Raw genomic sequence first — 53,068 nt, 5'->3', positions numbered from 1 at the left:
GCATGGCGAGACGCTGCAGGGGCAGCGATACCAGCCGGGCCAGGAATATAAGGCGCATTGCGACTATTTTCCGGTGACGGCCAGTTACTGGCCGGCCATGCTGAAGACCGGGGGACAGCGGAGCTGGACGGCGATGATCTACCTCTCCCCGGTGGAAGCGGGCGGGGAGACGCATTTCCCGCATTGCGGGTTCATGGTCCCGCCCGTCGAGGGCATGCTGCTGATGTGGAACAATATGGAGCGGGACGGATCACCCAACCGATCCAGCCTGCACGCCGCGCGCCCGGTGGAGCGGGGCACCAAATATGTCGTCACCAAATGGTTTCGCGAGCGGCCCTGGGCGCCCTGATCCCCCGACCGCCGGCCCCGGCGGCCCCTGATACAAAGTGCGACATAAATGACTGATTCCTGACCGTTTCATTCCCGGCATGTTCAGGTGGCGGGGCGCATATCCGTCTTCGTGGTCGGCGGAACCGGTCGGGCCGGGGAAAGTTCTCCCCTCCCCCACCGCACTTCAGCCGCCAGGCAATGGGAGAAGACCTATGCGTAAATTGATCATCTTGGGCCTGATGGCCGCTACCGTCATGCCGGGGGCCGCCATGGCCCAGTCCCGCGCGGAGGTGCGCGACAGCGCCCGTGAGCTGCGCCACGAACAGCGCGACCTGCGCGATGCGCAGCGCTACGGCAACCGGCGCGACATCCGCGAGGAGCGTCGGGACGTGCGCGAAGCCCGGCAGGAATTGCGCGAGGACTGGCGCGATTACCGCAGGTCGCACCGCGACGTCTATCGCGGCGGCAACTGGCGGGCCCCCTTCCGCTACAATCGCTGGGAAGTCGGCGCGCGGCTTCAGCCCAACTATTATAATTCGCGCTACTATATTTCCGACCCCTATCGCTATCGCCTGCCCCGCGCCGGCGCGAACCTGCGGTGGGTGAGGCATTATAACGACGTGCTGCTGGTCAATGTGCGGACCGGCCGGGTGATGGAAGTGCATCGCGGCTTCTTCTGGTAAGAGCCGCCAGGCGTGAAAAACGAAACGGCCCCCGGAAGATCCGAGGGGCCGTTTCCTTTTGCGCTATGGCGCTTCCGGTCCGTTTACCCCCCTTGGCCGCGCCGCTCGTTTCCGGGCGGGCGCGGCCGATGGCGCGCGCTGGGCGCACCATCAGTCCGAAAGGGGGTGGACCATATGCCGAAACGCCCTGCGCCCCGTTATGTTCCGCCGTGCGCCGCTCAGGCGGCCAGGGCCTCCGCAATCAGGCGGCGGCTGTTTTCGATGCCGTAGAGCGCGATGAAGCTGCCCATCCGGGGCCCCTGATCGGCCCCCAGCAGGGTCTGGTAGAGCGCCTTGAACCAGTCGCGCAGTTCGGCAAAGCCATAGGCTTCGTCCTTGCCGATGGCATAGACGATATTCTGGATGTCCTCCGCCGAGGCGCCTGCGGGCAGGGCGGCGAGTTCGGCGTCCAGCCTGCGCAGGGCGGCGGCTTCGCCTTCGGTCGGCGCGCGGCGCTGGAGCGTCGGGGCGACGAAATCGCGGTGATAGGCGAGCGCATGGCCGATCAGCGCGTCCAGTTCCGGATAGCTTTCCGCATTGGCGTCGGCGACATAGTTCTGGAGATAGCCCCAGACCTGTTCGCGGCTGGCGTCGCCCATCACGCCGACCAGATTGAGCAGCAGGCCGAATGTCACCGGCAGGCGGCCCTGCGGCAGCTTGCCGTCATGGATGTGGTGCACCGGATTGCCGAGTTGCTGTTCGACCGGCTGGTTCGGATAATTGCCGCGGAACTGCCAATATTCATCCACGGCGCGGGGGATCACGCCCATGTGGAGCTGCTTCGCCTTCTTCGGCTCGCGATAGGCGTAGAAGGCGAGGCTTTCCTGCGGGCCATAGGTCAGCCATTGTTCCAGACTGAGGCCGTTGCCCTTGGACTTGGAGATCTTCTCGCCCTTTTCGTCGAGGAACATTTCGTAATTGAAGCCCTCGGGCGGGCGGGCGCCGAGCGCGCGGCAGATCTTCGAGGATTGGGTGACGGAATCGATCAGGTCCTTGCCCGCCATCTCATAATCGACGCCCAGCGCGACCCAGCGCATCGCCCAGTCGACCTTCCATTGCAGCTTCGCGCCGCCGGACAGGATCGACCGTTCGATCAGCTCGCCCTCATCCTCGAAGCGGACGAGGCCGGCGTCGGCGTCGATCACCTCGACCGGGACCTGAAGCACGATGCCGCTTTTGGGCGAGATCGGCAGCACCGGCGAATAGGTCGCCTGCCGTTCCTTGCGCAGCGTCGGCAGCATGATGTCCATGATGTCCCGATAGTGGCGCAGGACATTCTTCAGCGCGTCGTCAAAGGCGCCGGACCTGTAGCGCTCCGTAGCGGAGACGAACTCGTAATCGAAGCCGAAGCGGTCGAGAAATTCCCGCAGCATGGCGTTGTTGTGATGCGCGAAGCTCTCGAACTTCCCGAACGGATCGGGCACCTGCGTCAGCGGCTTGCCCAGATGCTGCGCCAGCATCGCCTGGTTGGGCACATTGTCCGGCACCTTGCGCAGCCCGTCCATGTCGTCGCTGAACGCGATCAGGCGCGTGGGGATGTCCGACAGCGCATGATAGGCGTTGCGGACCATGGTGGTGCGCAGCACTTCGTTGAACGTGCCGATATGCGGCAGGCCGGAGGGGCCATAGCCCGTCTCGAACAGCACATAGCCCTTTTCGGGCGCGCCGTTCTGATAGCGCTTCAGGAGCTTGCGCGCTTCCTCATAGGGCCAGGCCTTGGACGCCTGCGCGGCGGTGCGGATGAGTTCGGACACGGTCATGATGCATGCCCCCCTAAGCATTTTCGCGGCCGTTGAAAACATCTGACGACTCGGAAAACATCATGCGGCGGAAGGAACGGCAAAGGCTTCATTAATATAGATCAAACTTCATTTTGGACCCGACGCGGCGATTCCAGGTGCCGAAATGGAGACGAATGGCGGCTTTTCCCGCCAGCTCTTTAACTTTGATTAACCCTGTTCAGGCATATTTATCGGGAGCTTAGGGGGCTCAGGAGGGACTATGCAGCCGCGCAGCCGTCACAGAATAACGGTCGATATACCCGTCGTCGTGACGACGGTGCTCGACAGCGTGGAAGGAATGATCGTCGACCTGAGCGAGGGCGGCGCGCAGATTGCGGGCTGCGGCCTGCCGGTGCGCAGCCAGTGCCAGATCGACTATGAGGGCCATGTCGTGTTCGGCACGGTGCAATGGTCCGAAGAGGACCGCATGGGCATCCGCTTCCCCTATGAACTGACCGACGGACCGCTGTTCGACCGGCTGGAGATCGCACGGGCCGCGCGGCTGACGCCGACGGCCTTTCAGCCGCGCATGCCCGGCGGTCGTCCTGCGGGCGGTTTCGGGCGTCGGTTCGGCTGAATCGGGCGCTTTTTCAGGTTTCCCTTTTGTTCCCGTTCGCCTAAGCGGGAGAGGTGATCGACCCCGCTGCCCTGCCCGCCCTTCACGCCAGCCATGGCGGTATATGGCTTCGGGAAGGGGATCGGACCGCAGCGGTCGCCAAGGGCACCGCCATCGCGCGGACGGCGGAAACGCCGACGCTGCTGCTGAACGCGCCGCTGACCGGGCAGCGGCTGGGCTATCCCGATTTGAATGGCCTGGACCTGCTGGAATTGTGGGCCTTCATCCATCCCGCGCGCTTTCTGGTGCCGACGCCCAAGGGGCTGGCCGAAGCGCTGGACCTGCCTCGTCCGGCGAGCGAGGCCGACATTCCCCAATTGTTGCAGGCGGCGACCGGCGCCCTGCTGGCGACGCTGGAATCCCCCGCATGGACCGAGCGCGAGGGCGGCTGGACGGCGGCGCAGTCGCTGCACCGGTTGCGCTGGCCATGGGCGCCGCTGGTGGCCGGGCGCATCGCCCAGCCGAAGGAGGCGGAGCGTTGGCTCTTCTCCAAATTGCCGGAATGGGAGGAGAGCCCACCCCGCCCTGCCCCCCGTTCGGTATCGCTGCAACCCGACGCGGTGGTGGCGCGGCTGGAGCAGTTGACCGGCGCGGGAGCCGAAGCGCGACCGGGACAGCGCGCCTATGCGGCGGCGGCGGCGGAGGTGTTTCGGCCCAAGGCGCATCGCGACCAGCCCAATATGCTGCTGGCGGAGGCCGGGACCGGGATCGGCAAGACTTTGGGCTATCTCGCCCCCGCCTCGCTCTGGGCCGGGGAGGCGCAGGGGACGGTGTGGATTTCCACCTTTACCAAGGCGTTGCAGCGGCAGTTGGACCGGGAGAGTTTGCGCCTGTTCCCCGATCCCGCCGTGGCGGCAAAGCGGGTGGTGGTGCGCAAGGGGCGGGAAAATTATCTCTGCCTGCTCAATCTGGAGGACGCGCTGCAAGGCGGCTTTGCGGGCCGGGCGGCGATCCTGGCGCAACTGGTGGCGCGCTGGGCGGCGTTCACCAAGGATGGCGACATGATCGGCGGCGACCTGCCGGGATGGCTGCCGACCTTGTTCCGGCGCAACGGCTCCACCGCGCTGACCGACCGGCGGGGCGAGTGCATCTATGCGGGCTGTCCGCATTACCGGAAGTGCTTCATCGAACGATCGGCGCGGGCTTCGGCCGATGCGGACATCGTGATCGCCAATCATGCGCTGGTGATGATCAATGCGGCGCGTGGGCGGGAAACGGGGCAGGCGCCGCAGCGCATCGTGTTCGACGAGGGCCATCATCTGTTCGATGCGGCGGATTCGACCTTTTCCGTCGCCCTGTCGGGGCAGGAAGCCATCGAGCTGCGCCGCTGGGTGATGGGGCCGGAGGGCAATTCAAGAGGGCGTCGTCGGGGTCTGGCGGCGCGGCTGTCGGACCTTGCCAGCTATGACGAGCAGGGCGGCGAGGCGATCCGGGCGGCGGCGGAGGCCGCGAGGGCGCTGCCGGCCGACGAATGGCTGAAGCGGATCGTCGCGGGCGAGCCGTTCGGGCCGGTCGAGGAGCTGCTCGCGGCGGTGCGGGGCACGGTCTATGCGCGGGCCGCCGATGGCGGCGAGGCGGATGCAGGCTATGGGCTGGAGACCGAGCTGGCGGAACCTGACGGCGCGCTGGTCGAGGCGGCGCAGGAGGCGGCGCGGGCGCTGGACGCGCTGCTGCGGCCGCTGACCCATCTTGGCAAGCGGATGGAAGCCGTGATCGAGGAAGCGCCCGACTGGCTGGACGGCGCGGCGCGGGCGCGGGTCGAGGGGGCGATTGCCTCGCTTGGCTGGCGGCGCGATCTGGTGACGGCCTGGCTGGCTCTGCTGGCGCGGATCGGCGGGCCGGCGGACGCGGATTTCGTGGACTGGCTGGCGGTCGAGCGGATCGAGGGGCGGGAGTTCGACATCGGCATCCACCGCCACTGGCTGGACCCGACGCGGCCGCTGGCGCAGGCGGTGCTGAAACCGGCGCAGGGCGTGCTGATCACCTCCGCCACGCTGAAGGGCGGCGGCGACTGGGACAATGCGGCGAGCCGGAGCGGCGCCACCCATCTGCCGCGCGGGGCGGAGCAGTTCGAGGCGAGCAGCCCGTTCGACTATCCGGAACGGTCGGAAGTGCTGATCGTCACCGACATCAAGCGCGGCGACATTGCGGCGCTGTCGGGCGCCTATGCCCGGTTGATCGAGGCGGCGGGCGGTGGGACGCTGGGGCTGTTCACCGCGATCCGGCGGCTGCGCGCGGTGCATGCGCGGATCGCCGACCGGCTGGCGCGGGCGGGTTTGCCGCTTTACGCTCAGCATGTCGACCCGATGGATACGGGCACGCTGATCGATATTTTCCGCGACGATCCCCGCGCCTCGCTGCTGGGCACCGATGCCTTGCGCGACGGTGTGGACGTGCCCGGCCATTCGCTGCGGCTGGTGGTGATGGAGGGGGTGCCCTGGTCCAAGCCCACCGTGCTGCACGCGGCGCGCAAGCTGGCGGGCGGCGGAAGCGCCTATGACGACCGGCTGATCCGGGCGCGGATGGCGCAGGCCTTCGGCCGGCTGATCCGGCGGGCGGAGGACCGGGGCAGCTTCGTCATCCTGTCAGCCGCCATGCCCAGCCGGTTGTTGAGCGCTTTCCCCGCCGGCACGCCGATCCGCCGCCTGACGCTGGACGAGGCCATCATCTCGGTCAGCGGGCAATCCCGCGCTGGCCTTAACGGTAATGCAACGCTAGGGCTTCAGGGACTCGAATCCGGCACCTGGTGACTGTGTTTTCGTGATTTCCGAGTCAGCAGGCGTTCCACCTGCTTCGAAATCACTCTGGGACCTGGAGAAAAAATGAAGCGGTTGATCCTGTTCCGTCACGCCAAGTCCGATTGGGACGATCCGGTTGCGCGGGACTTCGACCGGCCGCTCAACCGCCGGGGGGAAAAGGCGGCGCTGGTGATGGGGGAATTCGCCAAGGCGCGCGACCTGCATTTCGACATGGTGGTCGCCTCCCCGGCCGTGCGGGTGGTGGAGACGCTGAACGTCTTCTTCACCGGCTATGGCGAGGTGATCGACCCGCATTGGGACCGGCGCATCTATCTTGCCTCCACGCCCACCCTGTTCGACGTGATCCGCGATCTGCCCGACAGCGCCGGCAGCGTGCTGATGTCCGGGCATAATCCGGGTCTGGAGGAACTGGTCCTCGACCTCGTGCCCGACGATGGCGCGAGCCCGCTGCGCGAGGATGTGGAGGTGAAGTTCCCGACCGCCTCGATCGCGGTGATGGACATGCCCATCGAACATTGGAGCGAGGCGAAGCCCAATATCGCGACCCTGGCCAGCTTCACGCGCCCGCGCGACCTGGACCCGGCGCTGGGGCCGGGATCGCGCTGAACCGGACGGCGACGCCGATCCCCTGACGGTGGGCGGCGGCGATGGGATGACGGCTGTCCGGACGTGACCGGAAAGGCGCATGATGGCGTGCAGCATATATCCAGATCGGAACGTGCGGTCCCTATTCCCCGATCGCCCTGACCAATAGGGCGCGGATGGCTTCCAGGCGCGGCAGAAGATCGGCGTGGGGGGCCGTTTCGCCATTTTTGGGCGCGGGCGCGACCGGCGGCTCGCCACCTCCATCGGCCAGCGCCTTTTGCGCGCCACGGACGGTGAAGCCCTCGACATTCAGCAGATGGTTGATGCGCCGCACCAGCGCCACGTCGGCCGGGCGGTAATAGCGCCGGTTGCCCGATCGCTGGAGCGGACGGAGCTGGGTGAAGCGCGTTTCCCAATAGCGCAATATGTGCTGCGGCAAATCGAGTTCGCTCGCCAGCTCACTGATCGTCAGAAATGCGCCCTCTGCCTTTTCCATGGTCCTGATGTTGCACCTTTAGCGGCGCAAAGGTCAACCTTCGGGAAAATGGCTGTTTTGCCGACCGCCCCCTCAGGCCGAGGCGACGCGGTCCCGCATCGTCTGGCTGGCGCGGAAGGTCAGCACCCGGCGCGGCTCGATCGGCACTTCCACGCCCGTCTTGGGGTTGCGGCCCATGCGCTGCGTCTTGTCGCGCAACACGAAGGTGCCGAAGCTGGAGATCTTCACATTTTCCCCGCGTTCGAGCGCGGCGGACATATGCTCCAAAATGGATTCGATTAAGGTTGCCGCTTCTGCCCGTGAAAGGCCAATATGACGGTTCACGCTCTCCGCGAGATCCGCGCGCGTCAGAGTTCCGTTACCGCTCATCGCATTTCCCCACCTTGACACCCGTCGAGCCTAAATGCGGGTGATCATTTGACAATGTGCGCGATTCTGCATGATTCGGCAAGATGACCACCCGGCGAAATCCTTAAAAAACCGTGAAAAATGGGCGGTGTAGCGGTCCCGCAATGGGACTGGGAAGAATATGGCGCAGGGATGCCATCCATTTTGGGTGACATCGGCCTGGCACGAGGATGCTGCCGGGGCGCTGTTTGGTTGAGTCGGAAGTGAAGAGGTCTGGAAAGCAGACAGGCCGCTTTTTCTCACCCGTTCGCCCTGAGCCTGTCGAAAGGCTTCGCTTCCTTGGAACTGTGGCCTCGGGAAAAGGCAAGGCGTCGGACGGGCCCGGCGCGAACGGTTCCTTTTTGGCCTGCTCCGGAACGGATTCCGAACGACTGCATCGGATCGGCGGCTCCAGAGCGCGCTGCGTTAAATCCGGCGCAGGTCGCGCGCTCCAGCTTTCTGCTGTCGCATTCTTTCAGGCAGAAAGCCGGTTCCCATTCGTCGACAGGCTCAGGACCGGCTTTTCCGCACGATGTTCAGGACCGATCCTGGCCCTACACCCGCAGGACGCAGGCGCCCCAGGTGAAGCCGCCGCCCATCGCCTCCAGCACCAGCAGGTCGCCGGACTGGATGCGCCCGTCGCGCATGGCGAGGTCCAGGGCCAGGGGAACCGATGCGGCGGAGGTGTTCGCATGGCGATCCACCGTCATCACCACCTTTTCCGGCGCGAGCTTCAGCTTGCGCGCGGTCGCATCGAGGATGCGGGCATTGGCCTGGTGCGGGACCAGCCAGTCGATGTCCGCCGCGGTCATGTCGGCAGCAGCCATCACTTCGGTCAGCACCGAGGCCAGGTTGGTGACGGCGTGGCGGAAGACTTCCTGTCCCTTCATCCGCAGCTTGCCGACCGTCTGCGTGGTGGAGGGGCCGCCGTCGACATAGAGAAGCTGGTTGTGGCGGCCGTCGGCATGGAGCTTCGAGGCGAGGATGCCGCGCTTGCCGTCAGCGCTTTCCTCGGCGCCCAGCACGACCGCGCCCGCGCCGTCGCCGAAGAGGACGCAGGTGGTGCGGTCTTCCCAGTCGAGGATGCGGCTGAAGGTTTCCGAACCGATCACGATGGCGTTCCGCGCCGCGCCCGAGCAGATCATGCTGTCGGCCACGGTGATGGCGTAGAGGAAGCCGGAACAGACCGCCGCCACGTCGAAGGCGACGCAATCGTTGATGCCAAGCGCGGCCTGGACGATGGTGGCGGTGGCTGGGAAGGTCTGGTCGGGGGTGGCGGTGGCCAGCACGATCAGGTCGATGTCCTGCGCGGACAGGCTGGCGGCTTCCAGCGCCGCCCTGGCCGCATCGGTGGCGAGCGTCGCTGTGGTTTCACCCTCTCCCGCGATGTAGCGGGTGCGGATGCCGGTGCGCTCGACGATCCATTCGTCGCTCGTGTCCACGGTCTGCGCCAATTCGGCATTGGTGACGGAGCGGACCGGCAGGGCAGAGCCCGTGCCCAGGAGAACGGATCGGCGGATCACTTTGCGGGCAGCTCCATCCTGGATGCGGGGGCGGTCAACCCCTCGATCCCGTGCATGTCGGCGGCGATGCGCCGGGTGATGTCTTCCTCCAGCAGCCGGGCGGCGACATGGACGGCATTGGCGACGCCCTTGTCGTTTGCGCTGCCATGGCTTTTCACGACCACGCCATTGAGGCCGAGGAAAACGGCGCCATTATGGTTGTTGGGGTCGAGATGATGGCGCAGCAGGTGCATCGCGGGCTTGGAGATCAGGAAGCCGAGCTTGGAACGGATCGAGCTGGTGAAGGCGGTGCGCAGCAGGTCGGTGACGAAGCGGGCCGTGCCCTCCGCCGTCTTGAGCGCCACATTGCCGGAAAAGCCGTCCGACACGATGACGTCGACATCGCCGCGGCCGATCTTGTCGCCCTCCGTAAAGCCTTCGAAGGACAGCGGCAGGCTGGTCGCGGCGCGCAGGATCGCGGCGGCGTCGCGGATTTCCTCCGTCCCCTTCATTTCTTCCGTGCCGATGTTCATCAGGCGGACGCGGGGCCGCTCCAGATCGAGCGCGATGCGGGCATAGGCGGCGCCCATCACGGCGAACTGGACGAGATTGCGGGCGTCGCATTCGGTGTTGGCGCCCAGGTCCAGCATGACCACGTCATTGTCGCCCAGGGTCGGCAGCATGGCGGCCAGCGCGGGCCGGTCGACGCCCTTCATGGTGCGCAGGGCGAGCTTCGCCATCGCCATCAGCGCGCCGGTATTGCCGGAGGAGACCGCAGCGCCGCAATCGCCCGCCTTCACCGCCGCGATGGCCATGCTCATCGAGCTGGTCTTCTTGCGGATGGCGACGCTGGGCTTGTCGCCTGAAGCCACCACATCGGGCGCGTGGACGATTTCCGACGCGGCGCGCAGATTGGGGTGGTTGTCGAGCGCGGACTTGATCCGCGCCTCGTCCCCGAAAAGGGTGAAGCGCAACCCTTCGTGACGGCGACGGGCGAGCGCCACGCCCGCCATCATCACGCGTACGCCTTCATCCCCGCCCATCGCGTCGATTGCGATTCGCGGTTGGCTGGACAAGTTAACGCACCCTTTTCAGGAGAAATGCTTGAGCGTCAGGCCCCGACGGCGACGACTTCACGGCCGTTATAGTGGCCGCAGGCGTCGCAGAGATTGTGCGGGCGTTTCAGTTCGCCGCAGTTCGAGCATTCCTGATAGGCCTCGACACGCAGCGAGTCATGGCTGCGGCGCATGCCGCGGCGGGACGGGGACGTTTTCCTCTTGGGGACAGCCATGTCGGCACCTTATTCCATAAATTGATCTGTTAGTGCGACTGGCCGTATCCGATGGATGACGACGCCAACGGCGCCGCAGACCCATGCGGCCCGGATGATCGCGAAGCCCTGCGCCTATAGCGTTTTTTGGCCCGTGCGCAAGTCCTTCTTGCCCCGCCATGCCGCTGCCCTATTCTGGGGGCGTCGCCATGAAAGGGGGGAAATCCGATGTTGCTGCCGATCACGCTGACGCTGGCCGCCGCCTGCGCGCTGCTCAACATGTGGCTGGGGATTCGATGCGCGCGAATCCGGATTTCGGATCATGTGCTGCACGGCGACGGTGGCAGCGCGCTGTTGGCCAAGCGGATGCGCGCGCATGCCAATTTCATCGAATATGTGCCGGTGACGCTGATTCTCTTCGGACTGGTGGAACTGGCGGTCGGGGCGTCGATCTGGCTCTGGGGCGCGGCGCTGGCGCTGGTGCTGGCGCGAATCGCCCATGGCTTCGGGATGGATGCGGAGAAGCCGACCGTCTGGCGCGGCGCAGGAGCGCTGCTGACCTGGGCGGTGATGGTCGGCATGGCGGTGGCGGCGCTCACTGTCGCCAATGGCGCGACGCGGGAGGTGCCGGCGCCGCCCGCCATGGCGATGGTTCGATAGGGTCAGGCGAGGACGGCATCCCCCACGAAGGGATTGGTGCGGCGTTCATGGGCGAAGTTGCTCATCGGGCCGTGGCCGGGGACGAAGGCCGTGTCGCCGCCCAACGGCCAGAGCTTGCCGGTGATCGCATCGACCAACTGCTGATGATTGCCCATGGGGAAGTCGGTGCGGCCGATCGACCCCTGGAACAGCACGTCCCCGACGATGGCGAGCTTGCTGGGCGCATGGTGGAAGACGACGTGGCCGGGCGTGTGGCCGGGGCAGTGATAGACGTCGAGCGTGAGGTCGCCGACCGTGACCTGATCGCCGTCCTCCAGCCAGCGGTCGGGTTCGAAGCTTTCGCCGTCGATGCCGTATCGGGCGCCGTCCTCGCCCAGCCGGTCGATCCAGAAGCGGTCGGCTTCATGCGGCCCCTCGATCGGAACGCCCAGATCGCGGGCGAGGATGCCCGCCTGGCCGCAATGGTCGATATGACCGTGGGTGACGAGGATCTTCTCTATGGTGACGCCATGCTGCTCGGCCGCCCTTTTCAGAATGGGCAGGTCCGCGCCCGGATCGACGAAGGCGCCGCGATGGGTCGCCGTGCACCAGAAGAGCGTGCAATTCTGCTGGAGCGGCGTGACGGGGATCAGGGCGGCTTTGAGGGGCGGAGTCGTCATGGCGTTGATGTGGCGAAGCTGCGCGCCGGGTGCAAGGCCTTGGGGAGCGAGGGGCATTCGAGGGGGCTGGGGCGGCTTGCTGCTTTTCCGCTTTCCCCGATGCACAAGCTGCTCCCGCGAAGGCAGGAGCACGGCGCGCCTGATGGCTCAACCGGCCAAGGTTCCTAGCCCATTTCCTCCGTCGCGAAGGGTTCCGCCAGGCTGATGCTGTCGAGCACCTTGGCGGTTTCGTCGCGCACGCGGAGCATCACCCGGTGCAGGCGGCATTCCGATTCGGGCAGGCAGTTGGTGCAGGTCTCATGCGCGAAGCGGCTGGCGCAGGGGGTGAGCGCAAGCGAGCCGCGCGTCAGCCGGACGATGTCGCCATAGCTGATGTCGACCGGGGCCAGCGCCAGCCAATAGCCGCCATCCCGCCCCCGCTGCGTCGCGACCAACCCTTCGCGCGCCAGTTCCGACAGGATCACCGTCAGGAATTTGGACGGGATATTCTGGCGCGTGGCGATCTCGTTCAGGGGCACCGGGCCTTGCCGGTAGCGGTCTGCGAGATGCTGGAGGGCGCGGATGGCGTAACGGGTCTTCTGCGAAAGCATAGGGCTGTTATTCGCTCCCGCCGGAGATTTGACAAGACATCAGGGCGCGGGATTCAGCGCCTGCCGCGCCTGTTTCGGAAAATCGCTGAACATCGCGTCGACGCCCGTGCCGGCGACCGCCCGGACATAGCCGGCAAAGTCCCCCCTGCCCTGCGGATCGTCCGGGCGCTGGAAGGCGGCGGGCAGGAAACCGTTTTCCATGCGCAGCGTCCAGACATGGACCTGCAACCCGGCCTGATGGGCGCGGTCGACAAGGCCCGTCGACCCGTCGGGAGCAAGCACCATGGCGGTCGCAGAGCCGATGCCGTCCGCATAGTCAGCGATCTGTTGCAGCCCCTGGGTCGTCATCATGTCGGCATAGGTCGTGCCGGGTTCATCGGCCGGTCCGCCCTCGCCGTCCACCAGTTGGATCAGGCGCAGGCGGGTCGCCGCGCGCAGGGCCTTGAGGTTGCCGACCTCGAAGGACTGGATGAAGACCGGATCGGCCTCCGTCTGATAGCCATATCGGCTGAGCAGCGCGAGCAAGGGCTGCTGATGCGGCAGGCCGATGCCCGCGAAATAGCCGGGATGCTTGGTTTCGGGATAGAGGCCGATGCGGCGGCCAAGCTCCGCCTCCTTGGCGCGGACCAGCTTCAATATCTCCTCGAAGGTCGGAAAGAGGTACAGGTCGTTGTAGCGGCTGTTGGCGGGGCGAAGCTGCGGCAGCCGTTCGCGGGCGCGTAGCGTGCGCAGTTCCGCGAGCGTGAAATCCTCCGTGAACCAGCCGGAGACGGGCTGGCCGTCGATGGTCTTGCTGGTTCTGCGGGTAGCGAATTCGGGATGATCCGCGACATCGGTGGTGCCGCCAATCTCATTTTCGTGCCGGGCGACGAGGACGCCGTCGCGGGTCAGCACCAGGTCCGGCTCGATATAGTCGGCGCCCTGGTCGATCGCGCGCTCATAGGCGGCGAGCGTATGTTCGGGCCGCTCGCCGCTGGCGCCGCGATGGGCGATGATGAAGGGTTCGGCCATCGCAGGCGCCGCCATCAACAGGGTGAGGAGGAGGATGGCGGCCCGATACATGCCCGGCCGGAGCATCCTCCCCACGGTCATGCCTTCACGCCCTCCAGAGCGTCCTCATAGGTGGTCGCCTTGAAGCCGACGATGGTGCGGTCGCCGAGGTCCAGGATCGGGCGCTTGATCATCGAAGGGTTGCTCATCATCAGCAGAATCGCCTTTTCCGAGTCGATATGCGCCTTGTCGCCCGCGTCCAGCGCCTTGAAGGTGGTGCCGGAACGGTTGAGGATGGTTTCCCACCCATGTTCCATCACCCATTCCTCCAGCTTCGCCTTGTCGACGCCCGACACCTTATAGTCGTGGAAGCTGTAGGCCTTGCCGCTATTGTCGAGGAAATTGCGCGCCTTCTTGATCGTGTCGCAATTCTTGATGCCGTACATGGTCAGCATGGCTGTTATCCCTTGAACGCGGTGACTTCGATCTCGATCTTCATCTCCGGCTTGATGAGGCCGGTGACGATGCAGCTCGCGGCGGGGCGGATGTCGCCGAAGACCGGTGCGGTCGCCTCCCCCAGCACATCCCAATAGGCCGGGTCCGTGATGTAATAGGTGACGCGCACCACGTCCGCGAAGGAGAAGCCCGCGTCCTCCAGCGCCCGGCCGATGACCTTCAGCGCGTTCCTGCCCTGATCGACGACGGATTCGGGCATGGCCCTGGTTTCGGGATCGGTGCCGGTGGTGCCGGCGACGAAGCACCAGTCGCCCTGGACGACGGCGCGCGAATAGCCGACCTGCGCCTCGAAGGGCGAGCCGGAGGAAATAAGCTGGCGGGGCATGGAAGTTCCTTGTGCAGAACGAAGCGAAAAGGATCGCGGGGCTCTTGCCCCGTTCGCGGGATGCTGTCCAGCGCCTTTTGCCCGGCGGGAACGGCGCGGGCCGCCGGCCGTTGGAGCGGGAAAGGAGACAGAGCATGAACCGACCCGACAACAGTCCCTTTCCCGACACGGGCGAGGAGAATGACGAACAGGCCGAAGCGGGTTCGCAGGCGCAGGACGTGGCCGATGAGGCGCGGGTGCGGTCGACGGACCTGGCCGAGGACAGCGAGCGCGGCGGGCGGCCCAACCCGGCGCAGATCCTGCCCGACGACACGCCCGATCTGGTCGAGCGGATGGAGGAGATGAACCGATCCGGCCGGATCGACAATGACGCCTTCGCCGGCGAACCGCAGATGGACGATGAGGAGGATATATTGGGGCCGACCGAGGACGAGGAATAAGGTCCGGCCCGCCGGCCTGCTATCCGGCTAAGCCGCGTTCTGGTCCAGCGACAGGTTGATCATCCCCCGCGCCATATGGCCGAGCGCGTCGGCCATGGCGGCGGCGAGTTGCGGGTCGATGCCCGGTTGCGCCTTTATGGCGCGGGTCATGGCGGCGGACCATCGATCCGCCAGCGCCGAGGTGATCGGGAAGGCGCGGTGCAGCGACATGATGCACTGGCCGCGTTCGAACCAGTCGCGCGGGCCGCCGGACCATCCCGCCAGAAAGCGGGTGAGACCATGGCGCACGGCGCTGAGGTCGGCCGCATGGATGGCGCGCAGATCGGCATAGGCGGGGTCCCGGTCGATCAGGTCGTAGAAACGGTTGGCGATGGCGGCGACGGTCGCTTCGCCGCCGATGCGGGCATAGGGGGTGGTCATGGAGCCTCCTGCGGATGGGCACAGCGTGGCGGCTTGCGGGCGGCGATCATTGATCAGGGTCAAATCGGACGCTTTTAGCGCGAGACGGCAGGAGCGGCTTTCGTTATGGCCCCGTCATGAGCCGAGGGTCGAGGAAGAAGCGCAGCGAAACGGTCTGGTTGGCGGAGGCGCGTCGGGCTGGGCGCGGGCGCCTGCAACCCAGGAAGTCCGGTGGCCCCTCCATCGCCGTGCTGGTGATCGGCGGGGTGCTGATCGGCGCGGCGCTGGGCTGGTTCGGGCCGGACCTGGCGCAGCGCTTCCAGAGGAGTGGGCGGGAGGCCGCCTTTCCTGTCGCAGGGGACAGCCTGTCGGCGCAATTCGGCTTCTGCCATGTCGGCGGGGGCGTCAATTGCGTGGTCGACGGAGACACCTTCTGGTTCCATGGCGAGAAGGTGCGGGTGATGGACATCGACGCGCCGGAAACGCACGGGCCGCGCTGTGCCGAGGAAGCCGCTCTGGGAGCGCGGGCGACGCAGCGATTGCAGCAGTTGATGAATGCCGGCCCTTTCTCGCTGGAGAGCGGGGATCGGGAGACGGACCGCTATGGGCGGGCGCTGCGGGTGGTGACGCGCGGCGGGCAGTCGATCGGCGAGATGCTGGTGACCGAAGGGCTGGCGCGGGAATGGGACGGGGCTCGGCACCCATGGTGTTGATCGCCCGCTATTGATGGCCCGGTGTTGAGCAGGTCGGGAGGGGAGGGCCTTCGCCCTCCCCCCACCGCTTAGCGGCAGCTCAGATTGCCGCGGTCGATCTCCCGGCCCAGCAGCGCGCCCGCGCCTGCGCCGATGAGGATGCCCGCCGTGTTCGAATAGCCGCGGTCGAGCTGGCCGCCGAGCAGGCCGCCCAGCGCCGCGCCGACGATGAGGCCGGTGGTGCCGTCCGAACGGCGGCAATAATAGCGGTCGTCATAGCCGCGATAGATGCGGGTAGAGCGGGTGACGCGGATCGGCTCATAGCCGCCGCGATAATAGCGGTCGGGCCGATAGTAGCGGCCATAGCGCGGGTCCGGCCGGTTCCAGTCATAGCTGTAGATCACGCCGCCGGGACGGCGCCAGCCTTCGTGACGGCCATTGTCGTGGCGGCCGCCATGCTTCCAGTCGTCGCGGCCATGGCCCTTGCCATGTCCGGCCCAGGGCGGCGGATCGGCGGCTGCGGGGGCGGCGCTCAGCGTCACGGCGCCAAGCGACAGGGCGGCGAAAGCGGCTTTCAGGGTGAATTTCATCTCTGGCTCCCTTGGTCGACTTTTCGATGGGAGCACAACAAACCAAAGCAGATAAACGTTGCATGAACGGAACAAAACAGGGCGTTCATACGGGGGTCAGCTTACCGGCTGGCGGGACTGCCGGGGAAGCATTGCCTTGGACCGAAAGGCGGCACCGTGGGAGCGGTGCCGCCTTTTCGCCTGTCATGATTATTCCGCCGCGATCCCGGCGGCCTTGAACATATCCGGATCGCCCGCTTCATCCGCATTGGCGGCGGTGCCGCCCTTGAGCTTGGAGCGGCGGTCGAACGCATCCCACACGTCGTTCCACTGGCCGCGGGTCGCCGCCTTCGAATATTCGGTGGCGCGGGTTTCGAAGAAATTGGCGTGCTCCACACCGTTCAGCAGCGGGGTCAGCCAGGGGAGCGGGTGCTCGTCGATCATGTAGATGGGCTTCAGGCCCAATTGCCCCAGGCGCCAGTCGGCGATGTAGCGGACATATTTCTTGATGTCCTTGGGCGTCATGCCGGGCACCGGGCCCATTTCGAAGACGAGGTCGACGAAGGCGTCCTCGATGCGGACGGTCTTCTGGCACATGTCCATGATGTCGTCCTTGACCGCCGGGGTCAGGCAGTCGCGTTCCTTCACGAAGGCGTGGAACAGGCGGACGATGCCCTCGCAGTGCAGCGTCTCGTCGCGGACCGACCAGCTCACGATCTGGCCCATGCCCTTCATCTTGTTGAAGCGCGGGAAGTTCATCAGCATCGCGAAGGAGGCGAAGAGCTGCAGCCCCTCGGTGAAGCCGCCGAACATGGCCAGCGTCTTGGCGATGTCCTCGTCCGTGTCGACGCCGAACTGCTGGAGATAGTCGTGTTTGTCCTTCATCTCCTTATACTGCATGAAGGCGCTATATTCGCTTTCCGGCATGCCGATCGTGTCGAGCAGGTGCGAATAGGCCGCGATGTGGACCGTTTCCATGTTGCTGAAGGCGGTCAGCATCATCTTGATTTCGGTCGGCTTGAAAACGCGGCCGTATTTTTCGTGGTAGCAGTCCTGCACCTCCACGTCCGCCTGGGTGAAGAAGCGGAAGATCTGCGTCAGCAGGTTGCGTTCATGGTCGCTGAGCTTCTGCGCCCAATCGCGGCAATCCTCGCCCAGCGGCACTTCCTCCGGCAGCCAGTGGAGCTGCTGCTGGCGCTTCCAGAACTCATAGGCCCAGGGATATTCGAAGGGCTTGTAGACCTTGCTGGCTTGAAGAAGGGGCATGGGTTTTTACTCCGCGAAACTTATACCAGACCCTCTCCCCTTGTGGGAGAGGGAGGGGCCCATCGCGTCAGCGATGGGAGGCTGAGGGGTGAAGGCGGCGATGGTTGCCAGCACGCCTTCCAGATTCTGCATCACGTCATGGTTCCAGAAGCGGATCACGCGATACCTTCCCGTTCGAGGAAGGCCGTGCGGGGCGCATCTGCCGCTTCTTCATGTTGGCCGCCATCCAGTTCGACGACCAGGCGGGCGGCGTGAGAGGCGAAATCAGCGAAATAGGGGCCGATGGGAACCTGGCGGCGGAACTTGGCGCTCGGCAACTTTTCGCGGAGGAGAGTCCAGAGGCGTTTCTCGGCGTCGGTTGCGTTGCGGCGCAGTTCTCTCGCACGGGCGATCGTCGGGTTTGGGGCCTTACCCCTCACCTTCCCACGCGGCTTTGCCGCGCGGGCCCCTTCCTCTCCCACAAGGGGAGAGGAGATTCTTGGATCACTGGCAGGCGAGGCACTCGTCATAGTCGGTGGTCTCGCCGATTTCGAATTTGGGGGCGTCGATGGTGTTGTCCGCTTCCACCCCGCCCGCGAAGCCGGCGCGCTGGACCGACTTGGAGCGGAGATAATAGAGCGACTTGATGCCCAGCTCCCACGCCCGGTAGTGGAGCATCAGCAGGTCCCATTTCTCCACGTCGGCGGGGATGAACAGGTTCAGCGACTGGGCCTGGTCGATATAGGGCGTGCGGTCGGCGGCCAGTTCGAGCAGCCAGCGCTGGTCGATCTCGAAGCTGGTCTTGAACACATCCTTTTCCTCCTGGGTCAGGAAGTCGAGATGCTGGACGCTGCCGCCCTTTTCCAGGATCGAATTCCACACGGCCGTCGAGTCCTTCGCCTTTTCGACCAGCAGCTTTTCGAGATAGGGGTTCTTGACCGCGAAGCTGCCCGACAGCGTCTTGTGGGTGTAGATGTTCGCCGGGATCGGTTCGATGCAGGCCGACGCGCCGCCGCAGATGATGCTGATCGACGCGGTGGGCGCGATCGCCATCTTGCAGGAGAAGCGCTCCATCACGCCCATGTCGGCGGCGTCCGGGCACGGACCGCGCTCGACCGCGAGCTGCATCGAGGCCTCGTTCACCTTCTCGTTGATGTGCTTGAAGATGCGCAGGTTCCACGACTTGGCCATCGCCCCTTCGAAGGGAAGTCCCCGGGCCTGGAGGAAGGAGTGGAACCCCATCACCCCCAGGCCCACCGACCGTTCACGGCTCGCACTATATTTCGCCCGCGCCATTTCCGGCGGCGCGCGGTCGATATAGTCCTGCAGCACATTGTCGAGGAAGCGCATGACATCCTCGACAAACTGCCTGTCGTCCTTCCACTCATCCCAGGTTTCGAGATTGAGGGAGGAAAGACAGCAGACGGCCGTGCGGTCATTGCCGATATGGTCGCGACCCGTCGGCAAAGTGATTTCGGAGCAGAGGTTGGAGGTCGACACCTTGAGCCCCAGATCGCGGTGATGCTTGGGCATCGTGCGGTTCACGGTGTCGTTGAAGACGATATAGGGTTCGCCGGTGGCGAGGCGGACCTCCACCAGTTTCTGGAACAGGGCGCGGGCGTTGACGCTGCCGCGCACCGACTGGTCCTTCGGGCTGCGCAGGGCGAAGTCCTTGCCGTCGCGCACCGCCTCCATGAACTCGTCGGTCAGCAGGACGCCATGGTGGAGGTTCAGCGCCTTGCGGTTGAAGTCGCCCGACGTCTTGCGGATTTCCAGGAATTCCTCGATCTCCGGATGGGAGATGTCGAGATAGCAGGCGGCCGAGCCGCGGCGCAGGCTGCCCTGGCTGATCGCGAGGGTCAGCGAGTCCATCACGCGGACAAAGGGGATGATGCCGCTGGTCTTGCCGTTGAGGCCCACCGGCTCCCCGATGCCGCGCACATTGCCCCAATAGGTGCCGATGCCGCCGCCCCGGCTGGCGAGCCAGACATTCTCGTTCCAGGTGTTGACGATGCCTTCCAGGCTGTCGTCGACCGAGTTCAGATAGCAGCTGATGGGCAGGCCGCGTCCGGTGCCGCCGTTCGACAGGACGGGCGTCGCGGGCATGAACCAGAGGCGCGAGATATAGTCGTAGACGCGCTGGGCATGGTCGGCGTCGTCGGCATAGGCGGCGGCGACGCGGGCGAACAGGTCCTGATAGCTCTCGCCGGGCAGCAGATAGCGGTCCTGCAGCGTGTCCTTGCCGAAATCGGTCAGCAGCGCGTCGCGGCTGGCGTCGGTCACGACATGGAAACGGCGTTCCAGCACGGTTGACGAGCCCGGCGTGGGATCGGCCTTGGGGGCCGGCGCCTGGTCCGAAGGAGCGGGAGCCTTCTTCTTGTCCGCCACGGTTTCGACCACTTCGTCAATCACGGTTGCCACGTCGCTTGCACTCACCTGTTCGCTGTCTCGAAAATCCATGACCAGCTCCCCGAATGTTCCTGTTTCGTTCGATTCGGTCAAGCCGCTGCCGGCCGGGCCGAACGAATGTAGCATTATCGACCCGGTCAGGCACGGAGATGGGGCCAGCAGACGCGATCGCAAGGGCAAAAACAGCCTCCCTCCGGGAACCGGCCCGGTTGGTGCGATCACAATCTGTTGGGTAACCCCCGTTAACCCGATACAAGGGATAGTGCCACAGCTTCATTTCCTTTCAAGGGGGTAAATGACAGTTCGGGGACTCGGTTCATCGACGCGGAGACTCATTTCATCGACGGTCCGGCACGGCGCAGCGCAGCGACGCACGGACTTTCCTTGGCTTTGCAAAAGGCAAGAGGGACAATTTGGCGCGGAAAATAAATTTGGCTTGCCACGCAATTCCCCGGGCCGGGCGATTCCGCGCTTGGCGCTTCGTGACGGATGGATGACAAGACAGGGGAACGGAATGGCACGAACCCATGGCCGACGAGAGGAGCCGACATGATTCTCTATTACCACCCCCTCTCCTCCTGCAGCTGGAAGGTGCTGATCGCCCTTTACGAGAACGGCACGGCTTTCGAGGCGCGCATGCTGGACGATCCGGCCGTGGCGGAGGCGTGGCTGACGCTGTGGCCGCTGGGGAAGTTCCCCGTGCTGCGGGACGAGGCGCGGGACAGGACGGTCGCGGAAACCAGCATCATCGTCGAATATCTGGGACGGCATCATCCCGGACCCTTCCGGCCGATTCCCGAGGATGCCGACGCGGCGCTGGAGGTGCGGCTGATGGACCGGCTGTTCGACCTCTATGTGATGACGCCGATGCAGGCGATGGTCGCGGACAAGATCCGGCCCGAGGGCGTGGCCCGCGATTCCCATGGCGTGGGGGAGGCGCGGCGAATGCTGGGCAAGGCCTATGCGTTGCTGGAGGCGCGGATGGCGGGGCGGCGCTGGGCGGCGGGCGACGATTTCACCTTGGCCGATTGCGCGGCGGCCCCGGCGCTGTTCTATGCCGACAAGATCGAGCCGATGCGCGGGGGCTTTCCGGGGCTGCGCGCCTATCTGGAACGGTTGGAGGCGCGCGAAAGCTTTGCCCGGGTGCTGCGGGAGAAGCAGCCCTGGTGGTCCATGTTTCCCTTTGCGGATTAGAGCCAATCGACATTCAGCCCTGACGGCCTGCAAATGACGCTTTTCCGTGCTTCCGGTGCTCACCTACCTTGAGTAGGCTGCGCTCCGGGTCACGGACAATCGACATTCAGCCCTGACGGCCTGCAAATGACGCTTTTCCGTGCTTCCGGTGCTCACCTACCTTGAGTAGGCTGCGCTCCGGGTCACGGAAAACCATCATTTTCGGCTCGTCATCTTCTGAATGTCGATTGGCTCTAGAGCAGATTCCGATCCGATTGCATCGGCCCGACTGCTCTAAGTTTTTGTTTTGTCGCGTTTTCCGAGTCAGCAGATGATTCCATCTGCTTGGAAAACCCTCCAGGCCTTACGGATCAGGCAGCGCTTCCGAATCGCCTCAGGCCCGGCTCGGGGCCGTCTCGCGCGGCGCGGCGCGTTCCCGGCGACGGCGCCACCAGCCCAATATCGCCTCGCCAGCGGGCCGTTCGACCAGCCGGTTGATCAGCGTGCCCAGCGCCAGCGCCACGGCGAACGCCGCCGCGAATCCCGCCCAGGGGCTATATCCCGCCTCCGCCATCTTGAGCATCACGACGAAACCGACATGCTGGTGGATGAGGTAGAAGGAATAGCTGATACCCCCCATCCAGACGAGCGGACGAAGGCTGAGGAAGTGCAGCCGCCCGGCGGTCAGCGCTGCGAAGGCGGCGAGCAGCAGGAGGCCGGCCAGCATGATGTCCGGGCTGTCGATCGTCGCGATCGACAGCAGCGCAAGCGCGGCATAGGGCGCCTGTTGCCGCCAGCTCCGCTGCCCTGCCCAGACGCGATAGGACAATATGCCGATGATGAAGAAGGGCACGTAGCGCAGCACCAGCAGCATCACGATGCGCTCCGGCATGCCCGGCCACAGCGCATAGAGCCAGCGCAGGGCCAGCCAGGCGAGCAGTACGGGTTCCAGCCGCCTGAGGCTCGTCCACTTCCAGATCGACAGCATGCAGACATAGAAGGCGATCTCTACCGTCAGCGTCCAATAGGCGCCGTCGACCTCCGGCAGGAAGGCGAAGCCCTGCAGCATGGTGACATTGGCCAGGATCGCGCCCGGCCCGATCAGCAGTTGCGAGACATGGGCCAGATATTCGATGCCCAGCGTCAGCAGCATGGCGACCAGATAGGCGGGATAGAGCCGGGCGAAGCGGTTGATCAGGAAATCGGCGGTGGTGCGGATGCGATCGAGCGTGAAGAAGATCGCGAAGCCGGAGATGGCGAAGAACAGCAGCACCCGGTAATTGCCGCCCAGAAAGCGGAAGGGCACATGGGCCGCCTGGGGGAACAGCTCATGGAAGCGCGTCGAATAGTGGAAGACGAGCACGCACAGCGCGCCCAGCCCCCGCAAGGCGTCCAATTCCGTCAGGCGGCGGGTGGAAGGGCGCGGCCCCGTCATGAGTCCGCCATAGCAACAGAACAGCAATCATACCGTTAATATCGTGGTTAACACGCAGCCCGGCGGCATTTCCGGAAAAAAGCGGCGGTGGCGCGACGAGGCCGGTGGCGCGCCCGTCGGCCTATCGGCTGGCATGGCATTGCGCGTCAGCGGGGCAACCGGGATGGAAAGCTATTGCCCGCCTGCTTCCGCGGCGCGTTTCAGCCCCTGCAACTGTTCGGCCAGCACCCTGTCGACGATCGGAGCGATGCCCGCCGCACCGGCGCGGAGATAGCCGCCGACGACATAGCTCATACCGACGCGCGCGCCCTCGCCGTCGGGCGCAATGTCGAAGGTGAGCGTGCCGGTCACCGCCTCCGCCTGCAACGGGCCCAGCGCTCCGGACAGGCGCAACTGCCTGTCGGGCTGCGCCTGGATCACGCGGCCATGTTCGACGCTGCCCGGCCTGCCGTCCTTTCCCGGCACCTTCTCGCAAAAGCAGCCGCCGGCTACGGGATCAAGGCTGAGATTGGCGGCGTCGCCGCTATATGTATGCTGCCCGCTCCACCAGCGCCCCGGCTGCCCCAACAGCCGATAGACGGTGGCCGCGTCGGCGGAGATGTGGACGCTGTTCTCCACGGCGAAGCCATGATCGCTGCTGCCGGTGACGGCAGAATGGGCCGGCGCAGCCATCGCCACGCCAGCCCATATCCATATCCGATGCTTTCCCATCGCGCCTTCCCTTCCCTGATCAGGAGGGCAGCCTAATGCCGATTGCCGCATTTGCCGAGCGGCCGAATGCGAAAATCCGGCGCGAACGGAGAGGTGTCAGGCGCCCTTGCCGTCCAATATGGCGGCAATCGCGACCGTCACATCGTCCATATCGGCCATGCCGTCGACCCGCGAGACGATGCCGCGCGCTTCGTAGATCGGCAGGATCGGCGCGGTCTTGGCGCGATATTCGGCCATGCGGGTGCGGACGGTTTCCTCATTGTCGTCGGGACGGCGCTTGAACTCGTGCCCATGGCACTTGTCGCACTCGCCCTCGACCTTGGGCTGCTTGAAGCTGTCGTGATAGCCCTCGCCACAGGTCGCGCAGGTGAAGCGGCCGGTGATGCGCTCTACCAGGGCATCCTCGTTCACTTCCAGTTCGATCACATGGTCGAGAGTGCGGTTGCGGTCGGCCAATATGCCGTCCAGCGAATGGGCCTGCGCCTCGGTCCGCGGATAGCCGTCGAAGATCACGCCGGTTTCGGGCGCCAGGGCATCCAGCGCCTCCCCGATGATGCCGGAGACGATCTCGTCCGACACCAGTTCGCCGGCCTCCATCACCGCCTTGGCCTTGAGGCCGATGGGCGTCCCGGCCTTCACCGCCGCGCGCAGCATGTCGCCGGTCGACAGTTGCACCATGGCCCGGCTGTCCACCAGGCGCGTCGCCTGCGTTCCCTTGCCGGCGCCCGGAGGGCCGAGCAGAATGATATTCATGTCGCGCATTCTCCCCTGTTCTTCGCGCTTTTTACCGTTCCGCGCCGCTTAGCGCAGACGCCCTTTCAGCTTCGCCTTCTTGATCAGATCCCCATATTGATGGGCGAGCAGGTGGCTCTGGATCTGGGTCACGGTGTCGACCGTAACATTGACGACGATCAACAGGCTAGTCCCACCAAGGTAGAAGGGAATGCCCGCCCGGGCGATCACGAATTCCGGCACCAGGCAGATGAAGGCCAGATAGGCCGCACCGATCACCGTGATCCGGGTGAGCACATAGTCGAGATAATTTTCGGTGTTCTTGCCCGGACGGATGCCGGGAATGAAGCCGCCATTGCGCTTCAGATTGTCGGCCGTCTCTTCCGGATTGAACACCACGGCGGTGTAGAAGAAGCAGAAGAAGACAATGCCGAGACCATAGAGCGCCATATAGACCGGGCTGCCGTGCGACAGATACTGGTTCAGCGTCAGCACGAAATCGCCCAGCCTGCTCTCGCCCGCCACGGTCTGGCCGGCGAATTGCGAGACGGTGAGCGGCATCAGCAGCAGCGAACTGGCGAAGATCGGCGGGATCACGCCCGCCGTGTTGACCTTCAGCGGCAGATGGCTGCGGTCGGCCTGCATCAGGCCCTGGCGCGTCTGGCGCTTGGGATATTGGATCAGCACCCGGCGCTGCGCCCGCTCCATGAAGCAGATGAAGGCGATGAGGCCGAAGCCCAGAACGATCACCAGGAAGATGACCAGGCCGGAAATCGCGCCCGTGCTGCTCGACTTGAACAGGTTGCTGAGCGTCACCGGCAATTGCGCGACGATGCCCGCCATGATGATGAGCGAGACGCCGTTGCCGATGCCGCGCGAGGTGATCTGCTCACCCAGCCACATCAGGAACATGGTGCCGCCGATCAGCGAGATCACAGCCGCGACGCGGAACAGATAGCCCGGATCGACCACCGCCTGCACGCCGGACTGGGCGCCGAAGCTTTCCAGCCCCACGGCGATGAAATAGCCCTGAACGGCGGTCAGGCCCACCGTGCCGTAGCGGGTATATTGGTTCAGCTTCTTGCGGCCGCTTTCGCCTTCCTTCTTGATCGCCGCGAGTTGCGGCGAGAGGGAGGCGGCGAGCTGCACCACGATCGAGGCGGTGATGTAGGGCATCACGCCGAGCGCTATCAGGCTCATGCGCGACAGCGAACCGCCCGAGAAGGTGTTGAAGATGTCGAGGATGCCGCCATTGGTCTGCTTGTAAAGCTGCGACAGCGCGGTCGGATCGACGCCCGGCAGCGGCACGAAGCTCAGGAAGCGGAAGACGATCAGCGCGCCCAGGGTGAACCACAGGCGCTTCTTGAGGTCGGTCGCCTGGCTGAACTTCGCCAGGCTGAGATTGGATGCGAGCTGGTCGGCTCTCGATGCCATCTTGGCTGCCCTTCAAAACATCTTGCCGGGATTTGGAAAGCCCGGAGCGGAATCGCTAACCCCTTAGCGGGGCGATGGGGCGCTGTCGAACCGGGAATTGCACTCCGTCCATTCCGAATGGCCTTGCGCCTGTCGACAGGCTCAGCCTCCACTCGATACGGACGGCGAGGGTTCCGGAGTCCCCAAAACACGTGGCCCCGCTCACCCATATCGGGCAGCGGGGCCATGCTTGCAAGCCTTACGGCTTAATTCACGCCTTCTTCGCGGCCTTGGCGCTGCCCTTCTTGGCGGCGGCCTTTTCAGCGGCGGGAACGACGGCGATCACTTCGACCTTGCCGCCAGCCTTTTCGACGGCTTCGACAGCGCCCTTCGACGCGCCGGCGACGAGCAGGTTGACCTTGGCCGTCAGTTCGCCCTTGCCGAGCAGACGCACGCCGTCCTTGCCGCCACGGGCCAGCGCGGCCGCCTTCAGCGCCGCGTGGTCGATGGTGGCATTGGCGTCCAGCTTGCCGGCGTCGATCGCCTTCTGCACCGCGCCCAGGTTCACGATCGCGTAATCCTTGGCGAAGATGTTGTTGAAGCCGCGCTTCGGCAGACGCATGTGGAGCGGCATCTGGCCGCCTTCGAAGCCGTTGATGCTGACGCCCGAACGCGCCTTCGCGCCCTTCTGACCGCGACCGGCGGTCTTGCCCTTGCCCGAGCCGATACCACGGCCGACGCGCATCCGGCCCTTGCGGGCGCCGGCATTGTCATTGAGTTCGTTAAGCTTGGTCATAATCTGCACTCGCTTTCGCTATGTTCGCGCGAAGGCCCGATCCACCAGGACCGGGCCGGAGCCCCGGCGAATGCCGGGGCCTCGTGAGGCTGGGCACATCCCGTTGGAAGAAGCGCCCAGCGGTTTGCGATCCCGGCTTGCGCCGGGATGACGGTTTAGTCGACCACCGCCACCATATGGGGCAGCTTCGCGATGGCGCCGCGGACTTCCGCAGTGTCTTCCAGCTCCACCACGCGGTGCATCTTGCCAAGGCCGAGGCCGATCAGAATCTTCTTCTGGGCTTCGGGACGGCGGATCGGTGAGCCGATCTGCTTGATCTTGATCTTCGCCATGATGTCTTACTCCGCAATCGCTTCGGCGTCCGCCTGGGCGACTTCGGCCGAGGCGCCGCCGCGACGGAGCAGGTCGGCAACCTTCTTGCCGCGACGCTGCGCCACCGCCTTGGGGCTGACCTGTTCACCCAGCGCCTCGAAGGTCGCCCGGATCATGTTGTAGGGGTTCGACGTGCCGTTCGACTTGGTCACGACGTCAGCGACGCCGAGGCTTTCGAACACGGCGCGCATCGGACCGCCCGCGATGATGCCCGTACCGGCAGGCGCCGAACGCACGGTCACCTTGCCGGCGCCGAAATGGCCCTTGCCGTCATGGTGCAGGGTGCGGCCTTCCTTCAGCGGAACGCGGACCATCGCCTTCTTCGCCGAAGCGGTCGCCTTGCTGATGGCTTCGGGCACTTCGCGCGCCTTGCCATGGCCGAAGCCTGCACGGCCCTTGCCGTCACCAACGACGACCAGAGCGGCGAAACCGAAGCGCTTGCCGCCCTTCACCGTCTTCGAGACGCGGTTGATGTGAACCAGCTTCTCGATCAGCTCCTCACCCTGTTCCTCGTCACGATTGCCGCGACGGTCGTCGCGACGGCCACGGCCGCCACGCTCGCCACGGTTGCGGTCGCCGCCACGGCCACGGCCCCGACCGGGACCCCGGCCTTCGGTCTGCTCGCCGCCTTCAACGGCCGCGGGTGCGCCCGGCTGGGCCTGGATATCGTTTTCGTCAGCCATGATCAGAACTCCAGCCCGGCTTCACGGGCCGCATCGGCCAGCGCCTTGACGCGGCCATGGAACAGGAAGCCACCACGGTCGAAGACGACCCGGGTGACGCCGGCGGCGGTCGCCGCAGCGGCAACGCGCTTGCCGACATCCGCAGCGGCATCGGCGGTGGCGCCGGTATTGCCGCGGACATCCTTGTCCAGGGTCGACGCGGCGGCCAGGGTCTTGCCCTGCGCATCGTCGATGATCTGGGCGTAGATGTGACGGCCCGAACGGTGGACGCTGAGGCGCGGACGGGTGCCCGAAACAGCCTTGAGCGCGGTGCGGACGCGGCGGCGACGCCGCGCGAAGAGGGAAAGCTTTGCCATCTTACTTCTTCTTCCCTTCCTTGCGGAAGATGAACTCGCCGGCGTACTTGATGCCCTTGCCCTTATAGGGTTCGGGTTTGCGCCAGCGGCGGATCTCGGCGGCAACCTGACCCACCTGCTGCTTGTCGATGCCGCTGATCTCGACCGTGGTGTTGTCCGGGGTCTTGATCTCGATGCCTTCGGGCACCGCGAAGTCGACGTCATGCGAATAGCCGAGCTGCAGCTTCAGGGTCTTGCCCTGGGCATTGGCGCGGTAGCCGACACCGGTGATCAGCAGCTTCTTCGAGAAGCCCTCGGTCACGCCGGTGATCAGGTTCTGGATCAGCGTGCGCTGCATGCCCCAGAAGGCGCGGGCGCGCTTGCTGTCATTGGCAGGCTTCACCGCGATCGAGCCTTCCTCGATGCTGTAGGTGACTTCGTCGGCCAGCGGCAGCGACAGGGTGCCCTTGGGGCCCTTCACCGAAAGCTGGCCGTCGGCGATAGCGGCGGTGACGCCCGCGGGGACGGCAACCGGCTTCTTACCAGTACGGCTCATCAGAACACCTCCGCCAGCACTTCGCCGCCGACATTCTGCTCGCGCGCTTCGGCGTCGGACAGAACGCCCTTGGGCGTCGAGACAATGGTGATGCCAAGGCCGTTGCGCACGACGGGAAGTTCCTTGGAACCCGAATAGACGCGGCGGCCGGGCTTGGACACGCGGGCGACATGCTTGATCGCCGGCTGGCCCTCGAAATATTTCAGCTCGATGCGCAGGCCGGCATGCTTGCCGAGCAGTTCCTCGGAATAGCCGCGGATATAGCCTTCGCGCTGCAGCACGTCGAGCACGCGGGCGCGGAGCTTCGAAGCGGGGGACACAACGCTGTCCTTCTTCGCCTGCTGCCCGTTGCGGATGCGGGTGAGCATATCACCCAGGGGATCGGTCAATGCCATCTCAAATGATCCTTACCAGCTCGACTTGGTGACGCCGGGGATCAGGCCCTTGTTGGCCAGATCACGCAACTGCACGCGGCAGAGACGGAATTTGCGGTAATAGGCCCGGGGACGGCCCGTCAGCTCGCAGCGATTGCGCACGCGGGTCGGGTTGCCGTTGCGGGGGATTTCCGCCATCTTCAGACGCGCGATCAGACGCTCCGTGTCGTCGAGCGCGGTATCGGCTGCGATCGCCTTGAGCTTCGCATAGCGGCCGGCATATTTCTTCACCAGCTTCTTGCGGCGCTCATTCTTGTTGATCGAACTCAGTTTCGCCATGACTTAAGTTCTCTTTCTTAGCCTAACGGTTGGAAAGAGAAGCGGGACCTTTTCAGGCCGCCTGCTTCTCTTCGAGCGGGAAGGGGAAGCCGAAGAGACGCAGCAGTTCGCGCGCTTCCTCGTCCGTCTTCGCCGTGGTGGTCACGATGATGTCCATGCCGCGCACCTTGTCGATGCGGTCATAGTTGATCTCGGGGAAGATGATCTGCTCCTTGATGCCGAAGGCATAGTTGCCGCGGCCGTCGAAGCTCTTCGGGTTGAGACCGCGGAAGTCGCGCACGCGGGGCAGAGCGATGTTGATCAGGCGATCAAGGAACTCATACATGCGCTCGCGGCGCAGCGTGACCTTGGCGCCGATCGGCATGCCTTCACGCAGCTTGAACTGCGCGATCGACTTGCGGGCCTTGGTGATGACCGGCTTCTGGCCGGCGATCAGTTCCATTTCCTCGGCGGCCGAAGTGACCTTCTTCTTGTCCTGCGTGGCTTCGCCAACGCCCATGTTGAGCGTGATCTTCTCGATCTTCGGCACTTCCATGACGTTCTTGTAACCGAACTTCTCGGTCATCGCCTTGGCGATTTCGGCGTCATAGAGCGCCTTCGAGCGCGGGATGTACTTGTCGCTCATTACAGCACCTCACCGGACTTGACGGCGACACGGACCTTCTTGCCGTCGCGATCCTCGAAGCGGACGCGGGTCGGCTTGCCATCCTTGTCAGCGACAGCGACGTTCGAAATGTGGAGCGGCGCGGGCTTGCGCTCGATGCCGCCCTGCGGGTTCGCCTGGTCGGGCTTGCGGTGACGCGCATGCACGTTGATGCCTTCGACGAGGACCTTGTCCTCCTTCGGCAGCACCTGCAGGACGGCGCCGGTGCGGCCCTTGTCCTTGCCGGCCAGGATGACGACCTTGTCGCCCTTCTTGATCTTGGCAGCGCTCATTACAGCACCTCGGGGGCGAGCGAGATGATCTTCATGTGCTTCTTGGCGCGCAGTTCGCGAACGACCGGGCCAAAGATACGGGTGCCGATCGGCTCCTCGTTCTTGTTGATCAGCACGGCGGCATTGCCGTCGAAGCGAATCACGCTGCCGTCAGCGCGACGCACGTCCTTGGCGGTGCGCACGATGACGGCGCGGTGCACGTCACCCTTCTTCACCTTGCCACGAGGCGCAGCTTCCTTGATCGAGACGACGATGATGTCGCCCACGCTCGCGAAGCGACGCTTCGAGCCGCCCAGCACCTTGATGCACTGGACGCGCTTGGCGCCGCTGTTGTCAGCGACGTCAAGATTGGATTGCATCTGGATCATGGATCCGGTTCCTTCTTATTTGGCCTACCGGGACAATTCCCGGCGGTTCCGAATTTCACTGCACTAGAGCCCTTGGCGAACCATCTGACTCTACCTTTGAGGAGCCATCTGACTCTACGCGAAGCGCGGGCCTGTACCCTTTCCAGGCGGAAAAGGCCAGCCCCGCGCGACACTTTTCTTCAAAGGCTCAGCGAGCCTCCCTCAGGCCGCCGTTTCCGGCGACTTGTGGGTGTCCACGCGCTCGATGACCTTCCAGGTCTTGAGCTTGGAAATCGGAGCGGTCTCCTCGATGCGGACCGTTTCGCCTTCCTTGTAGACATTGCCCTCGTCATGGGCATGGTACTTCTTCGAACGGCGGATGATCTTGCCGTAGAGCGCATGCTTAACCTTGCGCTCCACGCGAACCACCACCGTCTTGTCGGTCTTGTCGGAAACCACCGTTCCCGTCAGCACGCGCTTGGGCATCGTGTGATTTCCTTCTTACTTCGCAGCCGAGCGCGAACGCTCGGACTGAAGGGTCTTGATCTGCGCGATCGACCGGCGGACTTCACGCACGCGGCTGGGCTTTTCCAGCTGGTTGGTGGCCGCCTGGAAGCGCAGGTTGAACTGCTCGCGCTTCAGGTTGTTGAGTTCGGTCGACAGTTCGTCGTCCGTCTTGGTCTTGAGGTCGGCAACGTTCGCCACGGCTTAGCCCTCCAGGTGCGAGGTGTCGCCGAGGCGGGCAACGACCTTGGTCTTGATGGGCAGCTTCATCGCGGCGCGCGAGAAGGCCTCTGCTGCGAGCGGGCCGGGAACGCCGTCCAGTTCGAACAGGATGCGGCCGGGCTTGACGCGCGCCGCCCAATATTCGACCGAACCCTTGCCCTTGCCCTGACGGACTTCGGCGGGCTTCTTCGACACCGGCACGTCAGGGAACACGCGGATCCACAGACGGCCCTGACGGCGAAGGTGACGCTGGATCGCGCGGCGGGCCGCCTCGATCTGGCGGGCGGTGACGCGCTCGGGTTCCAGAGCCTTCAGACCGTAAGCGCCGAAGTTCAGGGCCGAACCGCCCTTGGCGTCGCCCTTGATCCGGCCCTTGAAGGTCTTGCGGAACTTCATTTTCTTCGGTTGCAGCATGACGCTATACCTACCTTATTCTCAGCGCGCCGGGCGCACGCCGGAGGTCTGAGCCTCCAGCATCAGCCGGTCGGTAGCCATCGGATCGTGACCAAGGATTTCGCCCTTGAAGATCCAGACCTTGATGCCGCAAACGCCATAAGCGGTGTGCGCTTCGGCTTCGGCATAATCGACATTCGCGCGCAGCGTGTGCAGCGGAACGCGGCCTTCGCGATACCATTCCACGCGGGCGATCTCCGCGCCGCCCAGACGGCCGCCGCAGGTGATCTTGATGCCTTCGGCGCCGAGACGCAGGGCGCTCTGCACCGCGCGCTTCATCGCACGGCGGAACGCCACGCGGCGCTCCAGCTGGTCGGCAATGCCCTGCGCGACGAGCTTGGAGTCGATTTCCGGCTTGCGGATCTCGACGATGTTCAGGCTGACGTCCGAAGAGGTCAGGCTGCCCAGCTTCTTGCGCAGCTTCTCAATGTCCGCGCCCTTCTTGCCGATGATGACACCGGGGCGGGCAGCGTAGATCGACACGCGGCACAACTTGGCGGGACGCTCTATCACGACCTTGGAGATCGCGGCCTGCGGCAGGTTCTTCATGATATACTGGCGAATCTTCAGATCCTCCAGCAGCAGGCGGCCATAGTCGGCGCCTTCCGCGAACCAGCGGCTGTCCCAGGTACGGTTGATCTGCAGACGCAGACCGATCGGATTGCTCTTGTGACCCATGTCTCTTACGCCTCCGCTTCTTCAGCTGCTTCGCGAACGACGATGCGCACGCGGCTGAAGGGCTTCAGGATCCGGGTCGACTTGCCGCGGCCGCGAGCGTGGAAGCGCTTCATGGTGAAGCTCTTGCCCACCGATGCTTCCGCGACGACCAGCGAGTCGACGTCCAGATTATGATTGTTTTCCGCATTGGCGATGGCCGAAGCCAGCACCTTGCGCACGTCGACCGCCATCGCCTTCTTCGAGAAGGCGAGGATGTTCAGCGCATCCTCGACCTTGCGGCCGCGGATGAGCGTGGCGACCAGGTTCAGCTTCTGGGCCGAACCGCGGATCTGCGTGCCGACGGCCAGCGCCTCATTGTCGGCGACGCGACGGGGAGCCTTTTCCTTGCTCATTAGCGCTTGCCCTTCTTGTCGGCGGCGTGGCCGGGGAAGTAGCGGGTCGGGGCGAATTCGCCCAGCTTGTGACCCACCATGTCCTCGTTCACCGAGACCGGCACATGCTTGCGGCCGTTATAGACGTTGAAAGTCAGGCCGACGAACTGCGGCAGGATGGTGGAACGGCGCGACCAGGTCTTGATCGGACCCGAACGGCCACCGGCGTCCTGCGCCACTTCCGCCTTCTTCAGAAGGCTGAGGTCCACGAACGGACCTTTCCAGACGGAACGAGCCATCTCGCTTACCTCTTCTTCTTCGCGTGGCGGCTACGGATGATGAACTTGTCCGTCGCCTTGTTGTGGCGGGTGCGCGCACCCTTGGTCGGCTTGCCCCAGGGGGTGACCGGATGACGGCCGCCCGAGGTCCGGCCTTCACCGCCGCCATGCGGGTGGTCGACCGGGTTCTTCGCCACACCGCGCGTCAGCGGACGCTTGCCGAGCCAGCGGTTGCGGCCGGCCTTGGCGAGATTGGTGTTGGCGTTGTCCGGGTTCGACACGGCACCGACGGTGCCCATGCAGTCCGAACGGATGTAGCGCTGCTCGCCCGAGGACAGGCGGACCATCACCATGCCACGATCGCGGCCGACGAGCTGGGCGTAGGTGCCCGCCGAACGGCAGAGCTGACCGCCCTTGCCGGGCTTCATCTCGATATTGTGGATGATGGTGCCGACCGGCATCTGGCCGAGTTCCATCGCATTGCCCGGCTTCACGTCGGTCTTCTTGCCCGCGACGACCTTGTCGCCGGGAGCCAGACGCTGCGGCGCCAGGATATAGGCCTGGGTGCCGTCGGGATAGTTGACCAGCGCGATGAAGGCGGTGCGGTTGGGGTCATATTCCAGACGCTCGACCGTGCCCTCGACGTCCCACAGGCGACGCTTGAAGTCGATGATGCGGTAGCGCTGCTTGTGACCGCCGGCGATGCCGCGCGAGGTCACATGACCCTTGTTGTTGCGGCCGCCGGTCTTGCGCTTGCCTTCGGTCAGCGCCTTGACGGGCTTGCCCTTGTGCAGCGCGCTGCGGTCGACGAGGATCAGGCCGCGCTGGGCGGGGCTGGTCGGGTTGTAGCTCTTAAGCGCCATGGTCAGCGCACTCCTTCGGTGATGTCGATCGACTGGCCATCGGCCAGGCGAACGATCGCCTTCTTGACGTCGGACCGCGTATAGGGCTTGCCCTTCCACTTCTTGGTCTTGCCCTTGGCGACCAGCGTGTTCACGCTCTTGACCGTCACGCCCCAAATGGCTTCGACGGCGGCCTTGATCTCCGGCTTCGACGCATCGTTGGCGACCTTGAAGACCACGGCGTTGTTCTCGGAGAGAAGGGTCGACTTCTCGGTGATGACCGGCGCGACAACGACGTCATAATGACGGTTGTCGACGGTCGCGGCTTCTTTCTTAGCCATTGAAACGCGCCTCCAGCTTTTCGACCGCGGCGCGCGTCAGCACCAGCGAATCCGCCTTAAGGATGTCGTAGACATTGGCGCCGACGGCCGGCAGCAGGTCCACGCCGACAATGTTCGCCGAAGCCTTCGCGAAGCTGACGTTCACCGCGTCGCCGTCGATGAACAGAGCCTTGTTGAGGTTCAGCTTGGCGAGGTGCGCGACCAGAGCCTTGGTCTTGCCTTCCGCCACGTCGAGATTGTCGAGAACGATCAGCGATCCGTCCTTGGCCTTCGACGACAGGGCCATTTTCAGGCCGAGCGCACGAACCTTCTTGTTGAGGTCGTGGCCGAAGGTGCGGGCGCGGGCGCCGTGCGCCTTACCACCGCCGATGAACACGGGCGCCTTGCGGTCGCCGTGACGGGCGGTGCCGCCGCCCTTCTGACGGCCGAACTTCTTGCCGGTGCGGGCAACGTCCGAACGCTCGCGGGTGGCGCGGGCCGGGGCGCGACGCTTTTCGAGCTGCCAGGTGACGACGCGGTGCAGAATGTCGGTGCGGGGTTCGACGCCGAACACGGCATCGTTCAGTTCCACTTCACCGGCGGCTGCGGCATCGAGGGTCTGTACCTTGACCTTCATGATTAGCCCTCCTGGCCTTCGGTCGCTTCGGGAGCGGCCGCTTCTTCAGCGGGCGTTTCGGCCGGAGCGTTGTTGCTGTTGGCAGCCTGCTTCAGGCTCGCCGGATAGGGAACGTCGGCTGGACGCTTCACCTTGACGGCGTCGCAGACGGTCAGCCAGGTGCCCTTGGCGCCGGGGACGCTGCCCTTGACGAACAGCAGGCCGCGCTCGACGTCCGTGCGGACGATTTCGAGATTCTGCTGGGTGCGCTCGCGGTCACCCATGTGACCGGCCATCTTCTTGTTCTTGAAGACGCGGCCCGGGTCCTGACGGTTACCGGTCGAACCATGGGCACGGTGGCTGATCGAGACGCCGTGGGTGGCGCGCATACCGCCGAAGCCCCAGCGCTTCATGGCGCCGGCGAAACCCTTACCCTGGGTGTGGCCGGCAACGTCGACCAGCTGGCCGGCGATGAAGTGGTCGGCCGCGATCTCGGCGCCGACATCGAGGAGCGCATCCTCGGCGACGCGGAATTCGACCAGGCGCGCTTTCGGCTCCACTTCCGCCTTGGCGAAGTGGCCGCGCTGCGGCTTGGCGACATTCTTGACCTTCGCGACGCCCGCACCGAGCTGAACCGCGACATAGCCGTCGCGATCGGTTTCCTTGCGGGCCACGACCTGATTGCCCTCAAGGGCCAGAACCGTAACCGGAATATGACGTCCGTCCTCCTGGAACAGACGGGTCATCCCGACTTTCTTAGCGATCACGCCTGTGCGCATCACCGATTACTCCCATAGAGGCCCGCCTTAGCAGCGGGCGTATCCAACGAAAAAACCGCTCAGGATTTCTCCCTCGCGGCCCAACCCCAATATAGATCACCCCGTCCGGGTTGGATGCCGACCCCTATTCGGGACCAGCGACGGGGGACCAGGACCACGAGCCCTTTCCGGTTCACCGGAGAGGCCGTGCGGTATCCCTGTGTCTTTTGAGCTTCCGGCCAGCGGAATGCCCGATACCCTGCCCACCTTGCGGGTTGGCAGGGACTTGCCGGCTTCAGGCCAGCTTGATTTCGACGTTCACGCCGGCAGCCAGATCCAGCTTCATCAGCGCGTCGACCGTCTGCGGCGTCGGCTGCACAATGTCAAGCATGCGCTTGTAGGTGCGGACCTCGAACTGCTCGCGCGACTTCTTGTCGATGTGCGGACCACGGTTGACCGTGAACTTTTCGATGCGCGTCGGAAGGGGAATCGGACCGCGGATAAGGGCGCCGGTGCGGCGGGCGGTGTCGGCGATGTCGCCGGTCGCCTGATCGAGCACGCGATGATCGAACGCCTTGAGGCGAATGCGGATGTTGCTGTCCATTGTTCCTGTACCGATGCGAAAGAGCCAAAACCCGGAGCATTTTCAGAAATCAGCCGGAGCAGCCGATGATTTATGAAAATGCGCCAACCAAAAAATATCCGCCCCGTTCCTTGCCCTTCTAGCTCGACTGGAGCCGGAGAAAGGCGATCCGGGGCGGTAAAAAACTCAGCGGCGCGAATCAGGCGATTCGCGCCGCTGCGGTCCTATATTACTTCGAGATCGTGCCGACAACCCCTGCGCCGACGGTGCGGCCGCCTTCGCGGATGGCGAAGCGGAGACCCGCGTCCATCGCGATCGGGGCGATCAGCTTCACGCCGAGCTTCACGTTATCGCCGGGCATGACCATCTCGGTGCCCTCGGGCAGGATCACTTCGCCGGTCACGTCGGTGGTGCGGAAGTAGAACTGCGGACGATAGTTGGCGAAGAACGGAGTGTGACGGCCACCTTCTTCCTTCGACAAGACGTAGACTTCCGCGTCGAACTCAGTGTGCGGGGTGATGGTGCCGGGCTTGGCCAGAACCTGACCGCGCTCGACTTCTTCACGGCCCACGCCACGGATCAGCGCGCCGATGTTGTCGCCGGCCTCACCCTGATCGAGCAGCTTGCGGAACATTTCGACGCCGGTCACGGTGGTCTTGCGGGTATCCTTCAGACCGACGATCTCGACTTCCTCGCCAACCTTGACGATGCCGGTCTCGACGCGGCCGGTCACGACGGTGCCGCGACCCGAGATCGAGAACACGTCTTCGATCGGCATCAGGAACGGACGATCGACCGGACGCTCCGGCTGCGGGATGAACGAGTCGACAGCAGCCATCAGCTTCAGAACGGCGTTCTTGCCGATTTCGTCGTTCGAACCGTCCAGAGCCTTGACGGCCGAACCGGGGATGACGGGGATGTTGTCGCCGTCGAAGTCGTAGGACGACAGCAGCTCGCGGATTTCCAGCTCCACCAGTTCCAGGATTTCCGGATCGTCGACGAGGTCGACCTTGTTCATGAACACGACGAGCTGCGGCACGCCGACCTGGCGGGCGAGCAGGATGTGCTCGCGGGTCTGCGGCATCGGGCCGTCGGTGGCCGAAACGACGAGGATCGCGCCGTCCATCTGGGCCGCGCCGGTGATCATGTTCTTGACGTAGTCGGCGTGACCCGGGCAGTCGACATGCGCGTAGTGACGGGCTTCGGTCTCATATTCGACGTGGGCGGTCGAGATGGTGATGCCGCGCTCGCGCTCTTCGGGCGCCTTGTCGATATTGGCATAGTCGACGAAGGTCGCGCCACCGGTTTCGGCGAGCACCTTGGTGATCGCCGCGGTCAGCGAGGTCTTGCCATGGTCGACGTGACCGATGGTGCCGATGTTGCAGTGCGGCTTGTTCCGCTCAAACTTAGCCTTAGCCATTTTATCCTACCTTCTAATCAAATCAGCTTTGGTCTGACCGCTCGGCCGCGCCTCGCGAAGGCGCGTCCATAGCAGCAAATTTAGAGAATGCCAGCCCAAAACCGAGCCGCTTGCGCGGCCCGGCCCGGGAAATTCATCAGGCCATCTTCGCCTTGACCTCGTCCGCCACATTCTGCGGCACTTCGTCATAGTGCGAGAAGATCATCGAGTAGTTCGCGCGCCCCTGGGTGAACGAGCGAAGCTGGTTCACATAGCCGAACATGTTGGCCAGCGGGACCATCGCCTCGACCACCTGCGCGTTGCCGCGGCTGTCGGTGCCCTGGATCTGGCCGCGGCGGCTGTTCATGTCGCCGATGACGTCGCCCAGATATTCCTCCGGGGTCACGACCTCGACCTTCATGATCGGTTCAAGCAGCTTGATGCCCGACTTGGCGGCCGCCTCGCGCATGGCGCCGCGGGCGCAGATTTCGAAGGCCAGGGCCGACGAGTCGACGTCGTGATAGGCGCCGTCCGTCAGGTGGACTTCGAAGTCGATGATCGGGAAGCCGATGAGATGACCGGTCTCGGCCGTCTCGCGGAAGCCCTTTTCCACCGACGGGATATATTCGCGCGGGATGTTGCCGCCCTTGATCTCGTCGAAGAACTGGTAGCCCGAACCGCGCTCGCCGGGGATGACGGTGACCTTGACGCGGCCGAACTGGCCCGAGCCGCCCGACTGCTTCTTGTGGGTGTAGTCGATGTCGACCTTCTTCGCGAGATATTCGCGATAGGCGACCTGCGGCGCGCCGACATTGGCCTCGACCTTGAACTCGCGCTTCATGCGGTCGACGAGGATTTCGAGGTGCAGTTCGCCCATGCCCTTGATGATGGTCTGGCCCGATTCGTGGTCGGTCGAGACGCGGAAGGACGGGTCCTCGGCGGCCAGGCGGTTGAGCGCGATGCCCATCTTTTCCTGGTCGGCCTTGGTCTTGGGTTCGACCGACAGCTCGATCACCGGCTCGGGGAATTCCATCCGCTCCAGGATGATCGGCTGGCGCTCGGCGCACAGCGTATCGCCGGTGGTGGTTTCCTTGAGGCCCGCCAGGGCGACGATGTCGCCGGCATAGGCGGTGTCGATGTCCTCACGCGAGTTGGCGTGCATGAGGAGCATGCGGCCGATCTTTTCCTTCTTGTCCTTGACCGAGTTCAGATAGCTGCCCTTGGTCAGCGTGCCCGAATAGACGCGCAGGAAGGTGAGCGAACCCACGAACGGGTCGTTCATGATCTTGAACGCCAGGCCCGAGAAGGGCGCGTCGTCGGCCGTCTTGCGGCTGTCGGGCTCGTCGGTGTCGGGGTTGATGCCCTGAACGTCGGGAATGTCGAGCGGCGAGGGCAGATAGTCGACCACCGCGTCGAGCAGCGGCTGCACGCCCTTGTTCTTGAACGCCGAACCGCACAGCACCGGCACGAAGGCATGGCCCAGCGTGCCCTTGCGGATCAGCTTCTTGAGCGTGGCGACGTCGGGCAGATTGCCTTCCAGATAGGCTTCCATCGCGTCGTCGTCCTGTTCGACGGCGAGCTCGATCAGCTTCTCGCGATATTCGGCGGCCTTGTCGGCGAGGTCGGCCGGAATCTCCTCATAGGTGAACTCGGCGCCCAGATTCTCATCCTTCCAGATGATGGCGCGGTTCTCGACCAGGTCGACCAGGCCCTTGAAGTCCGATTCCGCACCGATGGGCAGATAGAGGACGGCCGGGGTGGCGCCCAGACGGTCGATGATCGTCTGCACGCAATAATAGAAGTTGGCGCCGGTGCGGTCGAGCTTGTTGATGAAGCACATCCGCGGAACCTTGTACTTGTCCGCCTGGCGCCACACGGTTTCCGACTGCGGCTCAACGCCCGCGACGCCGTCGAACGCGGCGACCGCGCCGTCGAGCACGCGCAGCGAACGCTCGACTTCGATGGTGAAGTCGACGTGGCCGGGGGTGTCGATGATGTTCAGGCGATGATCGTTCCAGAAGCAGGTCGTCGCAGCCGACGTGATGGTGATCCCACGCTCCTGCTCCTGCTCCATCCAGTCCATGGTGGCGGCGCCGTCATGGACTTCGCCGATCTTGTAGGACTTGCCGGTATAGTAAAGGATACGCTCGGTCGTGGTGGTCTTGCCGGCGTCGATATGCGCCATGATACCGAAATTGCGATAGCGTTCGAGCGGATGGCTGCGGGCCATGATGCTTCTCCGTTGCCGGCGCGCCGGCGGTTGGGGATTCGTTAAATCTGCGCGTGGCCCCTAAACCAATCCGTCCGCCATGGGTAGCCACCCGTGGCGAACGGACCGATTTTTCGAAACCATGAGAGGAAGCGGACGATATGGGCGCCCGCTTCGCCTTTTTCCAGCGCCGAATTACCAGCGATAGTGCGAGAAGGCGCGGTTCGCTTCCGCCATGCGGTGCGTGTCTTCGCGCTTCTTGACGGCATTGCCGCGGTTGTTGGCGGCGTCCAGCAGTTCACCCGACAGGCGGGCGGCCATGGTGGTTTCGCTGCGGTTGCGCGACGCGGTGATCAGCCAGCGGATCGCCAGCGCCTGGGCGCGCTCCGGGCGCACTTCGACGGGGACCTGGTAGGTCGCACCACCGACGCGGCGGCTGCGGACCTCGATGCCGGGCTTCACATTGTTCAGCGCGTCATGGAACATGGCGATCGGGTCCTTCTTGGACTTCGCCTCAACAGTGTCGAGAGCGCCGTACACGATGGACTCGGCGACGGCCTTCTTGCCGTCCTGCATGATGCTGTTCATGAACTTCGACAGCACGACATCACCGAATTTGGGATCGGGCAGGATGACGCGCTTTTCGGGGCGACGACGACGTGACATATTACTGGTCTCCCCTTACTTCGGACGCTTGGCGCCGTACTTCGAACGGCTCTGCTTGCGGTCCTTGACGCCCTGGGTATCCAGAACGCCGCGCAGCACGTGATAGCGCACACCGGGAAGGTCGCGCACGCGGCCGCCGCGGATCAGCACGACGCTGTGCTCCTGAAGGTTGTGGCCTTCACCCGGAATGTAGGTGATGACTTCGCGCTGGTTGACCAGGCGCACCTTCGCCACCTTGCGGAGAGCCGAGTTCGGCTTCTTCGGGGTCGTCGTGTAGACACGGGTGCAAACGCCGCGCTTCTGCGGGTTCGCTTCCATTGCAGGGACCTTCGACTTGGTCTTCTGCAGTTCGCGGCCCTTGCGGACCAGCTGGTTGATCGTTGGCATGAAGCCCTTCACCTTTTTCAGTTACTTTACCGCATGCATTCCCGCGTTCCTTGCGGCCTGGAAAACGAATCGCCTCCAAACAGCAAAGGCTCCGGCGGAAACCCGCCCGGAGCCGCAAGAGCACCGGCAATGTTCAGCTCTGATGCCCTGAGGACCGGGGTTCGGCGCGAACGAATCCGTCCATTCCGGCCTTTGGGCAGGCGCGCCTATAGCCATGTGGCGGCCGCCGGTCAAGAACAGGCCCGACGATCCGCCCCGTCCCGATCCGACGTGGCGGGGACGCCAGGAGATGACGCCTTTCTATCCAGCGCCGCAGAGGTTGGCGAGGCCGGTTTGCGAAGGGCGGAGAGCGCCGGCAAAAATTTCGCGGGGGACCGGAACCCTTTGCCTGGTTCCACGTTTCACCCCGTTCATCTTTCGACTCGTCACGACTCCGCTCCCCCGGATTCGCGCGACTCGATTCCTTTTGTTAGCGCCCCGTTCACTAAAAAAGCACGCGGGGTCGCAATTGTCGCAATGGAGCAAGATGGGGGCAGCCGCCCTCTGGGCCGGCATGACCGCCCGGTGTTCGAAGCTGTGTCCGGAACGGGAGATTTTCCTGCGTTCCGGCGGCCAGGTGAAGTTCATCCGTATTTCGCGCAGGGCGCAGCTCGCCACGGTCGGCCTGCTCTCTTCCGCCTTGATCGGTGGGCTTGGGCTATCCCTGTCCATGGCCGCCAACAGCGCGGAGATCGAGCAGGAGCGCGCCGCCCGTGACAAGGCCGTTGCCAACAGCGCCAGCCAGGTCGAGCGCTACCGCAAGTCGGTCGACCAGCTCGCGCAGGAGTTGCAGGAACGCCAGGATTTCATGGACGACCTCTACCGAACGCATTTCGGTCAGGAGGGCGCGGCCCCGGCCGGCGATGTGGTCGGCAAGGCCGACAGCGGAACCAGGAACGGCACGTCCAAGCTCGACACCAAGATCAGCGTCGCGCCCGAAGCGGCGCCGTTGTTCCGGATCGACGCGCGGCAGCGCCGTTTTGCCGCCCTGCTGACCGACGCCGTCCGGCATCGTGCCGACAAGGCAGCCGCCGCGATCCGCAGCTTCGGCCTCAATCCCGACAGCCTCGCCCGCACGGCGGCGCGCGCGCAGGGCGGCCCCTTCGTGCCATGGGAAGGGCAGGACGTCCTGCCGGACGAGTTCGAAAAGCTCGCCCAGGCGCTGTCCCGCATGGAATTTCTGGAAGGGAGCCTGCTCGCCATCCCCTCCGGCAAGCCCACGGCGACGCCGATGCTGAGCAGCAGCTATGGCTATCGGAGCGATCCGTTCAACGGCCATGCGGCCTTTCACGCGGGTCTGGATTTCCCCGGCAGCATGGGCCAGCCGATCCTGGCGGCCGCATCGGGCAAGGTCAGCTTCGTGGGCCAGCGCAGCGGCTATGGCAATGTGGTCGAGGTCACCCATGGCAATGGCATCCTGACCCGATATGCCCATCTTTCGGGCTTCAGCGCGCGGGTCGGCCAGCAGGTGGCGCGCGGCGACGCCATTGCGCGGATGGGATCGACGGGCCGCTCCACGGGGCCGCATCTTCATTTCGAGGTGCGGGTGAACGGCAATGCCATCAATCCCCGACGCTTCCTGGAGGCGCGCAAGGATGTCCTCCAGATCCAGCAGATCGCCACGGCGCGCCTGGCGGATGTCGGCGGCCGCGGTTAGCGCTTTTGCTTTCGGCTGATCCGGATTTCCAGCTCCGCCTGATCCGCGCGCCCTGCCTGTCGGGGGTTCATCTGCCCCAAAAGGAAAAGGGGCCGGAAACCCGACCCCTTCCCTTGCATTCGTAACGGTCGAACCGATCAGCGCTTCGAGAACTGGAAGCTGCGGCGGGCCTTGGCCTTGCCGTACTTCTTGCGCTCGACGGCGCGGCTGTCGCGGGTCAGGAAGCCTTCGGCCTTGACCGCGCTGCGCAGCGCCGGCTCGTACTTGGCGAGCGCCTGGGCGATGCCGTGCTTGACTGCGCCGGCCTGGCCGGACAGGCCGCCGCCCTTGACGGTGGCGATCACGTCATACTGGCCTTCGCGCTCGGTGACGCCGAAGGGCTGGTTGATCACCAGACGCAGGGTCGGGCGGGCGAAGTAGATTTCCTGATCGCGGCCGTTGACCGTGATCTTGCCGGTGCCGGGCTTCACCCAGACGCGGGCGACGGCATCCTTGCGGCGGCCGGTCGCATAGGCGCGGCCGAGGCTGTCGATTTCCTGGGCGCGCAGCGGAGCCGAGGGCTGGACCGGAGCGATCGGCGCGTCGGCGGCGACGGTTTCGGCAGCGGCCGGAGCGTTGGCGGTCAGCGACGCGAGGTCGGACAGGGACTGGCGGTTATCGGACATTATGCACCCACCTTGTTCTTGCGGTTGCGCGACGCGAAGTCGAGCACTTCGGGGTTCTGCGCGGCGTGCGGATGTTCGGCGCCGGCGAAGATGCGCAGGTTGCGCATCTGCTGACGGCCCAGCGGACCGCGGGGGATCATGCGCTCGACGGCCTTTTCCAGGACGCGTTCGGGGAAACGGCCTTCCAGAACCTTCTGGGGGGTGGTTTCCTTGATGCCGCCGGCATAGCCGGTGTGCTTGTAATAGACCTTGTCGGTCAGCTTGCGGCCGGTGAACTTCACCTTTTCCGCGTTGATGATGATGACATTGTCACCGCAATCGACATGGGGGGTGAAGCTCGGCTTGTGCTTGCCGCGCAGGATGTTCGCGACGGTCGAGGCGAGGCGGCCGACGACGAGGCCTTCCGCGTCGATCAGGACCCACTTCTTTTCGACCGTGGCCGGGGTCGCCGGCTTGGTGGTCTTCATCAGCGCCTTCATGGTGCCAATACTCCAAGAATGAAACAGTGAATTGAAGGCTGTTTCCAGCTTTCGGAAGATGCGCGCTAATGACGGGTGGAAGGGCGCAAGTCAAGAGATTCGGCGGCTTTGCTGACGGGTAAAATAATACCTTCCGATCAGCCCGTCCGATCGTCCACCCACCGGGCGAAGGCGGCGTGGGCCGCGTCGACGGGCAGAGCGAGGATCGCCGGAACCCGATAATCGTGCAGTTCCGCGATGCGCGCCATCAGCGCGTCGCGGCGGGCGGGCGCGGTCTTGAAGAGGACGGGCACCTCCGCCGCGGTATCGACCGCGCCGTTCCATTCGTAGATGGAGGTCGCCTCCCCCAGCAGGTTCGCGCAGGCGGCCAGCCTTTCCTCCACCAGCTGGCGGGCGATGCGGGTCGCGGCCTCCCGCGAGCCGAACAGCGTGTAGACGAGCGCGACGGCGCTCATCCCCGACGTTCCCCCAGCGCATGGGCGCCCCAGGTCGCGGACGCCACCACCAGCGCGCCGACCGCCTGGTGCAGCACCGCCAGCGGCAGGGCGATGCCGCTGACGACCGTGGCGATGCCGAGCGCGACCTGCGTGCCCACCGCCGCGTTGATCGCGATGGAGGGGCCGCGCTGCCCCGCCTGCTTCGCCATGCGCGCCAGCATGACCAGCAGGATCGCGGCGACCCAGGCCCACCAGCGATGGATGAAATGGACGAGATAGGGATCGCTGGAAAGGGTGGCCCAGAGCGAACCCAGCCATTCGATCCCCTCCGGCACCAGATGGTCGTTCATCAGCGGCCAGGTGCTGGAGACATAGCCCGCGTCCAGACCGGCGGTGAAGGCGCCGAACATGAGTTGCACCAGCAGCGCCAGCAGCGCGACCACCGCGAAGGGATGGAGCATGGCGGGCCTGGCGAAGGGGGTCTTCGCACGGGTCAGCAGGTCGAGCGCGGTCCAGATCAGCCCGCCCATGATGAACAGCGCCGTCAGCAGATGCACCGCCAGCCGGTAATGGCTGACGTCGGTGCGCACCGACAGGCCCGATTCCACCATCCACCAGCCGATCGCGCCCTGCAGCCCGCCAAGAGCCAGCAGCGCGACGAGACGGAAGCCATAGCCCTGCGGGATCGCGCGTTTCCACGCGAACCAGAGCAGCGGCAGCGCGAAGGCGACGCCGATCAGCCGCCCGAGCAGACGGTGCACCCATTCCCAGAAGAAGATGAACTGGAAATCGCCCAGCGTCATGCCCTGCCGCAACTGCCGATATTCGGGAATCTGCTGATAGGCGCGAAACGCATCCATCCACTGGTCGTGGGTCAGCGGCGGGATGGCGCCGCTGATCGGTTTCCATTGCGTGATCGACAGGCCGGATTCGGTCAGGCGGGTGATGCCGCCGACCACCACCATGCAGAAGACGAGGGCGGCGACCGTCAGCAGCCAGCGCGCGATCGGCGCGGGGCGTGGGACGGCGGTGGCGGGGCGGCTCAGGGTCGTCGCGGTCATGGCGCCGATCCATGCGCGCTTGTTTCGCCTGTTGCAAGGATAACCCTGACCGGTGGACAAAAGGTCGTAACGCCTTCTGCCTGAACGGATACAAAGCGCCGGACAGGCGTATCTCGCCCTATGAACAGGCTGACCGAGGATAATCGATGAGCGGCGCGCCGGGCATAGCGGAGATGATCGCCGCGCAGGGGCCGCTGGGCGCCCTGACCGCGCGCATCGACGCCGGATCGCCGCTGGGGCCGGTGCACGGCTGGTCCCCGGCGCTGGTGTCGACCGTCCGGCTGATGCTGTCGTCGCAGGCGGAGATCGTGCTGTTCTGGGGCCCCGATCTCTGCGCGCTCTACAACGAAGCCTATGCGCCCACCATCGGGGACAAGCATCCCCGCGTGCTGGGCCGCCCGGCGCGGGAGGGGTGGACGGAACTGTGGGACGATCTGGAGCCGCTGCTGCGTTCCGTCGTCGACCAGGGGCAGTCCGTGCATGCCAAGGACCGCCCCTTCTATATCGAGCGGGACGGCGGACAGGGCGAACAGGTGTTCTTCGACATCAACTATTCCCCGGTGTTCGAGACGGACGGCTCCGTCGGCGGCGCGCTGTGCATCGTCAGCGAGACGACCAAGAGGGTGGTCGCGGAAAAGGAGATGCGCGCCGATCGCGCCCGCCTCTGGGCATTGGCGCGCGACCCGTTCCTGGTCGCCGACCGGGACGGCACCTGGCTGGCCGCCAGCCCCGCCTGGACCGAAATATTGGGATGGAGCGAGGCGGACCTGATCGGGCGCACGTCCGAATGGATGGAGCATCCCGACGATCTGGAGAAGACGAAGGGGGAGATCGCCGGGCTGGCGCGGGGCATGCCGACGGTGCGATTCGAAAACCGGTTCCGGGCGAAGGACGGCAGCTACCGCAATTTCAGCTGGACGGCGGTGCCGGAAAACGACCTTATCTATTGCGTCGCCCGCGACGAGACCGAGCAGCGCGCCCATGCCCGGGCGCTGGCGGAGGCGGAAGAGGCGCTGCGGCAGGCGCAGAAGATGGAGACGCTGGGCCAGTTGACCGGCGGCGTCGCGCATGACTTCAACAATCTGCTGCAGATCGTCACCGGCAATCTGGAACTGCTGCAACGCGGCCTTCACGAGGATCAGGCGCGGCTGCGGCGGGCCGCCGACAATGCCATGGCGGGCGCGGAGCGCGCCGCGCTGCTGACGCAGCGGCTGCTCGCCTTTTCCCGCCGCCAGCCGCTGGCGCCCGAGCGGATCGACCCCAACCGGCTGGTCAGCGGCATGTCCGACCTGCTCAACCGCACATTGGGCGAGACGATAGAGGTGGAGACGATCCAGAGCGCGCGCATCTGGCCGATCGAGATCGACGTCAACCAGATGGAGAATGCGCTGCTGAACCTGGCGGTGAATGCGCGCGACGCCATGCCGGACGGCGGCAAGCTGACCATAGAGGTGGCCAATACCCATATCGACGAGGATTATGCCGCGCAGGAGGCGGAGGTAAAGCCCGGCCAATATGTGCTGATCAGCGTGTCCGATACGGGCGAGGGCATGGACGAGGAGGTGCTGAGCCACGCCATCGAACCCTTCTTCACCACCAAGGAGGTCGGGCGGGGCACCGGCCTTGGCCTGTCGATGGTCTATGGCTTCATCAAGCAGTCCGGCGGCCATATCCGCGTCTATTCCGAAAGCGGCCATGGCACGACGGTCAAGATCTACCTTCCCCGCTTCTACGGTCCGCTGCCGGACAACGACACCGGGTCGGTGGACCGCGCCGCGCCGATATGCGGCGGCGACGAGACGGTGCTGGTGTGCGAGGATGACGAGAAGGTGCGCGCCTATACCGTCGATGTGCTGAAGGAACTGGGCTATCGGGTGATCGAGGCGAATGACGGCGCGGCGGCCTTGCAGGCGCTGGACAGCGCTTCGCAGTCCATCGACCTGCTGTTCACCGACGTCATCCTGCCCGGCGGCATGACCGGGGCCGACATCGCGCAACAGGCGCGCGCGGAGCGGCCGGGGCTGAGGGTGCTGTTCGCCACCGGCTATGCGCGCAACGCCATCATCCATCACGGGCGGCTCGATCCGGGCGTGGAACTGCTGACCAAGCCGTTCACCTATGCCGAACTGGCCGCCAAGGTGCGCGACATGCTGGACCGGAACGGAGCGCGGCAGGTGGGGTGAAGCCCGAGTTGAAGGGAAGTTCGAGAATGCGGATGCCCGCCCCTATCAGGGCGGCGCCGACTGCAAGCGCTTCCTCCGGCCCGATGCCGCGCAGGATCGCGCAAATGGGCGGCGCGCCTTTGGCCAGCAGGTCGTCCAGGGTCATGAGGGGTCTCCGTGAGATGGGGCATTGGAGGGATGGGGCGTTGGCGGATGGGGCGGCGGGAACAGCCTCTCTCCTCCCCGGTCCTCGTCGGGACAGCCCCCCATCAGGACAGGCCCCCATCAGGACAGGCCGGCGAGCGAGCAGGCGTCGCCGTCCAGCGTCTCGCTCGGCACGCCGCGCCTGCCCAGCGCCTGGGCGTAGCGCACCGAGAGTCGGGCGTCCCCGATCAGCCATATGTCGTCCGCCTGTCCGGACGTGGCGAGTCCGGGCGTGGCGAGCATTTCCGCGATCTCCGTCCCGATCAGCAGGCCGGACAGATAGCCTGCCGACCAGTCCGCCGAACGTCCGGCGCGCAGCCGCATGCTGCGCGCGGCGAACAGGGAGGAGAGCAGACGCCCCTCCTCCTCCGCCCGGCGCAGGCCGTCCGCGAAGCCCTGCGCCTCCTGCGCCGGATCGGGCCGGTCGGTCCGCGCGCCCAGGGTGGAACGGTCCCGCAGCAGGGCGAAAAGCTCCCCCGTCGGCATGGTGCGGAAGGAGGTGACGCGGCCATCCTGCACCACCGCCCATTTATTGTGGGTGCCGGGCAGGACGATGAGCCGGCGGCCCTGCCCCAGCGCCGGATCGCGCGCGATGGCGCCGAATATCTGCGTTTCCTCTCCGCGCATGAGGTCGGGCGCGCCGGCCGTTCCGGTGCAGGCGAGGCCCGCCATGATCGCGACGGGCACGCCGCGCCAGTCGAACCGCGCCGCCGCCGCACGCCAGGTCGCGGCGTCGGCGGGGCAATCCGCATAGGGCGCCTCCACCCAGCCGTCGCGGGCGCCGGCCATGCCGCAAAGGCGTATTTCCGTCGGCGCGGCTTCCTCCAGCCAAGGGGCGATGGTGGCGGCGAAGGCCGCTTCCGCCTGCCCGGCCGCCGCAGCGATGCCGGGGCCGTCATGGCGGGCGGTGACGCGGCCCTGCTCGATACGGAACAGCCGCAGGCGGCTGGTGCCCCAGTCCCCGACGACCTCGTAGCGGCTCAGCAAATTCGTCACCTGGCCCGAACCATCCTTGAATTTCTATTTGTATGAGTATATCGGAGAGGCAAGCGCGTCAACGTGCCCGAGAATCCATTGACCATTTTCTTCGACAGGGTGCCTTCTCAATGAGCGATTCGTCCAAGCCCGCCAACAAGCTGCGCAGCCGCGCCTGGTTCGACAACCCAGACAATATAGACATGACCGCGCTCTATCTGGAGCGTTATCTGAATTTCGGCCTGAGCCTGGACGAACTGCGCAGCGGCAAGCCGATCATCGGCATCGCCCAGACCGGCAGCGACCTGTCGCCCTGCAACCGCCATCATATGGTGCTGGCCGAGCGCGTGCGCGAGGGCATTCGGGAGATGGGCGGCATCGCGCTGGAGTTTCCGGTCCACCCGATCCAGGAAACCGGCAAGCGGCCGACGGCGGGGCTGGACCGCAACCTTGCCTATCTGGGGCTGGTCGAGGCGATCTACGGCTATCCGCTGGACGGGGTGGTGCTGACCACGGGCTGCGACAAGACGACGCCCGCGCTGCTGATGGCGGCGGCGACGGTCAACATCCCCGCCATCGCCCTGTCGGTCGGGCCGATGCTGAACGGCTGGTTCAAGGGCGAGCGGACGGGTTCGGGCACCATCGTCTGGCATGCGCGGCAATTGCTGGCCGCGGGCAAGATCGACGATGAAGGCTTCATCAAGCTGGTGGCGTCCTCCGCGCCGTCGACCGGCTATTGCAACACCATGGGCACGGCGACGACGATGAACTCGCTGGCCGAGGCGCTGGGCATGATGCTGCCGGGATCGGCGGCGATCCCCGCGCCCTATCGCGACCGGCAGGAGGTCGCCTACCTCACCGGCAAGCGCATCGTCGAGATGGTGGCGGAGGACCTGAAGCCGTCCGACATCCTGACGCTGGACGCGTTCCACAACGCCATCGTGGTGAACTCCGCCATTGGCGGGTCGACCAATGCGCCGATCCACCTGGCGGCGATCGCGCGCCATGTCGGGGTGGAGCTGCCGCTCAAGGACTGGGAGACGGTGGGGCACAAGGTGCCGCTGCTGGTGAACCTCCAGCCCGCGGGCGAATATCTGGGCGAGGATTATTATCGCGCCGGCGGCGTGCCGGCGGTGGTGGGCCAGCTGATCGAACAGGGCCTGATCCGCGAGGGCGCGATGACCGTCAACGGCAAGACCATAAGCGAGAATTGCCGGGGCGCGGAGATCGAGGACGAGAAGGTCATCCGTCCCTTCGCCCGGCCGCTGAAGGAGGAGGCCGGGTTCCTCGTGCTGTCGGGCAATCTGTTCGACGCGGCGGTGATGAAGACCAGCGTGATTTCGGACGAGTTCCGCCAGCGCTACCTGTCCAACCCCGAAGATCCCAACGCCTTTGAAGGCCCGGCGGTCGTGTTCGACGGGCCGGAGGATTATCATGCGCGGATCGACGATCCGGCCGTCGGCATCACGCCCGATACGCTGCTGTTCATGCGCGGCGCCGGCCCGGTCGGCTATCCCGGCGCGGCGGAGGTGGTGAACATGCGGCCGCCCGCCTACCTCATCACCGAGGGCGTGTCCGCCCTGCCCTGCATCGGGGACGGGCGGCAGTCGGGGACTTCGGGCAGTCCCTCCATCCTCAATGCCTCGCCCGAAGCGGCGGCCATGGGCGGCCTGGCGCTGCTGCGGACCGGCGACCGGGTGCGGATGGACCTGAACAGGGGCACGGTGAACGTCCTCATTTCCGACGAGGAACTGGCCGGCCGCCGGGCGGCGCTGGAGGCGGAGGGCGGCTATCCCTATCCCGCCTCGCAGACGCCGTGGCAGGAAATCCAGCGCTCCGTCGTCGGCCAGCTGAACAGCGGCGCGATCCTGGAGGGCGCGGAGAAATATCAGCGCATTGCCCAGACCATGGGCCTGCCGCGCGACAATCATTAATCCCCCATTTCGGAGTTTATCCCCATGTTCAACGGAGCCATTCTTGTCGGCGCGAGCGAGCGCCAGGGCGGCGAGCCCTTCTTCGCCATCGACCCGTCGACCGGCGCGAAGGGCGGGATCGCCTTTCACAACGCCTCGGCCGCCGATGTCGCGGACGCCTGCGCGCTGGCCGATGCCGCGTTCGAGAGCTTCTCCACGCTGACGCCCGACGCCCGCGCCGCCTTTCTGGAGGCGGTGGCCGACGGGATCATGGCCATTGGCGACCTGCTGATCACCACCGCCATGAGCGAGACCGGCCTGCCGCGCGGGCGGCTGGAAGGCGAGCGGGGCCGCACCGTCGGCCAGCTTCGCCTGTTCGCAGGCTATGTCCGCCAGGGCGACTGGCTGGACGCCACCATCGACAAGGCCTTGCCGGAGCGGCAGCCGCTGCCGCGCAGCGACCTGCGCCGCGTCAACCAGCCGGTCGGACCGGTCGCCGTGTTCGGCGCGTCCAACTTCCCGCTCGCCTTCTCGGTGGCGGGCGGCGACACCGCATCGGCCTTCGCGGCGGGTTGCCCGGTGGTGGTGAAGGGCCATCCGGCCCATCCCGGCACCGGCGAACTGGTCGCCCGCGCCATCGCCGCGGCGGTCGAGGCAAGCGGCTTGCATGAAGGCGTGTTTTCCTACCTGCCCGGCACGACCAACGACCTGGGCGGCGCGCTGGTGGCCGATCCGCGCATCAAGGCGGTGGGCTTCACCGGGTCGCGCGGCGGAGGCCTTGCCCTCATGAAGATCGCAGCCGGGCGCAAGGAGCCGATCCCGGTCTATGCCGAAATGTCGAGCATCAACCCGGTCGTGCTGCTGCCCGGCGCGCTGGCCGCCCGGGCCGAAGCGCTGGGCGCCGCCTTCGTCGGATCGCTGACGCTGTTTTCGGGCCAGTTCTGCACCAATCCCGGGCTGGTGATCGCGCTCGACAGCCCCGATCTGGACCGTTTCGTCGCTGCGGCGGCCCAGGCGCTGTCGGCCAATGCGGCGCAGGTCATGCTGACGCCCGGCATCCATGCCGCCTATGAAAAGGGCGTCGCGGCGCTGGCCGGGGCGGAGGGCGTCACCACCATCGCGCGCGGCGCGGCGGCGGACGGCGTCAATCGCGGCCAGCACGCGCTGTTCGCCGCCAGCGGCGAGCAGTTCCGCGCCAATCCGGCGCTGGCGCATGAAGTGTTCGGTTCCTCCTCCATCCTCGTCAAATGCGCGACGATCGAGGAGGTCATCGACACCATCGCCCGGATGGAGGGCCAGTTGACCGCGACGCTCCAGATGGACGACAGCGACCGGGCCGATGCCGCGAAGCTGTTGCCCACCCTGTCCCGCAAGGTCGGACGCGTGCTGGCGAATGGCTGGCCGACCGGGGTGGAAGTCACCCATGCCATGGTGCATGGCGGCCCCTTCCCCTCGACCTCCGACGGCCGTTCGACGTCCGTGGGCACGCTGGCGATGATGCGCTTCCTGCGCCCGGTCTGCTATCAGGACGTGGCCGACGCGGTGCTGCCGCCCGCCTTGCAGGCCGCCAATCCGTGGAAGCTCAACCGCCGTATCGAGGGCAGGCTGGAGATCGCCCGGTGATGCCGTCCGTGGATGAATCCATGATCCGGTCGCTGGTCCAGTTTGAGGAAGGCGGCCGCCGCGGCGTCGCCGCCCTCGACCGGACCGGCGCGGCCCGGCGCGTGGAGGCCGCAAGCTCCACCCGCGCGCTGGCGCTGGAGGCGATCGCGGCTGGGCAGGGCCTGGCCGCCATGGCGGAAGCGCGGCTGGGCGGGGCGGTGGACCTTTCCGCCGTCCGGCTGCTCTGCCCCATCGACCATGAGGATGCCGCGCACCTGCTGGTCGCGGGCACCGGCCTCACCCATCTCGGTTCGGCGGAAGGCCGCGACAAGATGCACAAGGCGGCCGCGTCGGGCGATCTGACCGACAGCATGCGCATGTTCCTGATGGGCGTGGAGGGCGGCAAGCCCGCCGACGGCGGAATCGGCGCGCAGCCCGAATGGTTCTACAAGGGCGACGGCCAGATACTGGTCCATCCCGGCGAGGATTTCACCATGCCGGCCTTCGCGGAGGATGGCGGGGAGGAGCCGGAGGTCGCCGGCATCTACCTGATCGACGGGGACGGCGCGCCGGTTCGCCTCGGCTTTGCCATCGGCAATGAATTTTCCGATCATGTGACCGAACGCGGCAATTATCTGTGGCTTGCGCACAGCAAGCTGCGTCAGGCCGCGCTGGGCCCCGAACTGCTGCTGGGCGACCTGCCGGAGGACCTGCGCGGCACCAGCCGCATCGTCCGCAATGGCGTGACGGTGTGGGAAAAGCCCTTCCTTTCCGGCGAGACCAACATGTCCCACCGGATCGACAATCTGGAACATCATCATTTCAAATATGGCCTGTTCCGCCGTCCGGGCGACATCCATGTCCATTTCTTCGGCACCGCCACCCTTTCCTTTTCGGAAGGCTTCGCCGCGCAGGAAGGCGATGTGTTCGAGGTGGAGGCCGCGCCCTTCACCCTGCCCGTGCGCAACGGCCTGCGCCGCGCGGCGGACGAGGGCAAGACGAAGGTGAAAGTCCTATGACCATCAGGGCAGGCCTTGTGGGCCTGGGCAAGATCGCCCGCGACCAGCACCTTCCCGCCATCGCGAAGACCGGCGGCATAGACCTTGTCGCCGTCGCCAGCCGCAATGCGCGGGGCGACGGCGTGAACAACTATCCCGATCTGGACGCGATGCTGGCGGGGGAGCCGGACATGGACGCCGTGATCCTCTGCCAGCCGCCGCAGGTCCGATACCAGGCGGCGCGGCAGGCGATCTTGGCGGGCAAGCATGTCTTCCTGGAAAAGCCGCCGGGCGCCACCGTGTCGGAAGTGGAGGCGCTGGTCGCCCTCGCCCGCGCGCAGGGCGTCACCCTTTATGCAAGCTGGCACAGCCGCTATGCCGCCGCGGTCGCGCAGGCGAAGGCGTGGGTGGCGGAGCGCCCGATCCGGCACATCGACATCCAGTGG

The 53,068-nt window shown here is 65.5% G+C and carries 64 protein-coding genes and 2 pseudogenes (2 of these 66 only partly in view); 15 read left to right on the top strand and 51 right to left on the bottom strand.

Annotated elements, in window-relative coordinates:
* Positions 1-349, top strand: the 3' portion of a protein-coding gene (locus A0J57_RS16105) for a 2OG-Fe(II) oxygenase (protein ID WP_061939312.1). 329 nt of this gene lie to the left of the window's left edge; 349 of the gene's 678 nt are visible here — the last part of the coding sequence; its start codon lies off the left edge, out of view; the stop codon is at positions 347-349.
* A gap of 193 nt (positions 350-542) precedes the next feature.
* Positions 543-1,013, top strand: a complete 471-nt coding sequence (locus A0J57_RS16100; RefSeq protein ID WP_061939314.1) for a DUF1090 family protein — start codon at positions 543-545, stop codon at positions 1,011-1,013.
* Between the two features lie 218 nt (positions 1,014-1,231).
* Here the strand turns inward: A0J57_RS16100 and A0J57_RS16095 are convergent, their stop codons facing one another.
* Positions 1,232-2,812 (bottom strand): lysine--tRNA ligase, encoded by a 1,581-nt coding sequence (locus A0J57_RS16095; protein ID WP_061939316.1) that lies wholly within the window; start codon positions 2,810-2,812, stop codon positions 1,232-1,234.
* Positions 2,813-3,053: 241 nt separating this feature from the next.
* Here A0J57_RS16095 and A0J57_RS16090 point away from each other — a divergent pair, with 241 nt between their 5' ends.
* From A0J57_RS16090 to A0J57_RS16080, 3 genes are all read left to right on the top strand, one after another.
* Positions 3,054-3,410, top strand: a complete 357-nt coding sequence (locus A0J57_RS16090; RefSeq protein WP_025547324.1) for a PilZ domain-containing protein — start codon at positions 3,054-3,056, stop codon at positions 3,408-3,410.
* A 53-nt stretch (positions 3,411-3,463) separates the two neighbouring features.
* Positions 3,464-6,199 carry an ATP-dependent DNA helicase gene (locus A0J57_RS16085; protein WP_061939318.1) on the top strand — a complete coding sequence of 912 codons (2,736 nt, stop codon included), beginning with the start codon at positions 3,464-3,466 and terminating at the stop codon, positions 6,197-6,199.
* Positions 6,200-6,271: 72 nt separating this feature from the next.
* Positions 6,272-6,814 (top strand): histidine phosphatase family protein, encoded by a 543-nt coding sequence (locus tag A0J57_RS16080; RefSeq protein ID WP_061939320.1) that lies wholly within the window; start codon positions 6,272-6,274, stop codon positions 6,812-6,814.
* Between the two features lie 121 nt (positions 6,815-6,935).
* On the opposite strand, the gene A0J57_RS16075 is transcribed toward A0J57_RS16080, so the two are convergent.
* The 5 genes from A0J57_RS16075 to rpmF form a co-directional block, all read right to left on the bottom strand.
* Entirely contained in the window at positions 6,936-7,289 is a 354-nt protein-coding gene (locus A0J57_RS16075) for a MerR family transcriptional regulator (protein ID WP_044661346.1), read from the bottom strand.
* A gap of 72 nt (positions 7,290-7,361) precedes the next feature.
* Positions 7,362-7,658 (bottom strand): integration host factor subunit alpha, encoded by a 297-nt coding sequence (gene ihfA, locus A0J57_RS16070; RefSeq protein WP_007687990.1) that lies wholly within the window; start codon positions 7,656-7,658, stop codon positions 7,362-7,364.
* Positions 7,659-8,230: 572 nt separating this feature from the next.
* Positions 8,231-9,199 carry a beta-ketoacyl-ACP synthase III gene (locus tag A0J57_RS16065; RefSeq protein ID WP_025547316.1) on the bottom strand — a complete coding sequence of 323 codons (969 nt, stop codon included), beginning with the start codon at positions 9,197-9,199 and terminating at the stop codon, positions 8,231-8,233.
* A complete protein-coding gene (plsX, locus tag A0J57_RS16060) occupies positions 9,196-10,221 on the bottom strand; it encodes a phosphate acyltransferase PlsX (protein ID WP_037481578.1) in 1,026 nt (341 codons plus the stop codon). Before plsX ends, A0J57_RS16065 begins: the two co-directional genes overlap by 4 nt.
* A 68-nt stretch (positions 10,222-10,289) precedes the next feature.
* Positions 10,290-10,469, bottom strand: a complete 180-nt coding sequence (rpmF, locus tag A0J57_RS16055; protein ID WP_013848214.1) for a 50S ribosomal protein L32 — start codon at positions 10,467-10,469, stop codon at positions 10,290-10,292.
* Between the two features lie 207 nt (positions 10,470-10,676).
* On the opposite strand from rpmF, the gene A0J57_RS16050 reads away from it, so the two are divergent.
* Positions 10,677-11,108, top strand: coding sequence for an MAPEG family protein (locus A0J57_RS16050; protein WP_061939322.1), 432 nt, complete (start codon positions 10,677-10,679; stop codon positions 11,106-11,108).
* Between the two features lie 2 nt (positions 11,109-11,110).
* Here A0J57_RS16050 and A0J57_RS16045 read toward each other — a convergent pair whose 3' ends face one another.
* The 5 genes from A0J57_RS16045 to A0J57_RS16025 all read right to left on the bottom strand — a co-directional run bounded on the left by A0J57_RS16045 (position 11,111) and on the right by A0J57_RS16025 (position 14,188).
* Positions 11,111-11,767, bottom strand: coding sequence for an MBL fold metallo-hydrolase (locus A0J57_RS16045; protein ID WP_025547311.1), 657 nt, complete (start codon positions 11,765-11,767; stop codon positions 11,111-11,113).
* Positions 11,768-11,931: 164 nt separating this feature from the next.
* Entirely contained in the window at positions 11,932-12,357 is a 426-nt protein-coding gene (locus tag A0J57_RS16040; RefSeq protein WP_013848211.1) for an Rrf2 family transcriptional regulator, read from the bottom strand.
* Positions 12,358-12,396: 39 nt separating this feature from the next.
* Complete coding sequence (locus A0J57_RS16035) at positions 12,397-13,419, bottom strand: glycerophosphodiester phosphodiesterase (RefSeq protein ID WP_101756470.1); 1,023 nt, start codon at positions 13,417-13,419, stop codon at positions 12,397-12,399.
* A 26-nt stretch (positions 13,420-13,445) separates the two neighbouring features.
* On the bottom strand, positions 13,446-13,802 hold the full coding sequence (locus tag A0J57_RS16030) for an ArsC family reductase (protein ID WP_025547306.1): 357 nt from the start codon (positions 13,800-13,802) through the stop codon (positions 13,446-13,448).
* 5 nt (positions 13,803-13,807) lie between these two features.
* Positions 13,808-14,188 (bottom strand): RidA family protein, encoded by a 381-nt coding sequence (locus A0J57_RS16025; protein WP_061939326.1) that lies wholly within the window; start codon positions 14,186-14,188, stop codon positions 13,808-13,810.
* Between the two features lie 134 nt (positions 14,189-14,322).
* Between A0J57_RS16025 and A0J57_RS16020 the strand changes: the two genes are divergently transcribed.
* Complete coding sequence (locus A0J57_RS16020) at positions 14,323-14,628, top strand: hypothetical protein (protein WP_061939328.1); 306 nt, start codon at positions 14,323-14,325, stop codon at positions 14,626-14,628.
* A 27-nt stretch (positions 14,629-14,655) separates the two neighbouring features.
* Here the strand turns inward: A0J57_RS16020 and A0J57_RS16015 are convergent, their stop codons facing one another.
* Complete coding sequence (locus A0J57_RS16015) at positions 14,656-15,048, bottom strand: globin (protein WP_025547301.1); 393 nt, start codon at positions 15,046-15,048, stop codon at positions 14,656-14,658.
* 116 nt (positions 15,049-15,164) lie between these two features.
* Between A0J57_RS16015 and A0J57_RS16010 the strand changes: the two genes are divergently transcribed.
* Positions 15,165-15,740, top strand: coding sequence for a thermonuclease family protein (locus A0J57_RS16010; protein ID WP_061939330.1), 576 nt, complete (start codon positions 15,165-15,167; stop codon positions 15,738-15,740).
* A gap of 68 nt (positions 15,741-15,808) precedes the next feature.
* On the opposite strand, the gene A0J57_RS16005 is transcribed toward A0J57_RS16010, so the two are convergent.
* The 4 genes and pseudogenes from A0J57_RS16005 to A0J57_RS15990 all read right to left on the bottom strand — a co-directional run bounded on the left by A0J57_RS16005 (position 15,809) and on the right by A0J57_RS15990 (position 19,993).
* Complete coding sequence (locus A0J57_RS16005) at positions 15,809-16,309, bottom strand: glycine zipper 2TM domain-containing protein (protein ID WP_061939331.1); 501 nt, start codon at positions 16,307-16,309, stop codon at positions 15,809-15,811.
* Positions 16,310-16,498: 189 nt separating this feature from the next.
* Positions 16,499-17,554, bottom strand: coding sequence for a ribonucleotide-diphosphate reductase subunit beta (locus tag A0J57_RS16000; RefSeq protein WP_025547297.1), 1,056 nt, complete (start codon positions 17,552-17,554; stop codon positions 16,499-16,501).
* A 6-nt stretch (positions 17,555-17,560) separates the two neighbouring features.
* Positions 17,561-18,015: pseudogene (locus tag A0J57_RS15995) on the bottom strand (endonuclease domain-containing protein).
* Positions 18,016-18,037: 22 nt separating this feature from the next.
* The gene (locus tag A0J57_RS15990; protein ID WP_025547294.1) at positions 18,038-19,993 is read right to left on the bottom strand and encodes a ribonucleoside-diphosphate reductase subunit alpha; all 1,956 of its coding nucleotides are present in this window, start codon (positions 19,991-19,993) and stop codon (positions 18,038-18,040) included.
* A 498-nt stretch (positions 19,994-20,491) separates the two neighbouring features.
* On the opposite strand from A0J57_RS15990, the gene A0J57_RS15985 reads away from it, so the two are divergent.
* Entirely contained in the window at positions 20,492-21,136 is a 645-nt protein-coding gene (locus tag A0J57_RS15985) for a glutathione S-transferase family protein (RefSeq protein ID WP_061939333.1), read from the top strand.
* Positions 21,137-21,509: 373 nt separating this feature from the next.
* On the opposite strand, the gene A0J57_RS15980 is transcribed toward A0J57_RS15985, so the two are convergent.
* From A0J57_RS15980 to rpsL, 29 genes are all read right to left on the bottom strand, one after another.
* On the bottom strand, positions 21,510-22,550 hold the full coding sequence (locus A0J57_RS15980) for an acyltransferase (protein ID WP_061939335.1): 1,041 nt from the start codon (positions 22,548-22,550) through the stop codon (positions 21,510-21,512).
* Positions 22,551-22,721: 171 nt separating this feature from the next.
* Positions 22,722-23,261 (bottom strand): SRPBCC family protein, encoded by a 540-nt coding sequence (locus A0J57_RS15975; protein ID WP_061939337.1) that lies wholly within the window; start codon positions 23,259-23,261, stop codon positions 22,722-22,724.
* 96 nt (positions 23,262-23,357) lie between these two features.
* On the bottom strand, positions 23,358-24,014 hold the full coding sequence (locus A0J57_RS15970; RefSeq protein ID WP_025547288.1) for an adenylate kinase: 657 nt from the start codon (positions 24,012-24,014) through the stop codon (positions 23,358-23,360).
* Between the two features lie 48 nt (positions 24,015-24,062).
* Positions 24,063-25,427: a preprotein translocase subunit SecY gene (secY, locus tag A0J57_RS15965; protein WP_013847751.1), complete on the bottom strand. Its 1,365-nt coding sequence runs from the start codon at positions 25,425-25,427 to the stop codon at positions 24,063-24,065.
* A gap of 250 nt (positions 25,428-25,677) precedes the next feature.
* The gene (gene rplO, locus A0J57_RS15960) at positions 25,678-26,202 is read right to left on the bottom strand and encodes a 50S ribosomal protein L15 (protein ID WP_025547286.1); all 525 of its coding nucleotides are present in this window, start codon (positions 26,200-26,202) and stop codon (positions 25,678-25,680) included.
* A gap of 155 nt (positions 26,203-26,357) precedes the next feature.
* Positions 26,358-26,534 carry a 50S ribosomal protein L30 gene (gene rpmD, locus A0J57_RS15955; protein ID WP_013847753.1) on the bottom strand — a complete coding sequence of 59 codons (177 nt, stop codon included), beginning with the start codon at positions 26,532-26,534 and terminating at the stop codon, positions 26,358-26,360.
* A gap of 6 nt (positions 26,535-26,540) precedes the next feature.
* On the bottom strand, positions 26,541-27,257 hold the full coding sequence (gene rpsE / locus A0J57_RS15950; RefSeq protein ID WP_044661335.1) for a 30S ribosomal protein S5: 717 nt from the start codon (positions 27,255-27,257) through the stop codon (positions 26,541-26,543).
* Between the two features lie 2 nt (positions 27,258-27,259).
* The gene (rplR, locus tag A0J57_RS15945; RefSeq protein ID WP_025547282.1) at positions 27,260-27,613 is read right to left on the bottom strand and encodes a 50S ribosomal protein L18; all 354 of its coding nucleotides are present in this window, start codon (positions 27,611-27,613) and stop codon (positions 27,260-27,262) included.
* A 1-nt stretch (position 27,614) separates the two neighbouring features.
* Positions 27,615-28,148, bottom strand: coding sequence for a 50S ribosomal protein L6 (rplF, locus tag A0J57_RS15940; RefSeq protein WP_025547280.1), 534 nt, complete (start codon positions 28,146-28,148; stop codon positions 27,615-27,617).
* Entirely contained in the window at positions 28,148-28,543 is a 396-nt protein-coding gene (rpsH, locus tag A0J57_RS15935) for a 30S ribosomal protein S8 (RefSeq protein ID WP_025547278.1), read from the bottom strand. Before rpsH ends, rplF begins: the two co-directional genes overlap by 1 nt.
* A 12-nt stretch (positions 28,544-28,555) precedes the next feature.
* Positions 28,556-28,861: a 30S ribosomal protein S14 gene (gene rpsN / locus A0J57_RS15930; RefSeq protein WP_025547277.1), complete on the bottom strand. Its 306-nt coding sequence runs from the start codon at positions 28,859-28,861 to the stop codon at positions 28,556-28,558.
* Between the two features lie 52 nt (positions 28,862-28,913).
* Positions 28,914-29,486, bottom strand: coding sequence for a 50S ribosomal protein L5 (gene rplE / locus A0J57_RS15925; RefSeq protein WP_037481563.1), 573 nt, complete (start codon positions 29,484-29,486; stop codon positions 28,914-28,916).
* Positions 29,486-29,797 carry a 50S ribosomal protein L24 gene (gene rplX / locus A0J57_RS15920; RefSeq protein WP_025547274.1) on the bottom strand — a complete coding sequence of 104 codons (312 nt, stop codon included), beginning with the start codon at positions 29,795-29,797 and terminating at the stop codon, positions 29,486-29,488. Before rplX ends, rplE begins: the two co-directional genes overlap by 1 nt.
* A complete protein-coding gene (gene rplN, locus A0J57_RS15915) occupies positions 29,797-30,165 on the bottom strand; it encodes a 50S ribosomal protein L14 (protein ID WP_007686569.1) in 369 nt (122 codons plus the stop codon). Before rplN ends, rplX begins: the two co-directional genes overlap by 1 nt.
* Positions 30,166-30,366: 201 nt before the next feature.
* Positions 30,367-30,630: a 30S ribosomal protein S17 gene (rpsQ, locus tag A0J57_RS15910; protein ID WP_006960320.1), complete on the bottom strand. Its 264-nt coding sequence runs from the start codon at positions 30,628-30,630 to the stop codon at positions 30,367-30,369.
* Positions 30,631-30,645: 15 nt separating this feature from the next.
* Entirely contained in the window at positions 30,646-30,849 is a 204-nt protein-coding gene (gene rpmC / locus A0J57_RS15905) for a 50S ribosomal protein L29 (RefSeq protein WP_013847759.1), read from the bottom strand.
* 3 nt (positions 30,850-30,852) lie between these two features.
* Positions 30,853-31,284: a 50S ribosomal protein L16 gene (rplP, locus tag A0J57_RS15900; RefSeq protein WP_007686573.1), complete on the bottom strand. Its 432-nt coding sequence runs from the start codon at positions 31,282-31,284 to the stop codon at positions 30,853-30,855.
* 21 nt (positions 31,285-31,305) lie between these two features.
* A complete protein-coding gene (gene rpsC, locus A0J57_RS15895) occupies positions 31,306-32,001 on the bottom strand; it encodes a 30S ribosomal protein S3 (protein ID WP_021239758.1) in 696 nt (231 codons plus the stop codon).
* Between the two features lie 5 nt (positions 32,002-32,006).
* On the bottom strand, positions 32,007-32,393 hold the full coding sequence (gene rplV, locus A0J57_RS15890; RefSeq protein ID WP_025547267.1) for a 50S ribosomal protein L22: 387 nt from the start codon (positions 32,391-32,393) through the stop codon (positions 32,007-32,009).
* On the bottom strand, positions 32,393-32,671 hold the full coding sequence (gene rpsS, locus A0J57_RS15885; RefSeq protein WP_007686576.1) for a 30S ribosomal protein S19: 279 nt from the start codon (positions 32,669-32,671) through the stop codon (positions 32,393-32,395). Before rpsS ends, rplV begins: the two co-directional genes overlap by 1 nt.
* A gap of 5 nt (positions 32,672-32,676) precedes the next feature.
* Complete coding sequence (gene rplB / locus A0J57_RS15880; RefSeq protein WP_007686579.1) at positions 32,677-33,513, bottom strand: 50S ribosomal protein L2; 837 nt, start codon at positions 33,511-33,513, stop codon at positions 32,677-32,679.
* A gap of 2 nt (positions 33,514-33,515) precedes the next feature.
* Positions 33,516-33,833 (bottom strand): 50S ribosomal protein L23, encoded by a 318-nt coding sequence (locus A0J57_RS15875; protein WP_007686581.1) that lies wholly within the window; start codon positions 33,831-33,833, stop codon positions 33,516-33,518.
* Positions 33,826-34,449: a 50S ribosomal protein L4 gene (gene rplD / locus A0J57_RS15870; RefSeq protein ID WP_025547264.1), complete on the bottom strand. Its 624-nt coding sequence runs from the start codon at positions 34,447-34,449 to the stop codon at positions 33,826-33,828. Before rplD ends, A0J57_RS15875 begins: the two co-directional genes overlap by 8 nt.
* Before the next feature lie 2 nt (positions 34,450-34,451).
* Positions 34,452-35,207, bottom strand: a complete 756-nt coding sequence (gene rplC / locus A0J57_RS15865) for a 50S ribosomal protein L3 (RefSeq protein ID WP_048576429.1) — start codon at positions 35,205-35,207, stop codon at positions 34,452-34,454.
* 274 nt (positions 35,208-35,481) lie between these two features.
* The gene (gene rpsJ / locus A0J57_RS15860) at positions 35,482-35,790 is read right to left on the bottom strand and encodes a 30S ribosomal protein S10 (protein WP_007686587.1); all 309 of its coding nucleotides are present in this window, start codon (positions 35,788-35,790) and stop codon (positions 35,482-35,484) included.
* Between the two features lie 208 nt (positions 35,791-35,998).
* Positions 35,999-37,189, bottom strand: coding sequence for an elongation factor Tu (tuf, locus tag A0J57_RS15855; RefSeq protein WP_025547259.1), 1,191 nt, complete (start codon positions 37,187-37,189; stop codon positions 35,999-36,001).
* 136 nt (positions 37,190-37,325) lie between these two features.
* On the bottom strand, positions 37,326-39,398 hold the full coding sequence (fusA, locus tag A0J57_RS15850) for an elongation factor G (protein WP_044661334.1): 2,073 nt from the start codon (positions 39,396-39,398) through the stop codon (positions 37,326-37,328).
* Between the two features lie 174 nt (positions 39,399-39,572).
* Positions 39,573-40,043, bottom strand: a complete 471-nt coding sequence (gene rpsG, locus A0J57_RS15845) for a 30S ribosomal protein S7 (protein ID WP_007686590.1) — start codon at positions 40,041-40,043, stop codon at positions 39,573-39,575.
* Positions 40,044-40,058: 15 nt separating this feature from the next.
* Entirely contained in the window at positions 40,059-40,430 is a 372-nt protein-coding gene (gene rpsL / locus A0J57_RS15840; protein WP_007686591.1) for a 30S ribosomal protein S12, read from the bottom strand.
* A gap of 526 nt (positions 40,431-40,956) precedes the next feature.
* Between rpsL and A0J57_RS15835 the strand changes: the two genes are divergently transcribed.
* Positions 40,957-42,126, top strand: coding sequence for a M23 family metallopeptidase (locus A0J57_RS15835; RefSeq protein ID WP_061939339.1), 1,170 nt, complete (start codon positions 40,957-40,959; stop codon positions 42,124-42,126).
* A gap of 137 nt (positions 42,127-42,263) precedes the next feature.
* On the opposite strand, the gene rpsI is transcribed toward A0J57_RS15835, so the two are convergent.
* The 4 genes from rpsI to A0J57_RS15815 form a co-directional block, all read right to left on the bottom strand.
* Positions 42,264-42,791, bottom strand: a complete 528-nt coding sequence (gene rpsI, locus A0J57_RS15830) for a 30S ribosomal protein S9 (protein WP_044661332.1) — start codon at positions 42,789-42,791, stop codon at positions 42,264-42,266.
* Positions 42,791-43,270, bottom strand: coding sequence for a 50S ribosomal protein L13 (gene rplM / locus A0J57_RS15825; RefSeq protein WP_007686594.1), 480 nt, complete (start codon positions 43,268-43,270; stop codon positions 42,791-42,793). The genes rpsI and rplM overlap by 1 nt, the downstream gene beginning before the upstream one ends.
* A 137-nt stretch (positions 43,271-43,407) precedes the next feature.
* A complete protein-coding gene (cutA, locus tag A0J57_RS15820) occupies positions 43,408-43,725 on the bottom strand; it encodes a divalent-cation tolerance protein CutA (RefSeq protein ID WP_044661331.1) in 318 nt (105 codons plus the stop codon).
* Complete coding sequence (locus A0J57_RS15815) at positions 43,722-44,768, bottom strand: COX15/CtaA family protein (RefSeq protein WP_061939341.1); 1,047 nt, start codon at positions 44,766-44,768, stop codon at positions 43,722-43,724. The genes cutA and A0J57_RS15815 overlap by 4 nt, the downstream gene beginning before the upstream one ends.
* Positions 44,769-44,914: 146 nt before the next feature.
* On the opposite strand from A0J57_RS15815, the gene A0J57_RS15810 reads away from it, so the two are divergent.
* Entirely contained in the window at positions 44,915-46,951 is a 2,037-nt protein-coding gene (locus tag A0J57_RS15810) for an ATP-binding protein (RefSeq protein ID WP_235600885.1), read from the top strand.
* Positions 46,952-46,955: 4 nt separating this feature from the next.
* Here the strand turns inward: A0J57_RS15810 and A0J57_RS26920 are convergent.
* A pseudogene (locus A0J57_RS26920) lies at positions 46,956-47,096 on the bottom strand (2-dehydro-3-deoxy-6-phosphogalactonate aldolase); the annotation flags it as partial.
* Between the two features lie 119 nt (positions 47,097-47,215).
* The gene (locus A0J57_RS15805) at positions 47,216-48,118 is read right to left on the bottom strand and encodes a 2-dehydro-3-deoxygalactonokinase (RefSeq protein ID WP_061939361.1); all 903 of its coding nucleotides are present in this window, start codon (positions 48,116-48,118) and stop codon (positions 47,216-47,218) included.
* Positions 48,119-48,240: 122 nt separating this feature from the next.
* Between A0J57_RS15805 and A0J57_RS15800 the strand changes: the two genes are divergently transcribed.
* The 4 genes in view from A0J57_RS15800 to A0J57_RS15785 are tightly spaced (at most 24 nt apart) and all read left to right on the top strand, a layout consistent with a single transcriptional unit that may run on beyond the window.
* Positions 48,241-50,043, top strand: coding sequence for an IlvD/Edd family dehydratase (locus A0J57_RS15800; RefSeq protein WP_061939343.1), 1,803 nt, complete (start codon positions 48,241-48,243; stop codon positions 50,041-50,043).
* A 24-nt stretch (positions 50,044-50,067) separates the two neighbouring features.
* Positions 50,068-51,645, top strand: coding sequence for an aldehyde dehydrogenase (NADP(+)) (locus A0J57_RS15795; RefSeq protein ID WP_061939345.1), 1,578 nt, complete (start codon positions 50,068-50,070; stop codon positions 51,643-51,645).
* A gap of 20 nt (positions 51,646-51,665) precedes the next feature.
* Positions 51,666-52,643, top strand: coding sequence for an AraD1 family protein (gene araD1, locus A0J57_RS15790; RefSeq protein WP_061939363.1), 978 nt, complete (start codon positions 51,666-51,668; stop codon positions 52,641-52,643).
* Positions 52,640-53,068: the 5' portion of a Gfo/Idh/MocA family protein gene (locus A0J57_RS15785; RefSeq protein ID WP_061939347.1), read on the top strand. The gene runs 495 nt beyond the window's last position; 429 of the gene's 924 nt are visible here — the first part of the coding sequence; it begins with the start codon at positions 52,640-52,642; its stop codon lies beyond the right edge, outside the window. Before araD1 ends, A0J57_RS15785 begins: the two co-directional genes overlap by 4 nt.

Source organism: Sphingobium sp. 22B (genome assembly GCF_001580035.1).
Classification (GTDB): Bacteria; Pseudomonadota; Alphaproteobacteria; order Sphingomonadales; family Sphingomonadaceae; genus Sphingobium; species Sphingobium fuliginis.
Note: the sequence above shows the minus strand (reverse complement) of the source record. Positions and strands in the feature narration are given on the sequence as shown.

What these genes read in the sequence shown, in the direction of transcription:
- rpsI (WP_044661332.1), bottom strand. Translation starts at nt 42,791, where the DNA reads ATGTCCGATAACCGCCAGTCCCTGTCCGACCTCGCGTCGCTGACCGCC.
- rplF (WP_025547280.1), bottom strand. Translation starts at nt 28,148, where the DNA reads ATGAGCCGTACTGGTAAGAAGCCGGTTGCCGTCCCCGCGGGCGTCACC.
- A0J57_RS16020 (WP_061939328.1), top strand. Translation starts at nt 14,323, where the DNA reads ATGAACCGACCCGACAACAGTCCCTTTCCCGACACGGGCGAGGAGAAT.
- A0J57_RS15970 (WP_025547288.1), bottom strand. Translation starts at nt 24,014, where the DNA reads ATGAATATCATTCTGCTCGGCCCTCCGGGCGCCGGCAAGGGAACGCAG.
- A0J57_RS16040 (WP_013848211.1), bottom strand. Translation starts at nt 12,357, where the DNA reads ATGCTTTCGCAGAAGACCCGTTACGCCATCCGCGCCCTCCAGCATCTC.
- rplO (WP_025547286.1), bottom strand. Translation starts at nt 26,202, where the DNA reads ATGACCAAGCTTAACGAACTCAATGACAATGCCGGCGCCCGCAAGGGC.
- rplC (WP_048576429.1), bottom strand. Translation starts at nt 35,207, where the DNA reads ATGCGCACAGGCGTGATCGCTAAGAAAGTCGGGATGACCCGTCTGTTC.
- A0J57_RS16030 (WP_025547306.1), bottom strand. Translation starts at nt 13,802, where the DNA reads ATGCTGACCATGTACGGCATCAAGAATTGCGACACGATCAAGAAGGCG.
- A0J57_RS16025 (WP_061939326.1), bottom strand. Translation starts at nt 14,188, where the DNA reads ATGCCCCGCCAGCTTATTTCCTCCGGCTCGCCCTTCGAGGCGCAGGTC.
- rpsE (WP_044661335.1), bottom strand. Translation starts at nt 27,257, where the DNA reads ATGGCTGACGAAAACGATATCCAGGCCCAGCCGGGCGCACCCGCGGCC.
- araD1 (WP_061939363.1), top strand. Translation starts at nt 51,666, where the DNA reads ATGATCCGGTCGCTGGTCCAGTTTGAGGAAGGCGGCCGCCGCGGCGTC.
- rplD (WP_025547264.1), bottom strand. Translation starts at nt 34,449, where the DNA reads ATGAAGGTCAAGGTACAGACCCTCGATGCCGCAGCCGCCGGTGAAGTG.
- rplN (WP_007686569.1), bottom strand. Translation starts at nt 30,165, where the DNA reads ATGATCCAGATGCAATCCAATCTTGACGTCGCTGACAACAGCGGCGCC.
- A0J57_RS15800 (WP_061939343.1), top strand. Translation starts at nt 48,241, where the DNA reads ATGAGCGATTCGTCCAAGCCCGCCAACAAGCTGCGCAGCCGCGCCTGG.
- A0J57_RS15815 (WP_061939341.1), bottom strand. Translation starts at nt 44,768, where the DNA reads ATGACCGCGACGACCCTGAGCCGCCCCGCCACCGCCGTCCCACGCCCC.
- A0J57_RS16080 (WP_061939320.1), top strand. Translation starts at nt 6,272, where the DNA reads ATGAAGCGGTTGATCCTGTTCCGTCACGCCAAGTCCGATTGGGACGAT.
- A0J57_RS16035 (WP_101756470.1), bottom strand. Translation starts at nt 13,419, where the DNA reads ATGTATCGGGCCGCCATCCTCCTCCTCACCCTGTTGATGGCGGCGCCT.
- rpsG (WP_007686590.1), bottom strand. Translation starts at nt 40,043, where the DNA reads ATGTCACGTCGTCGTCGCCCCGAAAAGCGCGTCATCCTGCCCGATCCC.
- rplM (WP_007686594.1), bottom strand. Translation starts at nt 43,270, where the DNA reads ATGAAGGCGCTGATGAAGACCACCAAGCCGGCGACCCCGGCCACGGTC.
- A0J57_RS15810 (WP_235600885.1), top strand. Translation starts at nt 44,915, where the DNA reads ATGAGCGGCGCGCCGGGCATAGCGGAGATGATCGCCGCGCAGGGGCCG.
- rpsQ (WP_006960320.1), bottom strand. Translation starts at nt 30,630, where the DNA reads ATGCCCAAGCGCGTGCTGACGGGAACGGTGGTTTCCGACAAGACCGAC.
- rplV (WP_025547267.1), bottom strand. Translation starts at nt 32,393, where the DNA reads ATGAGCAAGGAAAAGGCTCCCCGTCGCGTCGCCGACAATGAGGCGCTG.
- A0J57_RS16045 (WP_025547311.1), bottom strand. Translation starts at nt 11,767, where the DNA reads ATGACGACTCCGCCCCTCAAAGCCGCCCTGATCCCCGTCACGCCGCTC.
- rpmF (WP_013848214.1), bottom strand. Translation starts at nt 10,469, where the DNA reads ATGGCTGTCCCCAAGAGGAAAACGTCCCCGTCCCGCCGCGGCATGCGC.
- rpsJ (WP_007686587.1), bottom strand. Translation starts at nt 35,790, where the DNA reads ATGGACAGCAACATCCGCATTCGCCTCAAGGCGTTCGATCATCGCGTG.
- A0J57_RS16090 (WP_025547324.1), top strand. Translation starts at nt 3,054, where the DNA reads ATGCAGCCGCGCAGCCGTCACAGAATAACGGTCGATATACCCGTCGTC.
- plsX (WP_037481578.1), bottom strand. Translation starts at nt 10,221, where the DNA reads ATGGGCGGGGATGAAGGCGTACGCGTGATGATGGCGGGCGTGGCGCTC.
- A0J57_RS16075 (WP_044661346.1), bottom strand. Translation starts at nt 7,289, where the DNA reads ATGGAAAAGGCAGAGGGCGCATTTCTGACGATCAGTGAGCTGGCGAGC.
- A0J57_RS16010 (WP_061939330.1), top strand. Translation starts at nt 15,165, where the DNA reads ATGAGCCGAGGGTCGAGGAAGAAGCGCAGCGAAACGGTCTGGTTGGCG.
- rpsL (WP_007686591.1), bottom strand. Translation starts at nt 40,430, where the DNA reads ATGCCAACGATCAACCAGCTGGTCCGCAAGGGCCGCGAACTGCAGAAG.
- rplB (WP_007686579.1), bottom strand. Translation starts at nt 33,513, where the DNA reads ATGGCGCTTAAGAGCTACAACCCGACCAGCCCCGCCCAGCGCGGCCTG.
- A0J57_RS16005 (WP_061939331.1), bottom strand. Translation starts at nt 16,309, where the DNA reads ATGAAATTCACCCTGAAAGCCGCTTTCGCCGCCCTGTCGCTTGGCGCC.
- A0J57_RS15875 (WP_007686581.1), bottom strand. Translation starts at nt 33,833, where the DNA reads ATGGCTAAGAAAGAAGCCGCGACCGTCGACAACCGTCATTATGACGTC.
- rplR (WP_025547282.1), bottom strand. Translation starts at nt 27,613, where the DNA reads ATGGCAAAGCTTTCCCTCTTCGCGCGGCGTCGCCGCCGCGTCCGCACC.
- A0J57_RS16050 (WP_061939322.1), top strand. Translation starts at nt 10,677, where the DNA reads ATGTTGCTGCCGATCACGCTGACGCTGGCCGCCGCCTGCGCGCTGCTC.
- rplP (WP_007686573.1), bottom strand. Translation starts at nt 31,284, where the DNA reads ATGCTGCAACCGAAGAAAATGAAGTTCCGCAAGACCTTCAAGGGCCGG.
- A0J57_RS15795 (WP_061939345.1), top strand. Translation starts at nt 50,068, where the DNA reads ATGTTCAACGGAGCCATTCTTGTCGGCGCGAGCGAGCGCCAGGGCGGC.
- rplE (WP_037481563.1), bottom strand. Translation starts at nt 29,486, where the DNA reads ATGAGCGACAAGTACATCCCGCGCTCGAAGGCGCTCTATGACGCCGAA.
- rplX (WP_025547274.1), bottom strand. Translation starts at nt 29,797, where the DNA reads ATGAGCGCTGCCAAGATCAAGAAGGGCGACAAGGTCGTCATCCTGGCC.
- rpsS (WP_007686576.1), bottom strand. Translation starts at nt 32,671, where the DNA reads ATGGCTCGTTCCGTCTGGAAAGGTCCGTTCGTGGACCTCAGCCTTCTG.
- ihfA (WP_007687990.1), bottom strand. Translation starts at nt 7,658, where the DNA reads ATGAGCGGTAACGGAACTCTGACGCGCGCGGATCTCGCGGAGAGCGTG.
- rpmD (WP_013847753.1), bottom strand. Translation starts at nt 26,534, where the DNA reads ATGGCGAAGATCAAGATCAAGCAGATCGGCTCACCGATCCGCCGTCCC.
- tuf (WP_025547259.1), bottom strand. Translation starts at nt 37,189, where the DNA reads ATGGCTAAGGCTAAGTTTGAGCGGAACAAGCCGCACTGCAACATCGGC.
- A0J57_RS15835 (WP_061939339.1), top strand. Translation starts at nt 40,957, where the DNA reads ATGGGGGCAGCCGCCCTCTGGGCCGGCATGACCGCCCGGTGTTCGAAG.
- A0J57_RS16015 (WP_025547301.1), bottom strand. Translation starts at nt 15,048, where the DNA reads ATGACCACCCCCTATGCCCGCATCGGCGGCGAAGCGACCGTCGCCGCC.
- secY (WP_013847751.1), bottom strand. Translation starts at nt 25,427, where the DNA reads ATGGCATCGAGAGCCGACCAGCTCGCATCCAATCTCAGCCTGGCGAAG.
- rpsC (WP_021239758.1), bottom strand. Translation starts at nt 32,001, where the DNA reads ATGGGTCACAAGAGCAATCCGATCGGTCTGCGTCTGCAGATCAACCGT.
- rpsH (WP_025547278.1), bottom strand. Translation starts at nt 28,543, where the DNA reads ATGGCATTGACCGATCCCCTGGGTGATATGCTCACCCGCATCCGCAAC.
- rpsN (WP_025547277.1), bottom strand. Translation starts at nt 28,861, where the DNA reads ATGGCGAAACTGAGTTCGATCAACAAGAATGAGCGCCGCAAGAAGCTG.
- A0J57_RS15985 (WP_061939333.1), top strand. Translation starts at nt 20,492, where the DNA reads ATGATTCTCTATTACCACCCCCTCTCCTCCTGCAGCTGGAAGGTGCTG.
- cutA (WP_044661331.1), bottom strand. Translation starts at nt 43,725, where the DNA reads ATGAGCGCCGTCGCGCTCGTCTACACGCTGTTCGGCTCGCGGGAGGCC.
- fusA (WP_044661334.1), bottom strand. Translation starts at nt 39,398, where the DNA reads ATGGCCCGCAGCCATCCGCTCGAACGCTATCGCAATTTCGGTATCATG.
- A0J57_RS16100 (WP_061939314.1), top strand. Translation starts at nt 543, where the DNA reads ATGCGTAAATTGATCATCTTGGGCCTGATGGCCGCTACCGTCATGCCG.
- A0J57_RS16095 (WP_061939316.1), bottom strand. Translation starts at nt 2,812, where the DNA reads ATGACCGTGTCCGAACTCATCCGCACCGCCGCGCAGGCGTCCAAGGCC.
- A0J57_RS15975 (WP_061939337.1), bottom strand. Translation starts at nt 23,261, where the DNA reads ATGGGAAAGCATCGGATATGGATATGGGCTGGCGTGGCGATGGCTGCG.
- A0J57_RS16000 (WP_025547297.1), bottom strand. Translation starts at nt 17,554, where the DNA reads ATGCCCCTTCTTCAAGCCAGCAAGGTCTACAAGCCCTTCGAATATCCC.
- A0J57_RS15990 (WP_025547294.1), bottom strand. Translation starts at nt 19,993, where the DNA reads ATGGATTTTCGAGACAGCGAACAGGTGAGTGCAAGCGACGTGGCAACC.
- A0J57_RS15980 (WP_061939335.1), bottom strand. Translation starts at nt 22,550, where the DNA reads ATGACGGGGCCGCGCCCTTCCACCCGCCGCCTGACGGAATTGGACGCC.